This window comes from Achromobacter sp. SIMBA_011 (assembly GCF_046535435.1).
Classification (GTDB): domain Bacteria; phylum Pseudomonadota; class Gammaproteobacteria; order Burkholderiales; family Burkholderiaceae_B; genus Achromobacter; species Achromobacter dolens.
Window position 1 is genome coordinate 1 of record NZ_JAWRWN010000002.1, and the last position, 56,059, is coordinate 56,059.

50 protein-coding genes and 2 tRNA genes (1 of these 52 cut by a window edge) are annotated in these 56,059 nt (G+C 68.5%); 17 read left to right on the top strand and 35 right to left on the bottom strand.

The genetic code is table 11. The features are described 5' to 3' along the window. Positions 1-77 (top strand) — tRNA-Arg (locus SB816_RS07345). 382 nt (positions 78-459) lie between these two features. Here SB816_RS07345 and SB816_RS07350 read toward each other — a convergent pair. Then, positions 460-693, bottom strand: a complete 234-nt coding sequence (locus tag SB816_RS07350) for a DUF3079 domain-containing protein (protein WP_054503094.1) — start codon at positions 691-693, stop codon at positions 460-462. A gap of 147 nt (positions 694-840) precedes the next feature. Here SB816_RS07350 and SB816_RS07355 point away from each other — a divergent pair. Then, positions 841-917 (top strand) — tRNA-Arg (locus tag SB816_RS07355). Positions 918-1,109: 192 nt separating this feature from the next. Here SB816_RS07355 and SB816_RS07360 read toward each other — a convergent pair. After that, positions 1,110-1,316, bottom strand: coding sequence for a hypothetical protein (locus SB816_RS07360; RefSeq protein WP_410546715.1), 207 nt, complete (start codon positions 1,314-1,316; stop codon positions 1,110-1,112). 101 nt (positions 1,317-1,417) lie between these two features. After that, a complete protein-coding gene (locus SB816_RS07365; RefSeq protein WP_054503092.1) occupies positions 1,418-2,014 on the bottom strand; it encodes a short chain dehydrogenase in 597 nt (198 codons plus the stop codon). A gap of 127 nt (positions 2,015-2,141) precedes the next feature. Between SB816_RS07365 and SB816_RS07370 the strand changes: the two genes are divergently transcribed. Then, on the top strand, positions 2,142-3,044 hold the full coding sequence (locus SB816_RS07370) for a LysR family transcriptional regulator (protein ID WP_054503091.1): 903 nt from the start codon (positions 2,142-2,144) through the stop codon (positions 3,042-3,044). Positions 3,045-3,050: 6 nt separating this feature from the next. On the opposite strand, the gene SB816_RS07375 is transcribed toward SB816_RS07370, so the two are convergent. Together SB816_RS07375 and SB816_RS07380 are read right to left on the bottom strand one after the other, a co-directional pair. Next, the gene (locus SB816_RS07375; protein ID WP_175143250.1) at positions 3,051-3,299 is read right to left on the bottom strand and encodes a hypothetical protein; all 249 of its coding nucleotides are present in this window, start codon (positions 3,297-3,299) and stop codon (positions 3,051-3,053) included. Positions 3,300-3,385: 86 nt separating this feature from the next. Further along, the gene (locus tag SB816_RS07380) at positions 3,386-3,988 is read right to left on the bottom strand and encodes a helix-turn-helix domain-containing protein (RefSeq protein WP_054503089.1); all 603 of its coding nucleotides are present in this window, start codon (positions 3,986-3,988) and stop codon (positions 3,386-3,388) included. Positions 3,989-4,179: 191 nt separating this feature from the next. Between SB816_RS07380 and SB816_RS07385 the strand changes: the two genes are divergently transcribed. Beyond that, positions 4,180-4,818 (top strand): hypothetical protein, encoded by a 639-nt coding sequence (locus SB816_RS07385; RefSeq protein ID WP_410546716.1) that lies wholly within the window; start codon positions 4,180-4,182, stop codon positions 4,816-4,818. Between the two features lie 36 nt (positions 4,819-4,854). On the opposite strand, the gene SB816_RS07390 is transcribed toward SB816_RS07385, so the two are convergent. Continuing rightward, positions 4,855-5,640 carry an SIR2 family NAD-dependent protein deacylase gene (locus SB816_RS07390; protein WP_064524233.1) on the bottom strand — a complete coding sequence of 262 codons (786 nt, stop codon included), beginning with the start codon at positions 5,638-5,640 and terminating at the stop codon, positions 4,855-4,857. 183 nt (positions 5,641-5,823) lie between these two features. On the opposite strand from SB816_RS07390, the gene SB816_RS07395 reads away from it, so the two are divergent. From SB816_RS07395 to SB816_RS07420, 6 genes are all read left to right on the top strand, one after another. Then, positions 5,824-6,450: a cysteine dioxygenase gene (locus SB816_RS07395; RefSeq protein WP_395756821.1), complete on the top strand. Its 627-nt coding sequence runs from the start codon at positions 5,824-5,826 to the stop codon at positions 6,448-6,450. 63 nt (positions 6,451-6,513) lie between these two features. Continuing rightward, on the top strand, positions 6,514-7,278 hold the full coding sequence (locus tag SB816_RS07400; RefSeq protein ID WP_054503086.1) for an IclR family transcriptional regulator: 765 nt from the start codon (positions 6,514-6,516) through the stop codon (positions 7,276-7,278). Positions 7,279-7,511: 233 nt separating this feature from the next. Then, positions 7,512-8,675: a CaiB/BaiF CoA transferase family protein gene (locus SB816_RS07405; protein ID WP_410546717.1), complete on the top strand. Its 1,164-nt coding sequence runs from the start codon at positions 7,512-7,514 to the stop codon at positions 8,673-8,675. Further along, on the top strand, positions 8,672-9,394 hold the full coding sequence (locus tag SB816_RS07410) for an enoyl-CoA hydratase/isomerase family protein (protein ID WP_054503084.1): 723 nt from the start codon (positions 8,672-8,674) through the stop codon (positions 9,392-9,394). The genes SB816_RS07405 and SB816_RS07410 overlap by 4 nt, the downstream gene beginning before the upstream one ends. Positions 9,395-9,441: 47 nt before the next feature. Then, positions 9,442-10,272 (top strand): CoA transferase subunit A, encoded by an 831-nt coding sequence (locus SB816_RS07415; protein ID WP_054503083.1) that lies wholly within the window; start codon positions 9,442-9,444, stop codon positions 10,270-10,272. Continuing rightward, the gene (locus tag SB816_RS07420) at positions 10,265-10,999 is read left to right on the top strand and encodes a CoA-transferase subunit beta (protein ID WP_269873098.1); all 735 of its coding nucleotides are present in this window, start codon (positions 10,265-10,267) and stop codon (positions 10,997-10,999) included. Before SB816_RS07415 ends, SB816_RS07420 begins: the two co-directional genes overlap by 8 nt. Before the next feature lie 71 nt (positions 11,000-11,070). Here SB816_RS07420 and SB816_RS07425 read toward each other — a convergent pair whose 3' ends face one another. The 6 genes from SB816_RS07425 to SB816_RS07450 all read right to left on the bottom strand — a co-directional run bounded on the left by SB816_RS07425 (position 11,071) and on the right by SB816_RS07450 (position 17,875). Continuing rightward, entirely contained in the window at positions 11,071-11,979 is a 909-nt protein-coding gene (locus SB816_RS07425) for a GntR family transcriptional regulator (protein WP_049072947.1), read from the bottom strand. 4 nt (positions 11,980-11,983) lie between these two features. Further along, entirely contained in the window at positions 11,984-13,036 is a 1,053-nt protein-coding gene (gene pdxA, locus SB816_RS07430) for a 4-hydroxythreonine-4-phosphate dehydrogenase PdxA (RefSeq protein ID WP_054503081.1), read from the bottom strand. Then, a complete protein-coding gene (gene dtnK, locus SB816_RS07435) occupies positions 13,033-14,253 on the bottom strand; it encodes a D-threonate kinase (protein WP_410546718.1) in 1,221 nt (406 codons plus the stop codon). The genes pdxA and dtnK overlap by 4 nt, the downstream gene beginning before the upstream one ends. Beyond that, the gene (locus tag SB816_RS07440) at positions 14,250-15,278 is read right to left on the bottom strand and encodes a 2-keto-3-deoxygluconate permease (RefSeq protein WP_081273428.1); all 1,029 of its coding nucleotides are present in this window, start codon (positions 15,276-15,278) and stop codon (positions 14,250-14,252) included. The genes dtnK and SB816_RS07440 overlap by 4 nt, the downstream gene beginning before the upstream one ends. A gap of 150 nt (positions 15,279-15,428) precedes the next feature. After that, positions 15,429-17,282, bottom strand: a complete 1,854-nt coding sequence (locus SB816_RS07445) for an ABC transporter ATP-binding protein (RefSeq protein WP_054503078.1) — start codon at positions 17,280-17,282, stop codon at positions 15,429-15,431. A gap of 71 nt (positions 17,283-17,353) precedes the next feature. After that, positions 17,354-17,875: a MarR family winged helix-turn-helix transcriptional regulator gene (locus SB816_RS07450; protein ID WP_054503296.1), complete on the bottom strand. Its 522-nt coding sequence runs from the start codon at positions 17,873-17,875 to the stop codon at positions 17,354-17,356. Positions 17,876-18,077: 202 nt separating this feature from the next. On the opposite strand from SB816_RS07450, the gene SB816_RS07455 reads away from it, so the two are divergent. Together SB816_RS07455 and SB816_RS07460 are read left to right on the top strand one after the other, a co-directional pair. Continuing rightward, positions 18,078-19,052, top strand: coding sequence for a Bug family tripartite tricarboxylate transporter substrate binding protein (locus tag SB816_RS07455; protein ID WP_049072952.1), 975 nt, complete (start codon positions 18,078-18,080; stop codon positions 19,050-19,052). Between the two features lie 11 nt (positions 19,053-19,063). Next, entirely contained in the window at positions 19,064-20,632 is a 1,569-nt protein-coding gene (locus tag SB816_RS07460; RefSeq protein WP_054503076.1) for a sulfatase-like hydrolase/transferase, read from the top strand. A gap of 66 nt (positions 20,633-20,698) precedes the next feature. On the opposite strand, the gene SB816_RS07465 is transcribed toward SB816_RS07460, so the two are convergent. The 10 genes from SB816_RS07465 to SB816_RS07510 all read right to left on the bottom strand — a co-directional run bounded on the left by SB816_RS07465 (position 20,699) and on the right by SB816_RS07510 (position 35,061). After that, the gene (locus SB816_RS07465; protein ID WP_410546719.1) at positions 20,699-22,390 is read right to left on the bottom strand and encodes an AMP-binding protein; all 1,692 of its coding nucleotides are present in this window, start codon (positions 22,388-22,390) and stop codon (positions 20,699-20,701) included. Positions 22,391-22,392: 2 nt separating this feature from the next. Then, positions 22,393-22,989, bottom strand: coding sequence for a chalcone isomerase family protein (locus tag SB816_RS07470; RefSeq protein ID WP_410546720.1), 597 nt, complete (start codon positions 22,987-22,989; stop codon positions 22,393-22,395). Continuing rightward, a complete protein-coding gene (locus SB816_RS07475) occupies positions 22,950-23,498 on the bottom strand; it encodes a DUF4442 domain-containing protein (RefSeq protein WP_054417268.1) in 549 nt (182 codons plus the stop codon). Before SB816_RS07475 ends, SB816_RS07470 begins: the two co-directional genes overlap by 40 nt. Before the next feature lie 21 nt (positions 23,499-23,519). Further along, positions 23,520-24,719, bottom strand: coding sequence for an acetyl-CoA C-acyltransferase (locus SB816_RS07480; protein WP_054503073.1), 1,200 nt, complete (start codon positions 24,717-24,719; stop codon positions 23,520-23,522). Between the two features lie 133 nt (positions 24,720-24,852). Further along, positions 24,853-27,243 (bottom strand): 3-hydroxyacyl-CoA dehydrogenase/enoyl-CoA hydratase family protein, encoded by a 2,391-nt coding sequence (locus SB816_RS07485; RefSeq protein WP_410546721.1) that lies wholly within the window; start codon positions 27,241-27,243, stop codon positions 24,853-24,855. A 60-nt stretch (positions 27,244-27,303) separates the two neighbouring features. After that, positions 27,304-28,614 (bottom strand): OmpP1/FadL family transporter, encoded by a 1,311-nt coding sequence (locus tag SB816_RS07490; RefSeq protein WP_410546722.1) that lies wholly within the window; start codon positions 28,612-28,614, stop codon positions 27,304-27,306. A gap of 116 nt (positions 28,615-28,730) precedes the next feature. Beyond that, positions 28,731-30,665, bottom strand: a complete 1,935-nt coding sequence (locus SB816_RS07495) for a 3-hydroxyacyl-CoA dehydrogenase NAD-binding domain-containing protein (RefSeq protein WP_410546723.1) — start codon at positions 30,663-30,665, stop codon at positions 28,731-28,733. Next, a complete protein-coding gene (locus tag SB816_RS07500; RefSeq protein WP_410546724.1) occupies positions 30,662-31,954 on the bottom strand; it encodes an acetyl-CoA C-acetyltransferase in 1,293 nt (430 codons plus the stop codon). Before SB816_RS07500 ends, SB816_RS07495 begins: the two co-directional genes overlap by 4 nt. A 29-nt stretch (positions 31,955-31,983) precedes the next feature. Then, the gene (locus SB816_RS07505; RefSeq protein WP_144654717.1) at positions 31,984-34,332 is read right to left on the bottom strand and encodes an acyl-CoA dehydrogenase; all 2,349 of its coding nucleotides are present in this window, start codon (positions 34,330-34,332) and stop codon (positions 31,984-31,986) included. Between the two features lie 57 nt (positions 34,333-34,389). After that, on the bottom strand, positions 34,390-35,061 hold the full coding sequence (locus SB816_RS07510) for a TetR/AcrR family transcriptional regulator (RefSeq protein WP_054503067.1): 672 nt from the start codon (positions 35,059-35,061) through the stop codon (positions 34,390-34,392). A gap of 353 nt (positions 35,062-35,414) precedes the next feature. Here SB816_RS07510 and SB816_RS07515 point away from each other — a divergent pair, with 353 nt between their 5' ends. From SB816_RS07515 to SB816_RS07525, 3 genes are all read left to right on the top strand, one after another. Continuing rightward, positions 35,415-37,016 carry a hypothetical protein gene (locus tag SB816_RS07515; RefSeq protein ID WP_410546725.1) on the top strand — a complete coding sequence of 534 codons (1,602 nt, stop codon included), beginning with the start codon at positions 35,415-35,417 and terminating at the stop codon, positions 37,014-37,016. A gap of 564 nt (positions 37,017-37,580) precedes the next feature. Beyond that, positions 37,581-38,327, top strand: a complete 747-nt coding sequence (locus SB816_RS07520) for a response regulator transcription factor (protein ID WP_064524407.1) — start codon at positions 37,581-37,583, stop codon at positions 38,325-38,327. Between the two features lie 369 nt (positions 38,328-38,696). Next, positions 38,697-39,347, top strand: coding sequence for a response regulator transcription factor (locus SB816_RS07525; protein WP_054503064.1), 651 nt, complete (start codon positions 38,697-38,699; stop codon positions 39,345-39,347). A gap of 72 nt (positions 39,348-39,419) precedes the next feature. Here SB816_RS07525 and SB816_RS07530 read toward each other — a convergent pair whose 3' ends face one another. From SB816_RS07530 to SB816_RS07590, 13 genes are all read right to left on the bottom strand, one after another. Further along, a complete protein-coding gene (locus tag SB816_RS07530) occupies positions 39,420-40,724 on the bottom strand; it encodes a glycosyltransferase WbuB (protein ID WP_144654719.1) in 1,305 nt (434 codons plus the stop codon). Further along, a complete protein-coding gene (locus tag SB816_RS07535; RefSeq protein WP_054503062.1) occupies positions 40,721-41,281 on the bottom strand; it encodes a putative colanic acid biosynthesis acetyltransferase in 561 nt (186 codons plus the stop codon). The genes SB816_RS07530 and SB816_RS07535 overlap by 4 nt, the downstream gene beginning before the upstream one ends. Further along, positions 41,278-42,165, bottom strand: coding sequence for a glycosyltransferase family 2 protein (locus SB816_RS07540; RefSeq protein WP_081273429.1), 888 nt, complete (start codon positions 42,163-42,165; stop codon positions 41,278-41,280). Before SB816_RS07540 ends, SB816_RS07535 begins: the two co-directional genes overlap by 4 nt. Positions 42,166-42,177: 12 nt before the next feature. Then, positions 42,178-43,308 carry a glycosyltransferase gene (locus SB816_RS07545; RefSeq protein ID WP_410546726.1) on the bottom strand — a complete coding sequence of 377 codons (1,131 nt, stop codon included), beginning with the start codon at positions 43,306-43,308 and terminating at the stop codon, positions 42,178-42,180. Next, complete coding sequence (locus SB816_RS07550; RefSeq protein ID WP_144654720.1) at positions 43,301-44,593, bottom strand: O-antigen ligase family protein; 1,293 nt, start codon at positions 44,591-44,593, stop codon at positions 43,301-43,303. Before SB816_RS07550 ends, SB816_RS07545 begins: the two co-directional genes overlap by 8 nt. A 23-nt stretch (positions 44,594-44,616) precedes the next feature. After that, the gene (locus SB816_RS07555) at positions 44,617-45,519 is read right to left on the bottom strand and encodes a glycosyltransferase family 2 protein (protein WP_054503058.1); all 903 of its coding nucleotides are present in this window, start codon (positions 45,517-45,519) and stop codon (positions 44,617-44,619) included. Positions 45,520-45,539: 20 nt separating this feature from the next. Continuing rightward, the gene (locus SB816_RS07560) at positions 45,540-46,856 is read right to left on the bottom strand and encodes a lipopolysaccharide biosynthesis protein (RefSeq protein ID WP_410546727.1); all 1,317 of its coding nucleotides are present in this window, start codon (positions 46,854-46,856) and stop codon (positions 45,540-45,542) included. A 30-nt stretch (positions 46,857-46,886) separates the two neighbouring features. Then, a complete protein-coding gene (locus SB816_RS07565) occupies positions 46,887-47,840 on the bottom strand; it encodes a GDP-L-fucose synthase family protein (RefSeq protein ID WP_054503056.1) in 954 nt (317 codons plus the stop codon). A gap of 6 nt (positions 47,841-47,846) precedes the next feature. Then, a complete protein-coding gene (gene gmd / locus SB816_RS07570; protein WP_054503055.1) occupies positions 47,847-48,956 on the bottom strand; it encodes a GDP-mannose 4,6-dehydratase in 1,110 nt (369 codons plus the stop codon). A gap of 10 nt (positions 48,957-48,966) precedes the next feature. After that, complete coding sequence (locus tag SB816_RS07575; protein WP_231132911.1) at positions 48,967-49,374, bottom strand: VanZ family protein; 408 nt, start codon at positions 49,372-49,374, stop codon at positions 48,967-48,969. After that, positions 49,367-50,797, bottom strand: coding sequence for a mannose-1-phosphate guanylyltransferase/mannose-6-phosphate isomerase (locus SB816_RS07580; RefSeq protein ID WP_410546728.1), 1,431 nt, complete (start codon positions 50,795-50,797; stop codon positions 49,367-49,369). Before SB816_RS07580 ends, SB816_RS07575 begins: the two co-directional genes overlap by 8 nt. Beyond that, on the bottom strand, positions 50,794-51,255 hold the full coding sequence (locus SB816_RS07585; RefSeq protein WP_155755505.1) for a GDP-mannose mannosyl hydrolase: 462 nt from the start codon (positions 51,253-51,255) through the stop codon (positions 50,794-50,796). Before SB816_RS07585 ends, SB816_RS07580 begins: the two co-directional genes overlap by 4 nt. Before the next feature lie 73 nt (positions 51,256-51,328). Next, the gene (locus SB816_RS07590; RefSeq protein WP_054503052.1) at positions 51,329-52,738 is read right to left on the bottom strand and encodes an undecaprenyl-phosphate glucose phosphotransferase; all 1,410 of its coding nucleotides are present in this window, start codon (positions 52,736-52,738) and stop codon (positions 51,329-51,331) included. Positions 52,739-52,987: 249 nt separating this feature from the next. On the opposite strand from SB816_RS07590, the gene SB816_RS07595 reads away from it, so the two are divergent. Beyond that, complete coding sequence (locus tag SB816_RS07595) at positions 52,988-54,124, top strand: polysaccharide biosynthesis/export family protein (RefSeq protein WP_410546729.1); 1,137 nt, start codon at positions 52,988-52,990, stop codon at positions 54,122-54,124. 14 nt (positions 54,125-54,138) lie between these two features. After that, positions 54,139-56,059, top strand: the 5' portion of a protein-coding gene (locus SB816_RS07600; RefSeq protein ID WP_054503050.1) for a GNVR domain-containing protein. The gene runs 341 nt beyond the window's last position; only the first 1,921 of its 2,262 coding nucleotides appear in the window; it begins with the start codon at positions 54,139-54,141; its stop codon lies beyond the right edge, outside the window.

Consider the following 56,059-nt stretch of genomic DNA (forward strand, 5'->3'; position numbering starts at 1 on the left):
GCGCCCGTAGCTCAGCTGGATAGAGTACCTGGCTACGAACCAGGGGGTCGTAGGTTCGAATCCTGCCGGGCGCGCCACTCACTTGGATGCATATTCCAAGGTGAGTACGGAAAAGGGAAAGAAACGCAAAAAAGCCGCGCCGCCACATGAGAATGTGGCAATGAAAAATGTGGCAATGCATGGCGTGGCAATGCATGGCGTGGCAATGCATGGTGTGGCAAGGTGGCGCAGTCATATGCGCCGCGACAATGAGAAGGCCTTTGATCTCGGATCGAAGGCCTTTTTGTTTGTATGCAGCATGTTTGTCTGCGGCATGGTTGTGCACTGCATGCTTGCCGGCCGTTCTTGCCGAATGTTCCTGCTCGGCGCCTTTGTCGGCCATGCCATGGTCGGGCATCTTGGGGGCATGCCGTGGAACGTCGCGGGCACGGGCGCATGCCGGCACGGTTTCCGGCGGGATCAGGGCGCGGCAATGGCGCCCGTCGCGGCAGGGGCCGGCGTGGCGGCGGCGACGTCGTCATCCTCCAGCCCCCAATTGCCCACGGTGTACCAGTCGTCGCCCAACAGTTCGGCCGGGTGCATGGTGCGATCCGAGCCATTGCCACAGGCCAGTTCGTTGGTGGAACAGTAGCGGTCGCAGCCCCAGCAGACGCGCTCGGGGTGTTTGGGGTGCAGGGGAAATTTCTTGGCCATGCCGGTGTGTCTCCATGCTCGCTGGATCCAGCGTAACGCCGTGGGCGACCGCGGCGATTGATCTGGCGCAATCCGGGTGGGAGGCAGCCGGCGCCCCTCCGATTTGCGGACCGTCGCGAATCCATGTTATAAACACGCCTCTTTAGCGCGCCCGTAGCTCAGCTGGATAGAGTACCTGGCTACGAACCAGGGGGTCGTAGGTTCGAATCCTGCCGGGCGCGCCATCGCATTACGTGTCGATGAAATAGGCGCTGATAGGCGCCGAGTCGTCGGCGCGAAGCTAAAAAAAAAGCCTGGCCTTGCGCCGGGCTTTTTCGTTTTTGCGCGCGGGACACGCGGTCCGCGGTGATGCGCGCCTGGAGGGGTGGCTTACCGGCTTAGTGGCTTACCGGCTTACCGGCTCACCGGCTTTCGGCTCACTTCTGGATGTCCTGCCGCTGGCGCTGATAGCTGTCGTACGACCTGGACGCCGCGCCCATGCAGCGCTGGCGCTCCTGCATGTCGGTGATCCTGCCGCATTCATTGCGTTGCCAGGCCTGGCCGGTGTCGTAGGCCTGCCGCGACGAGCAGGCGGTGCCGAGCGTGGCGGCCGCCACGCACGCGAGCAACAGGGTGTAGCGCATGCGGTTCTCCGAGAATGCGCTGAGTGTACATTCGCTGATCTGCGCAGACACCATGAGCCGCCGCGAGATCAGACTCGCCTGCGCCGACGCCGCCGCGCGCCTTACCAGACGCGGTACACGCGGCCGGTCTGCACGCCCTCGACGCTGCGGCTGTAGGCCAGCGCCACGCGTTGGGCGGACGCGGCTTCGAAGCCCAGGAAGTAGGGGCCGTAGCCGTCCCACGATTCCTGCAGCACGGTCGGGCTGACCGAGTTGATGCGCGCGCCTTGCAGTTCCACCGCCGCGCCGCGCACGAAGCCATCGATCGCCGAGTTGACGGCCGACGCGTTGGCGCCGAAGCGGATCGGCTCGTCGCTGACGATGCCGCTGGTCAGCGTGATCGAGCCGCCGTGGTTCAGGTAGTGCTGGCCGATCAGCGCCAGGTCGACCTGACCCAGCAGCTTGTCATGCAGGCCGATCTTGAATTGTTCGGCGGTCATTTCGGCCAGCGGGCCGAAGTGCAGCGCGCCGGCGGTGGAGACGATGGCGTCGACCTTGCCGATGCGGTCGAACAGGCCGCGGATGCTGTCGCTGCGGGTGATGTCGACCTGGTATTGGCCCTGGGTCTTGCCGATGGCGATGACCTCGTGGCGCTGGCCCAGTTCGTGGGCGACGGCGCGGCCAATGGTGCCGCTGGCGCCGATAAGTGCGATTTTCATGGAAACTCCCGAGTTTGATGTGGGGCGCGCGGCATGGACGCCAGCGCATGAAGGCATTCTGCGATGTCCATTCCTGTGGAAAAATCCAGGAATGGTTGGAACACTTCATACCCAGGGTGCGTAATTCATGGATCGTCTGCTCAGCATGGAAGTCTTCGTGGCGGTGGTCGAGCTGGGCAGCCTGACGGCGGCGGCCGCGCGCCATGAGATGTCCGCCGCCATGGCGGCCAAGCACATCAAGGGCCTGGAGGCGCGGCTGGGACTGCGGCTGATGAACCGGACCACGCGGCGCCAGAGCCTGACCGAGGCGGGCCAGGCGTACTACGCGCGCTGCAAGGAGATCCTGGCCGACATCCGCGACGCGGAGCAGGGCGCCGAGGCGTTGCGGGTGGCGCCGCGGGGCAACCTGCGCATCACGTCGACGGTTTCGTTCGGTTCGTTCGCGCTGGCGCCGGTGATCGCCGATTACCTGGATCGTTATCCGGACGTCAGCGTCGAACTGGCCCTGAGCGACGCGGTCGAGGACCTGGTGGCGTCACGCTACGACCTCGCGGTGCGCATCGGCGAGCCGCGCGATTCCAGCCTGGTGGCGCGCCCCATCGGCCGCTACCAGATGATCATCTGCGCCGCGCCGGCCTACCTGGCGCGCCACGGCACGCCCCAGACGCCTGCCGACCTGACCCGGCACCAGTGTCTGGACTTCTCGTACTGGAGCCGCCGCACGGGCTGGCGGCTGGCCGATGGCGACGGCGCCCAGGCCGACTATCCGCCGACCAGCCGCTTCGTCTCGAATAACGGCCAGGCGCTCAGGCAGGCGGCGCTGGCCGGCTTCGGCATCGTGCTGCAGCCCGAGCTGTTGCTGGCCGAGGACGTGCGCGCGGGCAAGCTGATGCCGATCCTGCAACCATACTGGCCGGCCGCGCGGCCGGTCACGCTGCTGTATCCGAAGGACAGGCAGGCGTTGCCCAAGCTCACGACGTTCGTGGAGTTCGTCGTGGCGCGGTTCACGGAGAGGGGCGGGCGGCGCTGAGCGGCTTCAGCCGCGTCGTCGGTCCACCGCCGTCAGGCACAGGCCGGTCTTGAGGAGCTGGTAGACCTGGCCGCCGAGCCAGGTGACTTTCTCGCCCGAACTGGTGCGACAGACGCAATGCGCCTTGGGATCGAAGCGGGAAGTGCCGAGCGCGGAGTAGGCGTCGGGGTCCGACACGAAGCGTTCGATGCGATACAACGTGCCGTCGGGGGCCGTGGCCAGTACGTCAGTCAAGCGTCTTGCGGTTCCGAGCATTTCAGGTACCTCCCCATGCGCGGTCATTCTTACGCGGCGCCAAAGTTGCTCGAACAATTCCATTGGTCAGGCGAATGCGGCCTGCATCAGTGGAAATGTCCTCCTAACGATGAATCATCGAGCTGGTCGGGCGTGACACCCAGCGCGGCCGAGATGCGGTCCAGAATGATCTGGCGCGGTCGCGGACGCGGCCTTTCCAATTCGATGTAGATGGAGTGATCCACTCCGAGGCGGGCAGCCATGTCAGCGGTGCTGATGTTCAGGTGCTCGCGCCAGGCGCGTATCAGGCTCCAATCGTTGCCGGTTTTTAGTCTAGCTACAGCGGATGGTACGACGTTTTTTTGCGCCGCGTGTGATTCTTGCGCGACAGCGGGACGACAGGCGTCGCGCACGGTGTTGCGCGCCTTGGCGTTCTTGCGTGCCTCGGCCAGGGGGGGCGCGGCGCCGGGTTCGGCGGTGAAGATGATCCCACCATTGACCTGACGGTACAGATTACCGCCGATCCAGGCCAGGGCTTCGCCATTGTCGAGCATGCATTCGCAATCCAGGTGGTGGTTGCTGGGAATGCTCTCGAGTTTGGCAATGGTTTCCGTGGTCGTGGCATGTCTCACCACGCGGTGGAGGACACCGTCGGGCGAGCGCACGAACACGTCGGGAAGTCTCCAGGAAAACGGAATGATGATCTCCATGGCTGCAATGGTTCGCTACCACTGTATCCCTCTGCGCGCGCGATGGAATTTGGGGTTTCCCCTGCATCGCGGACGTTTGTCCATGGTAGTCCTGATTCGCTCAAAACATCTTCACAAATCTTCACCCGGGAGCCGGCTGTGCAGCGCCGGCGAGCCCGCAAAATAACGGATTGGACGCCAGGATTGCCGTGATGTTTTCTGTTGGAGCGGGCGCCTTGCGGACCGCGCCGGCCGCGCCGCGCGGCCGCGCGCTGGCAGGGTGGGCCGCGGGCCTTTCGTGCGCCTTTCATGTGCTGGTGGCCGGCCTGTTGTGGCGGGCCGCCAGCGAGCGCGAGACGCCGCCGGCGCCGGCGGCGATCCGCCAGAACGATTTCTACGTGACGCTGTTGCCGCCGCGGGCCGGGCCGCAGCCCTCCGCGTCATCGGCGACGTTCACCGTGGCGCCATCGGTCGCGCCGTCTTTGCCCCTATCCTCCGAGGCCGTCGAGCCGTCTTCGTCCGCATTGCCGCAGTCGTCCACGCCGTCCTCTTCCAGGCTGGCGAAGCCATCCGCGTCGCGTCAGGCCACGCCCGCCAGGACGCCTACGGCCAATACACCACACGACTTTCGCTGGCGCGGTGAGGATGCCGCGGCGCAAGGCCTGCCGCGCGCGCGTGGCGAGGCGAGGGTGGACCTGGCGCCCAGGACGCGCGCCGAACCCTCGGCGCTGGCCAAGGGTATCGCGCAAAGCGCACGGCCGCCTTGCCGCGACGCGCATGCGGGTCTTGGATTGCTGGCATTGCCGTTCCTGCTGGCCGACACGGTGCGTGACGGCGGCTGCAAGTGGTGACGCGGCGGCAGCGCATCGCGGTGTTGCCGGCCGGGTTCAGAAGCCGGCCGCGGCCAGCAATCGCGGCATGACGTCGGCGGCCGCGCCGCGCAGGTTGAAGTCGGCGTGCGCGTCGAGCGGCGTGGGCGCCGGGTTGACCTGCACCACGGTCGCGCCGGCCCGCGCGGCGCGCAACGGCAGCTCCGCCGCCGGATACACCAGCGCCGATGTGCCGATGCTGAAGAACAGGTCGCAATCGTCGCACGCCTGCTGCGCCGCGCGCCAGGCGCCGGCCGGCAGGCTTTCGCCGAACCAGACCACGCCCGGCCGTATCGGCGCGCCGCATTCGACGCAGGCGGGCGGGGTGATCGCGCGCTCTTCGGCGGACGTGTCGAGGCCGTCGTCCAGGGCGCGCGGGGCGATGCGGGCGGCGTGTCCGCACGCGCTGCAGCGCGGCGCGTGCAGGCTGCCGTGCAGATGGATCACGGCGTCGCTACCGGCGCGCTCATGCAGGTTGTCGACGTTCTGGGTCACCAGGGTCAGCGCGGGGATGCGTCGCGCCAGCGCCGCGATGGCGCGGTGCGCCGCGTTCGGCTCGGCGCGCGCGACCTGCGCGCGGCGCCATTCATACCAGCCCCAGACCAGGTCCGGCTGGGCCGCGAAGGCCTCCGGCGTGGCCAGGGCGCGGGCGTCGAAGCGCGCCCACAAGCCGGTGAGCGGGTCGCGGAAGGTGGCGATGCCGCTTTCGGCGGACACGCCGGCGCCGGTGAAGACGGTCACGCGCCGGGCGCGCGCCAGCCGGTCGGCGAGCGCGGGCGCAATGGTGGGAATCTCGGTTGCCATGCGGGGAATGCGGTGAAGGGGCGGGTTCGATACGCTGCACGCGTGGCCCCCGGGCTGTCAAGCGCGGGATGGCGCGCGGGCGGGACATTGCGGCGCGCGTCCCAGATGATGGATACTGGATAGCCAAATTGGGATGTTCAATGGCATGGCCCGAGCGGGCCGCGCCCGATCCGGAGAGATGCTATGCCCGAAGCCACCGCCGGCCTGGACCGGCTGCGCCATTTCATTGCCACCGCGACCCGCCTGGCCACGCCCGACGGGCTGGCGCAGTCGCCCGAACTGCAGGCCGCGTTCGCCGCGCTGATCGCGCATGACGACTGGCTGCCCGAGGCCTGTACCGCGCCGCATCCCCAGTACTACCAGCAGTACCTGCTGCACTGCGATCCGCTCGAACGCTTCTCGATCGTCAGCTTCGTGTGGGGGCCGGGCCAGCAGACGCCGGTGCACGATCATGAGGTCTGGGGCTACGTCGGCATGCTGCGCGGGGCGGAGGTGAACCAGCGCTATACGCGCGGCGCCGACGGCCGGCTGGCGGCGCGTGGCGAGCCGGAGACCCTGCATCCGGGCGACGTCGAACGCCTGTCGCCACAGGAGGGCGACATCCACCGCGTTTCGAACGCCTTCGATGACAAGGTCTCGATCAGCGTGCACCTGTACGGCGGCAATATCGGCGCGGTGTCGCGCCATGTCTACGACCCGGCCACGGGCCAGGCCAAGCCGTTCGTGTCGGGCTATTCGGCGCCCAGCGTGCCCAATCTGTGGGACCGTTCGGCGGCGGTGCGCGCGGCCTTGCCCGCCGCGGGCCGCTGAGGCCTGTTCGCCGGGCATGGCCCGTGCTATGGTCGCGTCCTAAATATTGGGAAAACCAAAAAAATGGACAAGACACTGCTCAAGGGGTTGATGGTGCTGGAGGCGGTCACGGACGTGGATAATCCGCCCCGCACCATCGATGCGCTGGCCGCCCGGGTCGGGCTGACGCGCAGCAATACCCACCGTACCCTGCAAACATTGATCCACGCCGGCTACGTCGTGCGCGACGAGGACGGCGGCGGCTATCGCGGCGCGGTGCGCCTGTTCGAGCTGGCGGCGCGCCAGCTCGGGCAGCTCGACCTGCGTCGGCTGGCCGCGCCGTTCATGCGCACGCTGGCCGACCAGACCGGCGAGACCGTGCACCTGTCGGTGCTGGACGGCTTCGACGTGGTCTACGTCGACAAGATCGACAGCCCGCAACCGATCCGCGCCTATTCCATGGTGGGCGGCCGCGCGCCGGCTTACGCGGTGGCCACCGGCAAGGCGCTGCTGGCCTATCAGGCCGAAGGCTACGTCGAGCGCTACGCCGACCGGCTGGCGCGCCATACGCCGGCCACGCTGGTGTCGATGCCGTTGCTCAAGGAAGAACTGCGCAAGGTGGCGCGCACCGGTTATGCGGTCAATCGCGGCGAATGGCGCGAGGGCGTGGGCGGCCTGGCCGTGGCGCTGTTCAACAGCCTGGATCAGCCGGTGGCGGCGATCGGCATCTCCGGTCCCCTCGACCGCCTGAGCGCGGCCCGCATGAAGCAGTTGGCCCCGGACGTGGCGGCGTGCGCCCAGGCGCTGTCCCAGGGCATGGGGTATCGGCGCGGGTTTCTTGGGCAATGACGGGGGCCTCCCGCGCATGCCGTGCGTCCTCATGAATCCTAAATAGTAGGATTCAATTTTCAATTAATGGTTTACCGCGGATTCGTCGCGGTGCTATGCTGGCCCGCGGCCTGGCGCCGCGTTTTCGCATCCGGAAAGAACGCAGGCAGGCGACACGATGCCACGGTATCGCGCGCGGCCTTGGATTCTTTTCTTCATTCCAAATACTGAATTGGCATAACGAGAGGTCGACCATGACATCCGGTTCGGCATTGGCCGGCATCACCGTGCTCGAGATCTGCAACGTCGCCGCGGGGCCGTTCTGCGGCATGCTGCTGGCGGACATGGGCGCGGACGTGATCAAGCTGGAAAATCCGGAGGGCGGCGATACGCTGCGCAGTTGGCCGCCGCTGAGCCAGGGCTACAGCGAGAACTTCGCCTCGCTCAATCGCAACAAGCGCTCGGTCACGCTGAACCTGAAGGATCCGGCCGACCTGGCCCTGGCGCGCGAACTGGCTGCCAGCGTCGACGTGCTGATCGAGAACAATCGGCCCGGCGTGATGGACCGGCTGGGCCTTGGCTACGCGGCGTTGCGCGAGGTCAATCCGCGCCTGGTGTACTGCTCGATCTCGGCCTATGGCCAAACCGGCCCGCGCGCCCAGGAAGGCGGCTTCGATCTCACCATCCAGGCCATGAGCGGCCTGATGAGCGTCACCGGCGAGGCCGGCGGCGGGCCGGTCAAGTGCGGCGTGCCGGTGGCGGATTTCTCTGCCGGTCTCTACGGCGCCTTCGCCATCGCCTCGGCGCTGCGCGCCGCCCAGGCCAGCGGCCAGGGCACGCATATCGACGTGCCGATGCTCGGCGCCACGCTTGGCATCGCGGCGCTGCAGACCTCGGAGTTCTTCGGCAGCGGGCGCGATCCGATCAAGCTGGGCTCGGCCCACCCGCGCAACGCGCCGTATCAGGCGTTTCGCTGCAAGGGCGGCTATTTCGGCATGGCGGCCGGCAACAACGCGCTGTGGAAGGGCGTGTGCGTGACGGTGGGCCGCGAGGACCTGCTGGCCGATCCGCGCTTTACCGACACCAGCGCGCGCGCCCGCAACCAGGACGCGCTGCGCGAGATCCTGGAAGCGATCTTCGCGGCCGACGACGCGCCCACCTGGCTGGCGCGGTTCCGCGCGGCCGGCGTGCCGTGCGCGCCCATCAACACCTATTCCGAAGTGCTGGCGGACCCGCAGGTCGAGCACATGGGCTGGGTGCAGGCCCTTGAACTGCCGAATGGCGTGGCGACGCGAACCTTTGGCCTGCCGGTGCGCTTCGACGGCCAGACCACCGCGCTGCGGCGCCCGCCGCCCGCGCTGGGCCAGCACAACGACGAGGTGCTGGGACCGCTGCGCGACAAGGGGCGGCGCGCATGAGCGCGGCGCTGCAGGTCGAGCGGCGCGGCGCCGCGCAGGTGCTGACGCTGGCGCGCCCGGACAAGATGAACGCGCTGTCGGCCGAGCTGGTCGAGGCGCTGATCGCGGCGGTGGACGCGGCGCCGGCGCAGGGCGCACAGGTCATCGTGCTGCGGGGCGCGGGCCGCAACTTCAGCGCCGGCTTCGATTTCGGCGAGCTGGAGGCGCAGAGCGAGGGCGACCTGCTGCTGCGCTTCGTGCGCATCGAGACTCTGCTGCAACGCTTGGCGGCCTCGCCCTGCCTGACGGTGGGGCTGGCGCATGGCCGCAACTTCGGCGCCGGCGTCGATCTGTTCGGCGCCTGCAAGTGGCGCGTCAGCGCGCCGGACGCGAGCTTTCGCATGCCGGGCCTGAAGTTCGGGCTGGTGCTGGGCACGCGCCGCTTCGCCGCGCTGGTCGGCGCCGAGCGCGCCCGCGCCATTCTGGAACAGGCCAGCACGTTCGGCGCGGCCGAGGCCTACCGCGACGGCTTCGTCAGCCACGTGACGGCGCAGGAATCGTGGCCCGAGATCGAGCGCCAGGCCGGAGAGGCCGCCGGCGCATTGACCGGCGCGGCCCGGGCGCAGTTGTATGCGGCCCTGTCCGCGGAGCAGCCCGATACCGACCTGGCGCGGCTGGTGCGCTCGGCCGCCGAGCCGGGCCTGAAGGCGCGGGTGGCGGCGTACCTGCAGGCGCGCTGACGCCGCCGGCCCGGCCGGCGCGACGATAAGAAAGCGAAGGAGGCAGCATGGGTTCGGGATTCAATCAAACGCACAAACAGTGTTCGCTGGCCGAGCTGGCGGCGCTGGTGCCGGACGGCGCGTCGATCGCCTTGGGCGGCAGCTTCCTGCACCGGGGGCCGTTCGCCTTCGTGCGCGAACTGATCCGCCAGGGGCGGCGCGACCTGGAGCTGGTCAAGCAGTCGCCGGGCTACGACGTGGACATTCTGTGCCGCGCGGGCGCGCTGCGGCGCGTGCGCGCCGGCATCGTGGCGATGGAAGGCAATTTCGGCCTGGCGCCGTGGTATCGCAAGGCCATCGAGCGCGGCGAGGTCGAGCTGGAGGAACATGCCTGCAACAGCCTGACGGCGGGCCTGCGAGCCGCCGCCTACGGCGTGCCGTTCCAGCCCTGCGGCGGCCTGCACGGCAGCGCCCTGCCGACCCTGAACGGCTGGAAGTGCCTGGAGGATCCCTACGGCAGCGGCGAGCGCACCTGGGTGATCCCGGCGGTGCGGCCCGACTTCGCGGTGATCCAGGCCTCGGAAGTGGACGCGCGCGGCAATGTGCGGGTGCATGGCACGGCGCACTGGGACCGCATCATGTCGCGCGCCGCCGGCAGCGTGCTGGTGGTGGCCGAGAAACGGGTGGACAGCGCCGTGTTCGAGGCGCAGCCCGAGGCCACGCTGGTGCCGTATTTCATGGTGCAGGCCTATACGGTGCTGCCGCGTTCGGCCTGGCCGGGTTCGTGCTGGCCGGACTATGCCATCGACTATCCGGCGGTCGAGGCCTACATGGACAGGAACGGCGACCTGGCGGCCCACCTGGCCGCCGCGCCGGAAGCGGGAGCGGCGAATGGCTGAGCAATGGTCGGGGTTCTCGTACATCGTCACCAATCTGGCGCGCTTCATCCGGCCCGACGAGATTACCTTCAGCGGCGTCAATTCGACCCCGCCCATGCTGGCCTGCCTGCTGGCCAAGCGCGCCTACGACTGGGACTACATTTATATCAACGTGGCGGGCGGGGTCGATCCGCGTCCGTCGCACATCCCGCTGTCCAGCTCCGATCCGGTGCTGGCCGAGCACAGCGCCTCGATCTTCGCCAACGAGGACTTCTACGACCTGTGCACGCGCGGCCGCATGGACCTGGCGTTCCTGGGCGCGGCGCAGATCGACGGCGCCGGCCGCGCCAACAATTCCTGCATCGGTGACTGGCATGCGCCCAAGGTGCGGCTGCCGGGCGGCGGCGGCGGGGCGGTGATGATGCCCACGGCGCGGCGCACCTGCACCTGGCGCACCGAGCATTCGCGCCGGGTGTTCGTGCGGGAGCTGGATTTCGTGACGGCGGGCGGCGGCTTTGCCGGCGTGGCGACGCCGATCGCCGTGTTCGTCAAGCGCGACGGCCGGCTGGCGCTGCAATCCTGGCATCCCGAGTCCAGCCTGGCGGAAGTGCGCGAGCGCACCGGTTTCGATTTCGATGCCGAGGGCGCCGGGCCGACGCCGCCGCCGACCGAGGCCGAGCGGCGCGCCTTGCGCGAGCTGGATCCCGATGGGGAGTTCGAGCGTGACGCGGCGGTGACGCTGCGCTAGGGCCCGTGCGGCTCCCGCCCGTGGGAAAGGGCGTTCAGGGCCGGCGCCGGCCGGATGCTCGCCGCGTGGGCTCAGTCGTGGTTGCCGGCGCGCAGGCGCGCCAGTTCGGCGGAAAGTTCGGCCACCAGCGCCTGGGCGCGCGCCAAAGGATCGTGGCCGGCGACAGCCGGTTCGACGGCGGCCGCGGCGGTGCCCGACGCGCCGCGCAGGCGCGGCTGCACGCTTTCGTGGCCGACGCTGACGTCGACGTCGAACACCAGTTGTTCGGCGCGATGCCAGGTGCTGAACCACTCCAGCGGCCGGCCATGCTGGTCCATGCCCTGGCCTTCCAGCATCAGCAGCGGCGTGCCCGCCGGCACTTGCAGCAGGCCGGCCAGGGCGGCATCCGCCGCCACTGCGCGGATCTGGTTGCGTCCCGCGCCGGGATGCAGGCCGAAGCGCCGCGTCAGCACGCCGTGCAGCGAAGCGTCGGTGAGTTCCTCGGCGCGCAGCCCGGGCACGGCGGCGGCGGGCAGCCAGGTGCGCACGTAGGCCAGCGGCGCATCGGCGACGTGGCGCAGCCGCTCCAGCAACAGCAGGTCCTGGGTGCCGAAGAACTCGGCCACGGCCTTGGGCGGCTCGCTGGGCGCGAGATCGAGCACGCGGGTCTTGAGCGTCACGCCGGATTGCGCGAACTGCTCGTACAGGCCGGTGGAGCGTTGCACCAGGCGGCGGTGTTCGCGCGGCGCGGCCACCACCGCCGGGCGTCCGGCCTCGCGCTGGATCAGGCCTTCGGCGGCCAGGGCCGAGAGGGCCTGCCGCACCACGCTGCGGGCCACGCCGAAGTGCTCGCACAGCGCCGCCTCGCTCGGCAGCAGGGCGCCGGCGCCGAGCTTGCGGGTGCGGATGTAGCCGCGTAGCAATGCCGCCACCTGGGCGTGCAGCGGCACGTCGCCGGAACGGTCCAGCGCGGGCAAGTCTTCAGCGTTGGCGGGCGCCATGGAATCAACCTCCTGTTTGAGCCCGCGCAGTTTCCCATACATGCGTCCAGCCCGGGGCCAGATGCGCGGCGCGCTCGGCGGCCAGGATCAGACTGTCTTCGCGGGCGATGCCCTGGCCCGCGATGTCGAACGCGGTGCCGTGATCGACCGACACGCGCACCACCGGCAGGCCGACGGTGATGTTAACGCCGTCATCGCCATAGACGGCCTTGAAGGGGGCGTGGCCCTGGTCGTGGTAACAGGCGATCACGAACTGCCACTTGCCGCGCACGGCTTGCGGGAACAGCGCGTCGGCCGGGATCGGGCCGGCCGCCAGGATGCCGGCGGCGTTGGCCTCGGCCACGGCGGGCGCCAGGATGTCGGCGTCTTCGGTGCCGAAGATGCCGTTCTCGCCGGCGTGCGGGTTCAGGCCCGACACCGCCACCGGACGGTCGCCGCGGCCCAGGGCCTTGGCGAACGAGCCGGCCAGGCGCAGCACCGCGCGCATGCGCGCCGGCGTCAGGTCCTCGATGGCCTGGCGCAGCGACACGTGGGTGGTGGCGTGGAAGATGTAGAGATCGCCGGCGGACAGCACCAGCGAGAAGGTCTTGACGCCGAATTCGTGCGCCAGCAGTTCGGTGTGGCCGGGCCACTTGTGGCCGGCGGCGTGCATGGCGGCCTTGTTCAACGGCGCGGTGACGATGCCGTCGACCTCGCCGGCGCGCGCCAGGGCGCAGGCGGTGGTGACGAAGCGCACCGAGCCGTCGCCGGCGTCGGCGCTGATCTCGCCCAGCTTGACGTGGCCCAGCGAGGGGCCGGCCTGCAACACTTCGATGATGCCGGGGGCGTTGGTGGCGTCGGCCGGACGCTCGACGCGGCGCACGATGGCGGGATCGCCGCCCAGGCCGCGCACGGCGTTGGCCATCACGTCGACGTCGCCAACCACGACCAGGCGCGCCTTCTGGCGCAGTTCGTCATGGCCCATCAGCATCTTGGCCGTGATTTCCGGCCCGATGCCGGCCACGTCGCCGAGGGTGACGGCCAAGAGCGGCAGCTTGGGGGCGGGGGTTTGTGTCATCGCTTGAATCTCCTGTCGCGGATCGCGCGCACGGCGCGAACCAGTACGTCTTCGGCGCCAAAGCCGCCGGCCTTGGTCACCACGGGCAGGCCGTCGGCCGTGCCGCCGGTCAGCGTGCCCAGGGGCACGCCGCCGATCACTTCATCCACCAGGGCGATGCCGCCGGCGCCCAGCGCCAGCAGCACCTGGCGCGCGCCGTCGCCGCCGGTGGCGACCACGCCGGCGGCGCGCGAGGCGCCGATGGCCTGCGCGGCCAGCGCGCCCAGGCGCTGCGCCACGGTGTCGGAATCGAGTCCTTCGCGCTGGCCGGCCGGGGCCAGCAACAGCAGCGTGCCGGCGGCGTCGGCGCCGGCCTGCGCGTGGGCGCGCAGCAGCGGCTCGCACCACTTGCGCCAGGCCGCGTCATCGGCCAGGTCCGCCAGCGAAGGCGCCCAGGTGCGCGCGCCGGCGGCTTGCAGCGCGGCGGCCTGCGCGCGGGCGGCGCTGTGTTGCGAGGTCACCACCACGACCACCGGGGCGGTCTGGTCGGCGCCGGCCCAGACGCGGGCCAGCGGCACCGCCAGGCCGCCGGCGCCCACCGGCAGGGCGCGCGGCCCCAGGATGCCGATGGCGCGGGCCAGCCGTTCCAGGTCGGCGTCGTTGCGGGCATCCACCACCACGGTGGCGCCGGCCTGCGCGATGCGCGCGGCCAGCGATTCGGGCGATTCACCCGCCTTGGCCGCGACGTGGGCGCAGCCCAGCAGGGTCGGGATATGGCTTTCGGTCACGGGCGTGACCGGATCGGTGGCGGCCGAGGTGGCGGTGACGGGCTGGCCGTTCACCATGAGCATGCCGTCTTCCACGGTGCGGCCGGTGGCCGGGAAGGCCGGGCACACCACCGCGATGGCATCCGCGCCCCAGGCCTCGCGCGCCGCGTCGATCTCGGCCTTGAAGGCGCCGCGCAGCGTCGAGTCCACTTTCTTGTACAGGCGCGCGACGCCGGCGGCGCGCAGCCGCTCGACGTTGCGCCGGATCACCGCGTACGCCTGCGCGGCGGGCAGGGCGCGGCTGTGGGTGGTGACCGCCAGCACGTCGACGTCGTCGTCGGCCGGCGCGGCCAGCGCCTCGTGCGCGCCGTCGATCGACAGGCGGGTGGTCCAGCCGGCCCGAACGAACTGCACGGCGGTGTCGCCGGAGCCGGTCAGATCGTCGGCGACGATGGCGATGGCGGGGTTCAAAGGGCCTCCCCGCGCGCCTCGCGGTAGCCGCCCGCCGCCGCGTCGTCGGCGGCGTCCTCGGACTTGAGTTCACCGGCGCGCTTGAGGAAGTACGAAGCCAGCACCGGGGCCAGGATCGAACTGATCAACACACACGCGGCGACCTGCGCGGTGGCGGTCGAGACGTACTGCTGGAAGTTGGGATCGGCGGCCGCGACCACGGCGGGCGTGGCGATGGCGTTGCCGGCGGTGGTGCCGGCCGCGAAGCCCAGGCCGCTCTTGCCGCCGCGGCGCAGGATCAGGCGATAGCCCAGGTAGACCAGGCCGCCGGTGATCGGGCTGATGATCAGGCCCAGGATCAGGCCGCTGACGCCGCCGCTGACGACCGCGCCCAGGTTGATGCCGGTGCCCAGCGCAAAGGCGAAGAAGGGGATGACGATGTTGGGCACGGGCTTGAGCACGTCGCGCCACTTGGGATCGAGGTTGCCGACCACCACGCCCAGCAGGAACGGCACCAGCGCCGCCACCAGGGCGATCATGGGGATGTCGGCCAGGCCCGAGGCGCCCAGGAACAGCAGGCTGAAGAAGGGGCCGTCGTTGACCGCGCTGGCGACGTAGGCGCCGCGGTCGCGGGCGTCGCCGTACTGGCCGGTGTAGGCCAGCCAGAGGCCGCCGTTGCTGTTGTCGAAGGCGGCCAGCATGGCCAGGATCGACACGCCCAGCACGCCGTCCAGGCCGACGTAGCTGCCCAGGATGATGATGAGGGTGGCGGGGACCAGCGTCTTCATCAGCAGGATGGTGCCGGCGGTGGCCAGGATCGGGCCGCCGGTGCGGGTGTTGACCTGGGTGCCGGTGGCGAAGATCAGCAGCGCGATCAGCGGCAGGGCGCTGTTCTTGAACAGGGCGGTGGTGAAGCCGCCGATGGCCAGCGCGTCGGGCGCGAAGGTGCCAATCAGCGACCCCAGGATCAGCGGGATCAGCATCAGGCCGCCGGGGATTTTCTGCATCGTGCCAAAGAAGGGCGAACGGGGGGTTGCGGTCGTCACAATCGGAGTCTCCAGGGGGATTTTCTCGCGGCGCAGACGTTCATGCGTGCGTCTGTCAGGGGGTTGAAAGCCGCCAGTGTACACCTGTACGTACAGCATGTACGTACATGCTCTTCCCGTGTGGCGCGAGCGCGACGACTGCGGACCCGCTCAATCCAGCCCGACAAAGCCGCCCGTCTGGTGGCTCCACAATCGCGCGTACAGCCCGCCCTGGGCGATCAGGCTGGCGTGGGTGCCGGATTCGACGATGCGGCCGCCGTCCAGCACCACCAGCCGGTCCATGCGGGCAATGGTGGACAGGCGGTGCGCGATGGCGATGACGGTCTTGCCCCGCATCAGCGCCTCCAGGCTTTCCTGGATCGCGGCCTCGACCTCGGAATCGAGCGCCGAGGTGGCTTCGTCCAGGATCAGGATGGGCGCGTCCTTGAGCAGCACGCGGGCGATGGCGATGCGCTGGCGCTGGCCGCCCGACAGCTTGACGCCGCGCTCGCCGACGTGGGCGTCCAGGCCGCGGCGGCCGTCGCCGTCGACCAGGGCGTCGATGAATTCGGCGGCGCGGGCGCGGTCGATGGCGTCGCGCAGTTGCGCCTCGCTGGCGTCGGGCCGGCCGTACAGCAGGTTGTCGCGGATCGAGCGGTGCAGCAGCGAGGTGTCCTGGGTGACCACGCCGATCTGCGAGCGCAGGCTTTCCTGGGTGACGCCGGCGATGTCCTGGCCGTCGATCAGGATGCGGCCGCCTTCCACGTCATACAGCCGCAGCAGCACGTTGACCAGGGTCGACTTGCCGGCGCCCGACGGGCCGATCAGGCCGATCTTTTCGCCCGCATGCACGGTCAGGTCCAGGTGCGGGATGATCTGGCGGCCGCTGCCGTAGTGGAACGACATGTCCTCGAAGCGCACCTCGCCTTGCGTGATGCGCAAGGGCACCGCGTCGGGGCGATCCACGACCTGGCGCGGTTGCGAGATCGTGGCCAGGCCGTCCTGCACGATGCCGACGTTTTCCGAGATGCCGTTCACTTCCCACATGATCCAGGCGGACATGTTGTTGATGCGGATCACCAGCCCCAGCGCCAGCGTGATCGCGCCCAGGCTGATGCTGCCGATGCTCCACAGCCACAGCGCCAGGCCGGCGGTGCTGGCGATCAGGATGCCGTTGAGCGTGTTGATGGACACGTCCATGGCCGTGATGACGCGAGTCGACAGGCGCTGCTTTTCGGTCTGTTCGGTCATGGCCTGGCGCGCGTAATCTTCCTCGCGGCGGGCGTGGGCGAACAGCTTGAGCGTGGAGATGTTGGTGTAGCCGTCGACAATGCGGCCCATCAGCCGGGAGCGCGCTTCCGAGGCGATGACGGCGCGCGATTGCATGCGCGGCACGAAGTACGCCAGCATGCCGCAGTAGATGGCGATCCACAGCACCAGCGGAATCACCAGGCGCCAGTCGGCCTCGGCGAACAGGTACAGCGCGCTGGCGGCGTACAGGATCACGTGCCACAGCGCGTCCACCGACTGCACCGCCGAATCGCGCAGCGAATTGCCGGTCTGCAGCACGCGGTTGGCGACGCGGCCGGCGAAGTCGTTGTGGAAGAACGCCAGCCCCTGGTTCAGCACGTAGCGGTGGTTCTGCCAGCGCACCAGCGTGGTCAGGCTGGGCGAGATGGTCTGGTGCGACAGCAGGTCGTGCAGCGCGATCGACAGCGGCCGCAGCACCATCACCACGAACGCCATCCACACCAGCGTGTAGGCGTGCTCGCGGAAGAAGTCCGCCGGCGGGGTGTGCTGCGCCATGTCGACCAGGTCGGCCAGGAAACTGAACAGCGCCACCTCCACCAATGCGCCGCCCAGGCCGACCAGCAGCAGGATGGCGAAGATCGGCCAGACCTGCCACAGGTAATAGGCGTAGAAGCGCAGCACGCGTCCCGGCGGGGTGATGTCGGGGGCGTCGCGGAACGGGTCGATCAGGTTTTCGAAGTAGCGGAAGACGGGATTCGATTTTGCGCCGGGCATGGCAGGTCCGTAGAAGGAGGCCGCCCAAGCGTATCAGGGTAACCCCTTAAAAATAAAGGGGCTGCGCGCCGTCATCCGTATTGCGCGCGCCGCGTTCCGCCCTCGCGCCGGCTGGCCTTGTCGGTGATGAGGTTGTCCTGCGCCATGCGCTGGCCGCGCCCGGCGATGCGGGTCAGCAGGTCGCGCAGCAGGGCGACCTCGGCGGCATCCAGGTCCTGCACCAGCAGGTCGTTCAGGCGCACGACCTCCGGCAGCAGGGCGCGGTAGCGGTCCAGGCCTTCGGCGGTGGCCTCGACGCGCACCACGCGCCGGTCGGCGCTGTCGGGCAGGCGCCGCAGCCAGCCTTTCTCGCACAGGGAACCAAGGGTGCGCGAGGTGCGCGCCAGGTCGAGCCTGGCGGCCGCGGCCAGTTCGGCCGAGGTCATGATGCCGCCCTCGACCGCGCAGGCCAGCAGGCGCCATTCGCGCCGGGTGATGCCGAAGCGGCCTTCGCACAGCCGCACGAAGACGGGGTTGGACTGCGCCCAGGCCTGGTATAGCTGGTACATCAGCATTCCGGCCAGGGGGTGTTCGACGGGATCTTGCGGGGGCATTGTCGTCTCCTGCCAACGGCGCGCCGCGTCCATGGCGTGGCGCATATCGTTATGGCGAGTATTGGCAGTTCATATCGTTATGACAAGTACTGGATTAGATCAAGCAATCTTCACGGCGCTACAGTCGTCTCGCCTATCCAGGCCCAGGCCCGGCATGCGCAAACATAACCGACAGCGGGCCGTTGTCACCAGGGAGACTACCGTGCGTAATTGGATATCCTGCGCCGCGTTCGCGGCGCTCGCGGCGGCTTCGGCCGCGCCCGCCTGTGCCCAGCAGGCGCCGCTGGACGGCGCCCTGACCATCGTGGTGGGCTATCCGCCGGGTGGCAGTTCCGACCGCATCGCGCGGCTGGTGGCCGACCGCCTGAAGGACCGGCTGGGCGTGACCGTGGTGGTCGAAAATAAGACCGGCGCAGGCGGCCGCATCGCGGCCCAGGGCCTGCATGCGCTGGCCGCGCGGCAGAACGTGCTGATGCTGGCCAATCCCGCCGTCATGGTGGTGGCGCCGCTGGTCTACGCCGAACCCGGCTACGACGCCCGCCGCGATTTCCAGCCAGTGTCGCTGGTCAGCCGCTACAAGTTCGCCTTGGCGGTGGCGGCCAATTCGCCCATCCGCGACGTGGCGGGGCTGCGCCAATGGCTGCGCGACAACCCGCGCCAGTTCTCCGTGGGCGTGCCGGCCACCGGCAGCCTGCCGCATTTCTTCGCGCTGATGCTGGGCCGCCAGATCGGCCAGGAACCCGAGGTGGTGGGGTATCGCGGCTCGGCGCCGCTGATCTCCGAACTGATCGGCGGCGTGCTGCCGCAGGCGGTCGATACGCTGGACACGCTGCTGCCGCAGCACCGCGCCGGCAAGATCCGCATCCTGGCGACCTCGGGCGAGGCGCGCGACCCGCTGCTGGCGGACGTGCCGACCTTCCGCGAGGCCGGCGTGGACCTGGCGGCCGACGGCTGGAACGCGTTCTTCGCCTCGTCGGCGATGGCGCCGGCCAAGGCCGCCCGGCTGGGCGAGGACATCGCCGCGGTGATGCGCGAGCCGGCCATGCAGCAGGCGGTGCGCGAGTCGTATCTGGAGCCGGTGACGGCGGATGCCGCCGCCACCGGGCGCGAGCTGGACGCCTACCGGGCCCAATGGGAACCGGCGGTGAAGGCTTCCGGCTTCACGGCCACGCAATAGGGCGGGCGACGATGAGCACGGTGCAGAATGTGTTGTTCATCATGGCCGACCAGTTGCGGGCGGATCACCTGAGCTGCTATGGCCATCCCTATTTGCAGACGCCCAGCCTGGACGCGCTGGCCGCGCGCGGCGCGCGCTTCGAGCGGGCTTTCGTCAATTCCGGCGTGTGCGGCCCATCGCGCATGAGCTATTACACGGGGCGCTATCCGTCGCGCCACGGCGCCACCTGGAACCGGGTGCCGCTGTCGGTCAACGAGATCACGCTGGGCGAATACCTGGCGGGACAGGGGCGCGACCTGGCGCTGGCGGGCAAGACCCACGTCATTCCCGACCGCGCCGGCATGGAGCGCCTGTCGATCGACGGCGGCTCCGAGCTGGGCGCGCTGCTGTCGCGCGGCGGCTTCATCGAGGTCGATCGCTACGACGGCCACCACGAACCGGGCAAGGAAAGCGGCTACCCCGCGTTCCTGCGCAGCCAGGGCTACGACAGCGCCGACCCCTGGACCGACTACGTCATTGCCGGCGTCGACGCCCACGGCCAGGTGGTCAGCGGCTGGAACATGCGCAACGTGCACCTGCCGTCGCGGGTGGCCGAGCCGCATTCCGAGACCGCCTACATGACCGACCAGGCGCTGCGTTTCATGCAGCAGCGCGGCAGCCAGCCCTGGGTGCTGCACCTGAGCTACGTCAAGCCGCACTGGCCTTATATGGCGCCGGCGCCCTACCATCAGCGCTACACGGCCGACCAGTGCCTGCCGGTGCGGCGCAGCCGCGAGGAGCTGGCCGGCGCGCATCCGGTGGTGGCGGCCTACCGCCAGCATGAGGAAAGCGTCAGCTTCTCGACCGATGAATGCGTGCGCGTGGTGCGTCCGGCCTACCAGGGCCTGATCCGCCAGCTCGACGACCACCTGGGGCGGCTGTTCGACTACATGGAAGGCGCGGGCCTGATGCGCAACACGCTGATCGTGTTCACGGCGGATCACGGCGACTTCCTGGGCGACCACTGGCTGGGCGAGAAGGAACTGTTCTACGACACCGTGCAGCGCGTGCCGTTCATCGTGATGGACCCGTCGGCTGAGGCCGATGCGACGCGCGGCCAGGCGCTGGCGGACATGGTGGAAAGCGTGGATCTGGTGCCGACGGTGCTGCGCGCGCTGCAGGCGCCGCGCCCGTGGCACCGGCTCGAAGGGCGCGAATTGCAGACCGTGCTGCACGGCCGTGGCGCCGAGGATCCCTGGCGCGACTGCGTGTTCTCGGAACTGGACTACAGCTTCCGCCAGGCGCGCCTGCTGCGTGGCAAGACGCCGCAGAACGCGCGCGCCTGGTCGGTGCGCACCGACCGCTGGCGCTACGTGTACTGGCTGGACGAACCCGAGCAACTGTACGACCTGCAGGCCGATCCCGACGAGTTCCAGGACCTGGGCGCCAGCGCCGCGCACGCCGTGGTGCGGGCGCAACTGCGAGAGCGCCTGCTTGACTGGATGCTGCGCGGCAAGCGCCGCACCACCCTGAGCGATGCGGCGGTGGAGCAGGGCACCAACGCGCACAAGCGCGCCGGGGTGTTCTTCGGGCAGTGGTGAGCGCCCGGCGCGCGGCGCCAGACGGCGGCGCGCGGGCTGCCGTCCGCGGCCGCGCCCAGGTTTGCGTCAGGCGCCCGCGGTGTCCTTCTGCGGCGCCGCGGCGGCCGGCTTGAGTTCGCGCCGCAGGATCTTGCCGACGTTGGTGCGCGGCAGGTCATCGCGGAACTCGATGTAGCGCGGGACCTTGTAGCCGGTGAGCTGGGTGCGGCAGTGCGCGATCAGCGTCTCGCCGTCCAGGTTGGGGTCCTTGCGGATCACGTACAGCTTGACTGCTTCGCCGGAGCGTTCGTCGGGCACGCCGATGGCGGCCACTTCGCGCACGCCGGGATGCAGCGCGGCGGCGTCCTCGACCTCGTTCGGATAGACGTTGAAGCCGGACACCAGGATCATGTCCTTCTTGCGGTCCACCAGGAAGACATAGCCGGTGTCGTCGACGTAGCCGACGTCGCCGGTGCGCAGATAGCCGTCGGGCGTCATCACCAGCGCGGTCTCGTCGGGCCGGTTCCAGTAGCCGCGCGTCACCTGCGGGCCGCGCACGCAGATCTCGCCGCGTTCGCCCACGCCCAGCTCGCGTCCGTCGTCGTCGCGGATCGACAGGTCGGTGGACGGCACGGGCAGGCCGATCGAGCCGGTGAAGACCTTCACGTCGAGCGGATTGATGGTCACGGCGGGCGAGGTCTCGGTCAGGCCATAGGCCTGCGCCAGCGCCCGGCCGGTGACGGTCAGCCAGCGCTCGGCCACGGCGCGCTGCACCGCCATGCCGCCGCCCATCGTCAGTCGCAGGCGCGAAAAATCCAGCCTGGCGAAATCGGGGTGGTTGAGCAGGGCGTTGAATAGCGTGTTGACGCCGGTGAAGGCGCTGAACGGCACCTTGCCCATCTCCTTGATCAACCCGGGGATGTCGCGCGGGTTGATGATGAGCAGGTTGCTGGCGCCGATCTTCATGAAGGCCAGGCAGTTCGCCGTGAGCGCGAAGATATGGTAGAGCGGCAGGGCGGTGACGATGCATTCCTCGCCGTCCTTGACCAGCGGCTTGATCCAGGCGTGGGCCTGGGTGACGTTGGCGGCCAGGTTGCCGTGCGTCAACATGGCGCCCTTGGCCACGCCGGTGGTGCCGCCGGTGTATTGCAGGCAGGCCAGGTCGTCCTGCGTCAGCGCGACTTCGTCGAACGGCGCGTCGCGCCCGGCGCGCAGGGCGTCGCGCAGCCGTATCGCGCCGGGGATGGACCAGGCCGGCACCATGCGCTTGACGCGCTTGACCACGAAATCGACCAGCCGGCCCTTGAGCGGGCTGAGCAGTTCGCCGATGGAGGTCACCAGCACCCGCTCGATGGCCGTGGCCGGCAGGGCCTTCTGCACGGTGGCGGCGAAATTGTCGGCCACCACGATGGCGCGCGCGCCGGAATCGATCAACTGGTGCTCGAGTTCGTGGGCGGTGTAGAGCGGATTGCAGTTGACGACGACGCAGCCGGCGCGCAGCACGCCGAACAGGCACACCGGATACTGCAGCAGATTGGGCATCATCAGCGCCACGCGGTCGCCCTTGCGCAGGCCGTTGGCGCGCAGCCAGGCGGCGAAGTCGCGCGTCAGGGCGTCGAGCTCGCCGTAGGTCAGCGTCTTGCCCATGCTGATGTACGCGGCCTTGTCCGCGAAGCGCCGGCAACTGTCGCGCGCGATCGAGGCCAGCGTGGTGGCCTCGTCCAGCTCGATCTCCGCTGGCACGCCCGGGGGGTAGCTCTTTTGCCAGATTCGTTCCATCTTCACGGGGTTCCCAGTAGGGCTTTTTTCAGGGAGGACTGCGCCGGGTTGTCGCCCAGCCACACCCGCAGCAGGGCGCGGGCGAAGGCGGGATCGTCGATTCTGCCGCGCTGTTTGCCGTTGTCGGTGATGGTGACGCCGCGGGCGTCGAAGTCCAGGTCGATCACATCGCCTTCGCGCGCCGAGCCGATCTCGGCCATCAGCGACGACATGCGCGCGGCGGACGGTTGCAGCGCGGCGAGTTCCTGTTTGGGCGTATTGTCGCGCAATCCTTCCTGCAGCGCCGCGTCCAGGCTCTTGCTATCGACATCCCGCAAGAGTTGCAGCCGCATGCGGCGCGGTTCGTTGCTGTCGATCAAGGCCTTGGCGTCCTGGCTCCTGGCGCTGGCATACAGCGCCGCCACGTACACCTTGACCACGAACTTGGTGCGCAGGCCGGCGCCGTTCAGCACCAGTGCGCGGCCGTCTTCGGACAACTGCGCGGGGAGGCGCACGCCGGCCACGTCCATGTCGGCGGCCAGCGCGGGGGCGGCCGTCAGGCAGGCGGCCAGGACCAGGCTCAGGGCGGCGGCGCGCCCTCCGGGGATGATGTCACGCATGGGTCTCCTCCAGTCGTTTTCTGCTTGTAGTACTTCTTGTCGGCGATGTAGATCGTGCGTTCCACGACGGCATAGACGACGCCGTCCTTGTCCTTCAATTCCACGGTGTAGGTCCGGGTGGTCTCGTGGTCACGCGCAAGAATCCTGCGTATGTCCGCGATTTCTCCCGGCGGCAGCCGGAAGTCCACATACAGCGTGGTGTAGGCGGGCTTGCGGTAGCGGATGGAAGCCGCCTTGTCCCACACGATGTGGTCCGCGCCCAGCGCCGCCATCAGCATGGTGGGGTGGGCGCCGTCGGTCACCGCGAACAGCGAACCGCCATACATGGATCCGACGATGTTGCGCGTGCGCCGCAGCAAGGGCAGCTTGATGCGGATGTGCTGGAAATCGTGCGACACGTGCAACACCCGGCCGCCGGTGGCGCGGAACGCCGGGTGCAGGTTGAATCCCACCCGCATCAGGCGCGCGCGCCAGGCCGGCGACAGGCGTTTGAACCAATAGGGCTTCACGGCTTTTCCATCCGGCTTGCGTCACATGGCCTCGAACAGGCCCGCCGCGCCCATGCCGGTGCCGATGCACATCGTCACCAGACCGTACTTGCCGCCGGTGCGGCGCAGCCCGTGCATCAGTGTGGCGGTGCGGATCGCGCCGGTCGCGCCCAGCGGGTGGCCCAGCGCGATGGCGCCGCCCAGCGGGTTGACCTTGGCCGGGTCGAGCTGGAGCTCGCGCATCACCGCCAGCGATTGCGCGGCGAAGGCTTCGTTCAGTTCGATCCAGTCCAGGTCGTCCTGGGCGATGCCGGCGCGCGCCAGCACCTTGGGAATGGCGGCCATGGGGCCGATGCCCATGATCTCGGGCGGCACGCCGGCCACGGCGAAGCTGACGAAGCGCGCCAGCGGGCTGAGGTTGAATTCGCGCAGCACCCGCTCGGACACCAGCACCACCGCGGCGGCGCCGTCGGACATCTGCGAGCTGTTGCCGGCGGTGACGCTGCCGCGGGCGGCGAACACGGGCTTGAGCCGCGCCAGTCCCTCGGCGCTGCTGTCGGGGCGCGGGCCTTCATCGACTTCGACCAGGCGGCGGCTCTCGCGCACGTCGCCCTTGGACCCGCCGGGCAGCCGCGTCACCACCTCGAACGGCGTGGTCTCGGCGCGGAAATGGCCGGCCGCGATGGCGGCGTTGGCCTTCTGCTGCGAGGCCAGCGCGAACGCGTCCTGGTCTTCGCGCGACACCTTCCATTGCTCGGCGACCTTTTCGCCCGTCAGGCCCATGCCGAAGGCCATGCCGATGTTCTCGGGGTGCGAGAAGATGGCCGGGTTGAGCGACACCTTGTTGCCCATGATCTGCGGCATGGCGCTCATGGATTCGGTGCCCGAGCCGATCATGATGTCGGCTTCCCCGGTGCGGATGCGGGCGGCGGCGTCGGCCACCGCCTGCAGCCCGGAGGCGCAGAAGCGATTGACGGTGACGCCGGCCACGCTTTGCGGCAGGCCGGCCAGCAACAGGCCGATGCGCGCCACGTTCATGCCCTGTTCGGCTTCCGGCATGGCGCAGCCGGTGATGACATCGTCGATGCGCGCCGGATCCAGCCACGGCGTCTGCTTCAGCACGCCCCGCAGCGCCGCCGCCAGCATGTCGTCGGGCCGCGTGGTGGCATACACCCCATTGCGCTTGCCCACCGGCAACCGCGTCGCCGCAACGATGTAAGCCTCTTGAATCTGCTTGCTCATATCATTTCCTCGTATCCATAACGATCACCCTCTATGCACACCACGGTCCCCCACAAGCGGGGCCGCGCGGATCCGGCTCCGCCGGTCCGCCTGCGGCGCCCCTGGGGGAGGCGCCGCAGGCGCTAGGGGGGGCTTAATTCCGCAATGGCTTGCCCGTGTCCAGGGTGTGGCGGATGCGGGCCTGGGTCTCGGGCGTGCGCAGCAGCGCCACGAACTCCTTGCGCTCGACCGCCAGCAGCCATTCCTCGTCGACCTTGGCACCCGTCTCGACTTCGCCGCCGCACAGCGCCACGGCGGCGCTGCGGGCCACGCGGTAGTCGTGGGCGCTGATCATGCCGCCTTCGCGCATGTTGACCAGCACCATCTCGAAGTTGGCGATGCCGTTGCGGCCGGCCACGGGCACGTCCTGCAGCCGCGGGGGCGGCGCGTAGCCGGCGGTGGCGGCGGCGCGCGCCTGGCCGATGGCCACGAACAGCAGCTCGCCGGGATGGAACAGCACGATGTCCTGCTCGCGCGCAAAGCCCAGGTCCACCGCCTCGATGGCGCTCTTGGCGACCCGCGCCATGGCGATGGTCTGGAACACCGGCTGCAGGAAGGGGAACACCTCGCCGGGCGTGGCGGTCTTTGCCGCCAGCGCCACGGCGCGGCCGGCGAATTCCTTGCTGCCGCCGCCGGCCGGGATCAGGCCCACGCCCGCCTCGACCAGGCCGATGTAGCTTTCCAGCGCCAGCACGCGGTGCGAGGCGTGCATCAGGAATTCGCAGCCGCCGCCCAGCGCCATGCCCTGCACGGCCGCCACGGTGGGGATCTGCGCGTACTTGAAGGACTGCGAGGTGCGCTGGAATTTTTCGACGGTGGCTTCCAGCATGTCCCACTGGCCAGCGGCGCAGGCTTCCGACACCTGTTGCAGGTTGGCGCCCACGGCGAACGGCGCGTCATGCCAGATCACCAGCCCGTCGAAGTCCCGCTCGGCGCGGGCCACGGCCTGCAGGATGCCTTCGAGCACCTCGGCGCCCAGCGTGTGGTTCTTGGACGTGACCGACAGGATGGCGATGCCGGCGTCGACCTCGGGCAGGTTCCACAGGCGCACGCCTTCGTTTTCCCAGACCGTGGTGCCGCGGTCGTCGGGGCCTTCGCCGAACACGCGCTCGGGGAACAACTGGCGCCGGTACACCGGCAGCGCCGAACGCGGATGCAGCTTGCCGCTACGCGCGGAATACGAGCCGGCCGGCGTGTGCACGCCCTGGCGGTCGGGCTCCAGGGCCCAGGCCGGCAGCGGCGCGTCGCTCATGGCGCGGCCGGCGGCGATGTCTTCGGCGACGGCGCGGGCGATGGCCTGCCAGCCGGCGGCCTGCCAGGTCTCGAACGGGCCCTGGGCCCAGCCGAAGCCCCAGCGCATGGCCAGGTCCAGGTCGCGGGCGTTGTCGGCCACCTGGCCGAGCTGCACCGCGCTGTAGTGGAAGATGTCGCGGAACAGGCTCCACAGGAACTGGGCCTGCGGATGCTCGCTGGCGCGCAGCGCGGCGAAGCGCCTGGCCGGATCGCGTTCTTTCAGCAGCGCGGCGACCTCGTCGGCGAGCTTGCCGGCGCTGGGGCGGTAGTCCTGCGCCTGCAGGTCCAGCACCTGGATCTCGCGGCCGGCCTTGCGGTAGACGCCGGCGCCGCTTTTCTGGCCCAGCGCGCCCTTGGAGATCAGGGCCGACAGCCAGGCGGGCAGCGTGAAATAGCGGTGCCAGGGATCGTCCGGCAGGTTCTTGTCCATGGTGCCGACCACGTGGGCCAGCGTGTCCAGGCCGACCACGTCGGCCGTGCGGTAGGTGGCGCTCTTGGGACGGCCGATCTTGGGGCCGGTGAGGGCGTCGACCTCGTCGAAGCCCAGGCCCAGGCGCTGAGTGTGGTGCATGGCGGCCAGGATCGAGAACACGCCGATGCGGTTGGCCACGAAGTTGGGCGTGTCGAGCGCGCGGATCACGCCCTTGCCCAGGGCGGAGGTCAGCCAGGTCTCGAGCTGGTCCAGCACCGGCGCCTGGGTGTGCGCGGTGGCGATGATTTCCACCAGGCGCATGTAGCGCGGCGGATTGAAGAAATGGATGCCGCAGAAGCGGTCGCGCAGCGCGGCCGGCAGGGCGTTGGCCAGCGCGTCGATCGACAGGCCGGAGGTATTGGAGGCGATGATGGCGCCGGGCGCGACGTGCGGCGCGATGCGCTCGTACAGCGCGGTCTTCCAGTCCATGCGCTCGGCGATCGCTTCGATGATCAGGTCACAGCCGCGCAGTTGTTCGATATGGTCGTCGTAGTTGGCCGGGGTGATCAGGGCCACGCGCGCGGGGCTGGCCAGCGGCGCGGGCTCCAGCTTCTTCAGGCCGGCCAGGGCTTTCTTGACGATGCCGTTGCGGTCGCCTTCGGGCGCGGCGAGGTCGAACAGCGTGACGGGCACGCCGGCGTTGGCCAGGTGGGCGGCAATCTGCGCGCCCATGACGCCGGCACCCAGCACGGCGACGTGTTTGACGACGAACTTGCTCAAGGAAGTCTCCTGAAAAGGCGGGCGGAAGACGGGGCCGGCCCGTCATCCGCCCCGGCGGGGCTAGAAGCGGGACGACAGTTGCAGGCCGAAGATGTGGCCGCTGCTGTCATAGGTGCCCGCGACGCGGCCCTTCGTCAATGCGCTGCCGGACGTGGTGTCGATATCCGTCTTGCGCAGGTACAGATAGGTATAGCCCAGATCCAGCGTGGTGCTCTTGGTGGCCTGCCACTGCACGCCCGTCGAGAACCAGTAGCGGTCGTTGTCGGGCAGCGAGGTGGGCCGGTCCTCGGCCTTGTGGACCGGCGACTGGTCGTAGGCCAGGCCAAACTTCCACTTCCAGTCCGGCGCGAACTTGTAGGTCGTGCCCACGGCGATGCGCCAGGTGTCGCGGAAGTTCAGCGGCAGGTCGTCATCGCGCGCGCCGGCGCCGGAGTTGCGGATCTTCAGGTCGGGGATGCTGCTCCAGCCGGTCCACGAGATGTCGCCCAGCAGTTCCCACTTCTCGTTGAGCTGATGGGTGGCGCTCAGGATCAGGGTGTCGGGCAGGTCGACCGAGGCCTTGGCGTCGAACGAGACCGACTGGCGGGTCGGGCCGATGTTGTCGATGTCGGTGTCGCCCTTGGCCGTGTGCTTGATCTTGGAGCGGTACGACAGGCCGATGCGGGTGTCTTCGGTAGGTTGCAGCATGAAGCCCACGTTCCAGCCCCAGGCGTCGCCCTTCAGGTTGAGGTCGGCGTCGCCGTTGGTGATGAACGTGCCGCCGCCTGGCAGGGCCACGGGCACCACGGTCTTCTTCTTGTAGTTGGCGTCGATGTGCTGCCAGTTCACGCCGAAGCCCATCGAGAACTTGTCATTGACCTTGTAGGCGATCGACGGGTTGATGTTGATCGTCTTGATCTCGAATTTGTTCGAGTGGTATTGGCCTTCCCAGCCCTTGTCGTATTCGGTCATCAGGCCGAACGGCGCGCCGATGCCCAGGCCGATGAACCACTGGTCGCTCAATTGCCACGAGCCGTACAGGTTGGGCACGACGCCCAGGTTGCCGGCGTCGCCGCCGTCACCGCCGGTGGGGCGGGTGCCGCCCAGCGCCGTCGGATTGCGGGTGTTGCCGTTGTCCGAGAACTTGAACGAGGGTTTGATCAGGTTGACGCCGCCCGAGACATTGATGCCCGGCAGGTAGGTCATGCCCGCCGGGTTGTAGTAGATGATGCTGGCGTTTTCCGGATTTGCCGCCGAGCCCGCGTAAGCGTTGCCCAGGCCGCTGGCGTTCTGCTCCAGGAGCTGAAAGCCGGCGCCGTGGGCGGCGCTGGTGGCGCCCAGGCCGACCACAATGGCCGACAGGGTGCTCAGGGACAATGAACGTCTGCTCATGGTACTGCCTCCTCATGTTGGATAGGTATGTCTCTATGGCACTGCCGGTCTCGTCGTCCCGGTCTATCCGGCTCAAGGGGGTCCAGGCCGGTTTGGTTTGTTGACGCGTTGCTGCGTTAGGCACTGCGACTGCTCTGGTAATGCAGGGGGCCGCCCGTGAACGGCGCGAAGCCGGTTCCGAAGATCACGCCGGCGTCGGCCAGGTCGGCGTCGGCCACCACGCCGGCCTCGACCCGCTCGCGGGTGGCATCGATCAAAGGCTGGATCAGGCGCTCTGCCAGGCCGGCCGGCGCCTGTGCACCGCCGTGGCCGTCCTTGACCGGCTTGCCGTCGCGCCAGGCGTAGAAGCCGCGCCCGCTTTTCTTGCCCAGGTCGCCGCGCGCCAGCTTCTCGGCCAGGCAGCGCGGCGGCTCGGCGCCGCCAGCCAGCTCCTGCCCGGCCGCGCGGGCGATGTCCAGGCCGACCGTGTCCGCCAGTTCGAGCGGGCCCATCGGCATGCCGAACGCCACCATGGCCGCGTCCACGGTGGCTGGCGATAGACCTTCATCGATATTTCGCATGGCCTGAAGCATATACGGTGCCAGCACCGCATTGACCAGGAAACCGGGGGCACTACGCACCGGCAAGGCCAATTTTCCGATCTGTCCTACAAAGGCGTTGGCGCGCGCCAGCGTTTGCGCGGCAGTGCCGTCCGCATGCACGACTTCCACCAGCGGCATCTTGGCCACGGGGTTGAAGAAGTGGATGCCGATCAGCCGTTCGGGGCGGGCTAGCCCGGCGCTCAGCGTTTCCAGCGACAGGCTGGAGGTGTTGGTGGCCAGCAGCGCGTCGGCCTTCATGCGCGGCTCCAGCGATTGGTACAGCCCGCGCTTGGCCTCGGGGTTCTCGCTGATGGCCTCGATCACCACGTCGGCCAGCGGTACGCCGCCGCCGGTGGGGTCGGGCATCAGCCGGTCGAAGGCGGCGCGCGCCGCGCGCCGGTCCTTCAGGCGGCGCGCGAACAGCGTCGCGGCGCGCTTGATGGCGGGCGCGATGCGGGCCATGTCCTGGTCCTGCAGCGTCACGGTCAGGCCCTTGAGCGCGCACCAGGCGGCGATGTCGCCGCCCATCACACCCGCGCCGACCACGTGCACGTGGCGCACCGGCGCGATGCCGGGCTGGCGGCCGTTGGCCTTCAGGCGTTCCTGCAGCCGGAACACGCGCAGCAGGTTGCGGGCGGTATCCGAGGCGATGATGGTGTCGATCAGCGCCGGCGCCTGCAAGGCGTTGCCGCCGTGCTTTTCCCAGAGTTCGATGATGGCGGGCGCGGCCGGGTAGTGGCCCAGCGGATCCTTGGCGGTGACCTGTTTGCGGGCGCGCTTGGCGGCGACTGCCTTGAGCGGCCAGCGGTTGAGCCAGGCGCCCAGGCCGCGCGCGCGGCGCGGCGGCTTGCCCGACAGCACCATGCCGCGCGCCGCCGCCTGCAGCAGGCGGGTCGGCACGCGCGCGTCCACCAGGCCCAGCGCGGCCGCGCGGCGCGCGTCGGCGCCGCGGCCGGTCAGCATCATGTCGAGCGCGGCCGGCGCGCCGACCACGGCCGGCAGGCGCAGCATGCCGCCCCAGCCGGGAAAGATGCCCAGCATCACTTCCGGCAGCGCCAGCGAGGCGCCGGGCGCGTCCTCCACCAGCCGGTAGCGGCAGGCCAGCGCCAGTTCCAGGCCGCCGCCCAGGCAGTGACCCTGGATCAGCGCCAGCGTCGGGTAGCGCACCGCCGCCAGGCGGTTGAACAGGTTCCAGCCGCGCGCCACCAGGGCGCGGCCCTGTTCCGGCGTGTTCAGTTCGGCGAATTCATTGACGTCGGCGCCGACGATGAAGCCGGTCGGCTTGCCCGAGCGGATCACCAGGCCCTTGGGCGGCTGCGCGTCGAGCGCGTCCAGCACCGTCGCCAGTTCCGCCATGGTGTCGGCGGACAGCGCGTTGACGGCGCTGCCGGCGCGGTCGAACGTCAGCCACGCCAGGCCGTCGGCGTCGCGCTCCAGGCGCCAGTGCGAGAGCGTCTCCAGCGTGTTCATGGGCGGTCCTCCAGGGTTTCGACCAGCATGGCGCCACCCAGGCCGCCGCCGATGCAGATGGCGGCCATGCCGCGGCGCGCGCCGCGACGCTTGAGCGCCTCCAGCAGGTGCAGCACGATGCGGGCGCCGGAGGCGCCGACGGGATGGCCGATGGCGATGGCGCCGCCGTCCACGTTCAGGCGCGCCGGATCGAGTTCGCCCCACGCGGGCGTGCCGAAGTGTTCCTGGCAATAGGCCTCGTCCCGCCAGGCCGCCAGGCAGCCTAGCACCTGCGCGGCGAAGGCCTCGTTGATCTCCCACAAGTCCAGGTCATTGAGGCCCAGTCCGTGGCGTTGCAGGATCGGGGTGGCGGCGTGCACCGGCCCCAGGCCCATCATGGCCGGATCGAGGCCGGCCCACTGGCTGTCGATGATGCGGCCCAGCGGCCGCAGGTTCCAGCGCCGCACCGCTTCCTCGGAGGCCAGCACCAGCATCGCCGCGCCGTCGGTGACCTGCGAGCTGTTGCCGGCGGTGATGTTGCCCCAGGGCTTGTCGAACACCGGCTGGAGCTTGGCCAGCTTTTCAGGCGTGGAGTCCTCGCGCACGCCGTCGTCGTCCGGGTACAGCTTGCCCTGCGTGTCGATCAGCGGCGTGATCTCGGCGAAGGCGCCGTTGGCGCGCCCGGCCAGCGCGCGCGCGTGGCTCTGCGCCGAATAGGCGTCCATGGCCTGGCGGCTGATTCCGAAGCGGGTGGCGACGTTCTCGGCGGTCTGGCCCATCGACAGGCCCACCACCGGGTCCGTCAGGCCCTTGAGCAGGCCGATGACCGGCGCCAGGTGGCGCAGGCGCAGGCGGCCGAGCGTGGCGAGCTTGGCGCCGACGCCTCGGGCCGCGTACCAGCCGGCCAGCCAGCGCACCATGTCGTCGGAAAACAGCACCGGCGCGCGCGACAGGGCGTCGACGCCGCCGGCCAGCACCAATTGCGAGCGTCCGGTCTGAATGTTGGCGATGGTCGAGTCCAGCGCCTGCATGCCCGAGGCGCAATTGCGCATCACGGTCCAGCCGGGCACTTTGTTGCCGCAGCCCAGGCGCAGGGCGATCACCCGGCCGATGTTGACTTCGTCGGGCGACGGCGCGGCGCAGCCCACGATGACCTCGTCCAGGTCCGTGGGCGCGTAGGGCTGTCGCAGCAGCAGGCCGCGGCCGGCCTGCACCGCCAAATCCCCGGCGGCGAACGGGCCGGGGCCCGTGCGCGCCTTCAGGAATGGCGTGCGGGCGCCGTCGACCACGTATACCGGTTTGAATGCCATCCGATCTCCTCTGCGTGTTGACTGGGTCCTCAGGCGGCCTTGCGTTCGGCCGCTGGCTTGACCGCGCCTGTGACGCCGAGGTCAAAGGGGAAATCATCCACTCTCACCACGCTATCGCGCAAGGCATTGCGACGCTTGACCACCGCATATTCTTCGGCGGTGATGCCGCCGGCGGCAAAGACGGCGTCGGCCAGGTCGCGCACGTTGGCCTGCGGATTGCCTTCGAGCGTGCCGCGCTTCTCGAACTCGCGGATCTTCGATTCGATCGGCTCGGCCTCCAGCGTGGCGGCCAGCGCCTGTTCGATCGCGCCGACCGGTTCGTCGGCGGTCGCGGGCAGATGGCAGCCGGCGGTCAGGCGGTCGCGGGTCGCGCCGGGGTTGATGAGCAGCCGCGCCACGTCCTGGCCCAGTTGGTCCGACGGCAGCGACTGCGGCCGGCCCCAGGGGAAGACGATGCGGCGCAGGCTCCACGCCACCACCCTGTTGGGATAGTTTTCCAGCACGCCGTCGATGGCGTCCTGCAAGCGGAACAGCGCGTCCTGCACCGACCAGTGCGCCAGCGGCGCGTCGGCATTCTGGCGGCCTTCGTCCTCGAAGCGCTTGAGCGCGGCGCTGGCCAGGTACATCTGCGACAGGATGTCGCCCAGGCGCGCCGACAGGCGTTCGCGGCGCTTGAGGCTGCCGCCCAGCACCAGCATCGAGGTGTCGGCCAGCAGCGCGAAAGCGGCCGAATAGCGGCTCAGCAACTGGTAGTAGCGCTTCATCTCAGGCGCGACGTCGGCGTCGATGCCAATGAAGCGTCCGCCGGTCAGGGCGGTGCCCAGCGCGCGCAGCGTATTGCGCGCGACAAAGCCGACGTGGCCCCAGAAGGCCTGGTCGAAATCGATCAGGCCCTGCCTGCGGTCGGACGACTGCGCCGCGCGCATCTCGGCCAGCACGTAGGGATGGCAGCGGATCGCGCCCTGGCCGAAGATGATCAGGCTGCGGGTCAGGATGTTGGCGCCTTCCACGGTGATGCCGATGGGGATCTGTTGATAGGCGCGGCCCAGGAAGTTGGAGGGCCCCAGGCAGATGCCCTTGCCGCCGATCACGTCCATGCCGTCATTGACGACCTGGCGCGCGCGCTCGGTGACGTGGTATTTGACGATGGCCGACACCACCGACGGTTTCTCGCCCAGGTCGACGGCGCCGGCGGTCATGCTGCGCGCGGCGTCCATCATGTAGGTGTGGCCGCCGATGCGGGCCAGCGCCTCCTCGACGCCCTCGAACTTGCCGACCGGGGTGCGGAACTGGCTGCGCACGCGGGCGTAGCCGCCGACGGCGCGGGCGGTCAGCTTGGACATGCCGGTGTTGGACGATGGCAGCGAGATCGAGCGGCCGGCCGCCAGGCATTCCATCAGCATGCGCCAGCCCTGGCCGGCCATGGCCGGGCCGCCGATGATGAAGTCCAGCGGCATGAACACATCCTGGCCGCGGGTCGGGCCGTTCATGAACATGGCGTTCAGCGGGAAGTGGCGGCGGCCGGTGTCCACGCCGGGATGGTCGTGCGGCACCAGCGCGCAGGTGATGCCGATGTCCTTCCTGCCGCCCAGCAGGCCGTCCGGGTCGTACAGGCGGAAGGCCAGGCCCAGCAGCGTGCAGACCGGCGCCAGCGTGATGTAGCGCTTGTCCCAGCTAACGCGCATGCCGATCACTTCGCGGCCCTGCCATTCGCCCTTGCAGACGATGCCGCTGTCGGGAATGGCGGCGGCGTCGGAACCGGCCCAGGGGCTGGTCAGCGCGAAGGCCGGCACTTCCTCGCCGCGCGCCAGGCGCGGCAGGTAGTGGTTCTTCTGTTCGTCGGTGCCGTAGTGCAGCAGCAGCTCGGCGGGGCCGAGCGAGTTGGGCACCATCACCGACACCGCCAGCGCCGACGAGCGCGTCGACAGCTTGGTCACGATCTCGGAGTGGGCATAGGCCGAGAAGGCCAGGCCGCCGTATTCCTTGGGGATGATCATGCCGAGGAAGCCGCTGCGCTTGAGATAGTCCCAGACCTCGGGGGGCAGGTCGAAGCGCTCCTGCGTGATGTTCCAGTCGTTGACCATGCGGCAGGCCTCTTCGGCCTGGTGGTCGAGGAAATGTTGTTCCTCGTCGGTCAGGCGCGGGCGCGGGTAGGCCAGCATGCGCTTCCAGTCGGGGCGGCCGCGGAACAGCTCGCCTTCCCACCACACCGTGCCGGCCTCGAGCGCGTCGCGCTCGGTGTCAGACATCTGCGGCAGCACCTTGCGGTAGAGATTGAAGATCGGCGCCGACAGCAAGGCCCGCCTGAGCGGGCGCACGCCCAGCAGGATGACGGCCAGCAGCGCGATGACGATCAGCGCGACGATGACTGCGTTCATTTCCTAGTCTCCTTTTTTGAATTCTCTGGAACCGCCGCGCCGCGCCGACCCGGGGCGCTAGGTGGCGGGGTGCTGCGGCAGCGGAGCGCGCAGGCCGCCGAGCAGGAAGCTCATCAGGCGGGGCAGCAGCAGCTCGGGGTTGTCGGGTTGCTCGGACTCGTCCAGCGTCCAGCCGGTCACCGAGCGCAGCAGGTCGGTGCCGATGATGGCGTAGGAGGTGGCGCCGAGCATGAACTGGAAACGCCACACGATTTCGGCGCGCGGCACGTCGGGCAGGGCGGCGAACAAGGCATTGCGATAGCGCTCGAGCACGTCGGCGTATTCCTCGGCGAACAGGGCGCGGATGAAGCCGGCGGGGTCGGTCATGGTGCGTTCGAGCAGCGGCAGGAAAGTACTGCCGGCCTGCTCCGGATCGGCCGCCAGCCGCAGCAGCGTGCCGAAGAAGGCGTCGACGATCTGCGACGGCTTGAGCGGCTTGCCCTGGGCCTGGGCCTCGAGCTCGTCGAGCAGTCGCAGCCGTTCGCGGTTCAGGACTTCCAGGCGGCGCTTGAGCACGGCCTGCACCAGCGATTCCTTGGAGCCGAAGTGATAGTTGACCGAGGCCAGGTTGACGCCCGCCGCGCCGGTGATCTGGCGCATGGACGTGCCGTCGTGCCCCTGCTGGGCAAACAGGGCTTCGGCGGTGTCCAGGATCGATTCGCGCGTGCTGGAGGATCTGAGTTCTTGCATTAAGTTGAATTCAAACGTTTGTTTGAAAGCAGTATGCGTAAAAGATCGCAAGCTTGCGACCCCTGCAATCCCGAATAGGGTTTACCCCTAAAAACGGAGTGCGTGCGGCGCTCGTTCCTTTGCATGAGAACCCCTGCCGTTGGCTGAGGCGGAGCGCGGCGTGTCGTCCAAACGGCGTTGCGCCGTTTGGCCTCGGACTTGCGCCCTAGGATGAAAGCCGTCTGGAAGGTCGGGGCGAAACGCCGCAGTATCACAGCGAGGACTTGAGAGCGTGGCACCGTGGATGCGCCTGGCGAGCCCGATCGCCGTTCCGGTGCCGCAGGCCATATCGACCTGACACAGGAGCAGGAGACATGAAGACCTACAGAGTGGGGCTGTTGATCGATGGCACCGACCAGCCCGGCTGGATCCACGACATGGCTGAGTGGCTCGCGCGCAGCCAGGATTTCGATCTTTCCGCACTGCTGGTCATGGAGAAAGACGCCGCCGGCCTGGCGCCGCGGTTTGGCGCCAAGGCGCTGTTCGGCACGCTGTCGCGGCTGGAGTCGCGCCTGCTGCCGGCGCGGCAGCGCCAGATGCTGGCCTGCCGCGACTTGCGCGACGGCCTGCCCGCATCGACCACGGTGCTGACCCTGCCGGCGGGCCCGCGTGACAGCGGACGCGATGACGGCGTGGCGGCGTTGGGGCTGGACCTGGTGATCATGCTGGGCGCGCTGCCGCCGCCGCGCTCGCGGATGGCGAGCTGGGCGCGGCACGGCATCTGGCGGCTCAGTTATTCCGACATCGCCGTTTCCACCAGCCGCTATGCGGGGTTCTGGGAGGTCTATCAGCGCGAGGACCATACCACCGTGAAGCTGTGGCGGGTGGGCGCCAGCGCGGACGAGGATGCGCTGCTGGACCAGCGCAGTTTCAATACCGAGGTGTTCTGGCTGAAGAACCAGACCCGCGCGTTCAGCCTCGGCAATTTCATGGTCTATGACGCGCTGCTGGCGCTGGCGCGGGCGCGGCCTGGCGCCACGCCTCCCGGCATGCAGATCATGAGCGGCCAGCGCCGCGACGATCCGGCCGAGTGGGATAGCGCCGCCTATATCGCCCGTCAGGCCTGGTTAATGACCGATTTGATTGTGCGCCGCGTCATGAGGCGCAATGTGCGCTGGCGAATCGGTATGTTCCCATCGACCCGGCAACAGGCGGTGGTATCCGAGGCCATGGTATTGCAGCCTCCCAAGGGGCGTTTTTTCGCGGATCCATTTGTTTATATGCGGGGCGATCATCCATATATTTTTTTTGAGGATTACGATTTTCACTCGCGCAAGGGAACGATCTCGGTCGCCACCTATGAAAACGGGGCTTTCCAGTTGCTCGGGACCGCCCTGAATCTGCCTTACCATTTATCCTTTCCATATATTTTTGAATATGAAGGAACGACGTACATGGTGCCGGAAACGTGCGGAAATCGGAGTATTGAATTATGGAAATGCACGGAATTTCCGCTGAAATGGGAGTTGGATCTGACGCTCATGACCGATGTTTCCGCGGTCGATACTATTATTTTCAAACGCGGTGAATACTGGTGGCTATTAACCAATATCGATCGCACCGACGGCCAGAATCACTGCGATGAATTGTTCGCCTTCTTCGCCGACTCGCCGCGCTCGAGCCACTGGACGCCGCACGCCTGCAACCCGATCGTGCGCAACCCGATGCGGGCCCGCAACGCCGGAATCGTTGTCTCGCCTGGCGGAGAGGTGATCCGCTGCGCGCAGTACCAGGGCTTCTGCCACTACGGCAAGGGCGTTTCGCTGAACCGGATCGAAGAACTGTCGCCGTCGACCTACGTCGAGACCGACGGCGAGATCCACTACGCCAGCTTCCTGAAAAAACGCCATGCTTCAATGCACCATTGGCATCATCAGGGTGGCCATACGGTATTTGACTTCGCGTATATGGAGTAAATGACGCAAGCTACCGGAAAATAAAAGTGTTACCTATATTTCTTTTGCGGCGGATAGCCACGGGCATAATGTGTCGGTGGAAACATATCGACAAGTCTGCCGCCCGATCCGGCCGCGTCGCGACTGCCTTTCCGTCGGCGCCGGTCGCGCCCCGTTCCCCCCGCGCATGCCTTGAACATGGCCTTGCCCAAGCCGGCCTGCCGGCCTGGAAGCCGCTTGGCGCGCGGCTTTGTGCGCGGATGGGCTTGGTGGAAACCCTAGCGGATGAAAGGATGAGAGGGGTGTCTCATCCTGTTTTATGAGTACGTTTACGGCTAACGAATGATTTCTGTTTTTGTCGGATTATATCGCTTGCCAGCGTCTTGATTTTGCCAATTTCGAACCATAAGATGGGTTCATGCCATCCGTTATGTTGGCTACGAAAGTCTCCCAGCCCAAATGGCCCGGTGCAGCGTCATTAGATATTCCGGGAAATCGCGGACCACCCCCGCGGGGTTGGAAAAAAAATAGTCTTCAGCACAGCGAAGATCCCTTCTAGGCCTGTTGAACAACCGGGAGGCCACCATGGCCAAGATGGTCCTGATTGAAGCCCATCCGCTTCTGCGGCTGGGGTTATGGCAGATTCTGAGCAAGTTGGACGATGTGTGGGAAATCGAAGGAATGGGGTTGGCCGATGTCTCGAAGGCCAACGGGGCGCATGCCGGCGCAGATCTTCTGATCTACGGCCTGCCCGTGGACAGCGAGGAAGCCTGGAGCACGCTGCATGAGATCCAGCGCGAACTCAGCCCCAAGCGCATCCTGCTGCTGACCGATGTCATGCCGCTGCCGATGCCGGTGCAGGGCTTGCCCGGCGCCAGCGTGTACGGTTGCCTGATGAAGACGGCGTCGGTGGAGATCCTGGAAGCGGCCATCCGCCTGGTCATGGCGGGCGGGCAGTGCTTTCCGAGCGAGCAGGCGTTGCAGGCGCCGGCTCAGGCCAGTTGCGTGCTGCCGGCGCGCGAGACCGATGACGCTGGCAAGGGCACCATGCCGATCAGCGCGGGCGCGCAGTTGCTGCAGATCACGCCGCGCCAGTACGAGGTATTGGTGCTGCTGGCCAGGGGCTATCCCATCAAGACGGTCAGCCGCATGCTCAACATCTCGGTGGCCACCGCGAAAACGCATGCCTGCACGCTGTACCAACGCCTGCACGTCAAGAACAAGGGCGAGGCCGTGTACGCGGCGCTGCAACGCGGCGCCACGCTGGAATGGCATGAGCCCAACGCTCGCGACGTGGACGCCGGACAGATGTATGGGCGCAAGCTGGGCTGAAGCGCCGGGGCTCGGCGCCCCGGCTCGCGCCGTCCGCCAGACCGCGCGCGGCCCCCGCCCATCGGCCCGGCCGGGCGCTCCCCGCCATCCCGCCTAGGGCATACACTGCAGCATCGGCGGTCGCCGTGCCGCAGCATTCCTCCTCCAATCATCCTCCTGTACGAGATTCAGCGAACGTAGCCGCTGATAGCATGGGTTGTGTCCGCAAGCATGGGTTGAGACGGCGAATCGCTATGCCGCCAGAGCCCGCCCCGCGCGGCGGACGAGATTCCCGTGAGCCGGGTGACGCGCCGGAACCGTCGTCGCTGCCGTGCGCCGCCTTGCCATGGGAACCGTGTCTGGACCCTGTGTCACAAGGTTCCCCCCGGGATGACAACCGTTCTGATCGAAGACTACGCGCTGCTTCGCGTCGCTATCCAGCATGTGTTGGAGCGCGTGCGCAATGCCGAGGACATCCTGGCGATCTCGCCAGCCCATCTCTTGAACATGCCGGGCTCGATCAATCGGCCAGTGGAATTGCTGGTGGTCGGCTGCAGCGGGGTAACCGAGCCCGACATCGGCCTGCTGTCGCAGGCGATGGCGCTGTTCATGCCGCGCCTGGTACTGGCGCTGTACGCGGTGCTGGACCAGAACGTCATGGCCGCCTGCGCGCGGGCCGGCGTGGCGGGTTATCTGCCCAAGGCCTCCAGCCCGGATGCGTTGGCCGCCGCGGTCAGCCTGGTGCTGGCGGGCGGGGAATGCTATCCGCAGCCAGCGGCGCGGCCATTGGGCGCCTCGCAGACGGCGGCGCCGGAATTGCGCGAGCTGACGCAGCGGCAGGAGGAGATCCTGCAATTGCTGGTGCAGGGCAAGACCATGCGCGAGATCGGCCAGCACGTGGGCATTTCGGTGGCCACGGTCAAGAGCCATGCGCGCACCCTGTACTGGAAGCTGAACGCGCGCAACCAGGCCGAGGCCGCCTACATCGCGGTGCAGATGGGCCTGGTGCGCGGCAGTGGCAAGCCCGGCGAACCCACCTGAAGAAGTCCCAGGAAAAAGGCGGCGCGCCCTCAAGCGCGCCGCCCTGGATGGCGCCAGGCCGTGATGGCGGCGTCAGCGGCCCGTGTCGCGGCGCGCGGCGCTGGCGGCGCTGGCGGCGCTGGCGGCGCTGGCAGGGCTGGGCGCGGCCGGCACGGTGACGGGATCGACCACCGCCGCGAACTCCCGTTCGGCGGCCGCCAGTACCGCGTCGATGTGCAGGTAGCGCAGCGCGTGGCGGCGCGCGGCGGTGCCAAGGGTTTCGCGGACCTGCGCGTTGTTGGCCAGCTTGCGCACGGCCTCGGCCATGGCCGCGGCATCCTCGGGCGGGGTGACCAGGCCGCAGTGCGCCACCACGCCGGCCAGCTCGGTGCCGCGCGCGGCGCCGCACACCACGGGACGGCCGCTGGCCAGCATGCCGGTCAGTTTGGACGGCATGACCAGATCGGCGGCGCCGGCGCGTTGCGGCAGCAGGTGGATGTCGGCCGTGTTCAGCAGCGCGCCCAGGCGTTCGCAGGGCTGCAGGTCGAGAAAGCGCACCCGCGCCAGGCCCTCGCACTGCGCCTGCAGCGGCGCGCGTTCGGGACCCTGGCCGCAGAACACGAACCACAGGCGCGGTTCGTGCTCCAGCAACCGCGCCACCTGCGCCAGCGTGAGCAGGCCCTGCTTGCCGCCCATGTTGCCGGAGTACAGCGCCACCACCGCGTCGGCGGGAATGCCGAGCTCGGCGCGCAGATTGCCCGCGCGGTCGGGCGCGATGGCGTTGACGTCGATCCAGTTGGGCAGCAGCACCGCGCGCTGCGGGTCGATGCCCTTGTACAGCGCCAGGTCCTGCATGCGCCGGGAAATCGTCGAGACGCGGTCGAAGCGCCGCATCAGCCAACGCTCGGCGCGCTGCACCAGGCCGCGCAGTCGCGCGCCCTTGAGCAGGCCCAGGTCGAAGGCGGCGTCCACTTCATAGTCCTGGATGTGCAGCCAGGCGCGCGCGCCGCTCAGCCGCGCCGCCAGCCATGCGGCTGGGGCGCAGAAGAGGGCGGGCTCGACCACGAGGATCAGGTCCGGCCGGCCTGCCGCCGCCCGCAGCAGCGACGGCAGGCTGGACAGCGCGAAGCTGGCCAGGTGCACCAGGCGCTTGGCGCCGCCGGGCTTGCGCGGCACCCACAAGGGCGCGCGCCGAACGTCGACGCCGGCGCGCGTCTCGCGGCGGTAGCGGCCGGCGTGATAGCCGTCGTGGACCTGCCATTGGGGATAGTAGGGCGGCGCGGTGACCACGCTGACCTGGTGGCCGCGGGCGGCCAGCCATTCGGCCATTTCCGCGTTGTACTTGCCGATGCCGGTCAGTTCCGGCGCGTAGTTGATGCTGTACAGAAGGATCTTCATGTTGGCGGCTCCACGCGGGGTTTGACGGGACGGCAGGGATTGCCCAGGCACACCATGGCGGGCGGCAGGTTGCGGAACACCGAACTGCGCGCGCCGACCACGGCCTCGCGGCCGATGGTGACCCCTGGGCCGACGAACACGTCGGTGGCGACCCAGGCGCCTTCCTCGATGCGCACAGCGCGTTCGCGCAGCGGGAAGTCGGGCTTGCCGGCGTCGTGGTCGGCCGCGCACAGGTAGCTGCGCTGGGAGATCACGGCATGGGCGCCGACGTGGATCGGCCCCAGGCTGTAGAGCACCGCGTCGTCGCCGATCCAGGCGTAGTCGCCGATTTCCACCTTCCAGGGATAGGTCACGGTGGCGCTCGGCCGGATCAGGACTTTGCGCCCGACGCGGGCGCCGAAGCAGCGCAGCAGCCAGCGCCGGAAGCCGTAGGCCACCTGCGGCGACCAGCGGAACAGCGACCCCTGCACCAGCCACCACAACTGCACCGTCAACGCCGAGCGGCCGCGCTGTCCAGGCGCCACGGCGAACTGGTCGAGCCGCTGCAGCGCGCTCATTTGGCGGCTCCGGCCACCGCGTCACGCTGTCCGCGCTCGGGCTCGGCCAGTCGCGCCTGCCGGATCTCCTCGGTCTTGATGCGGATCTGCCAGTAGTACATGGCGCGCGCGATGGCGTAGTCGAAGCCGGCGCGTCCGTCGAGGAACCCCAGCCGCAGCACGTACGAATGCAGGAACGAGATCGGCGCCTTGAACGGCATCGCCTGGAATACGCGCTTGAGCAGCGCCCGCGCGCCAACGTTGGCCTCGCGCGGGTCGTTCATCAGGCCCTTGATGCGCAGGTTGGCTTCCCAGTCGGAGTAGCGGTTGTGCTTGTCGAAGTAGTGGTACAGCGAGTCGTGGTCGTTGTGCACCATGCGCGCCCGCAGCGCGAAGGTTGCGCCCTGCACCTGGGGCTGGTAGTGGCCCTCGACCTCCCACATGTGGGCCACGTCCAGGTCGTCGTAGTCGAGAAAGCGCGAGCGCTCGCGCGCCAGCAGCGCCAGCTTGTAGACGCGATGGCCATGGCGCAGCTTGCGGCCGCAGAACACGTAGTCGAACGGCACGAAGGCGCCGCCGGCGCCGGCGGCAAAGCGCGGCAGCGCGGCGCGGATCTCGGCGGCCAGCTCGGGCGTCATTTCCTCGTCGGCGTCGACGTACAGCACCACGGGGTGGGTGAAGGGCAACTGCTCCAGGCACCACTGCTTCTTTTTCGGGTACTTGCCATTCCACTGGAAGTTGCTGACCTTGGCGCCGAGCGCGGCGGCCATGGCGCAGGTGGCGTCGGTGCTGTTGGAATCGACCACGAAGACTTCGTCGAAGTCGGCCAGCGCCTTCAGGCATTTGGCGATGTTGCGTTCCTCGTTCTTGGTCATGACGACCACGGACACCGGTATCTTGGACATGATGCTTTCCTTTCAGGAGGCGGCGCGCCGCATCAGCGGCTGGAACAGCTCGATGACGTCGCGGCAGTGCCGCTCCAGTGAAAAGGCGTCGGCGCGCCCGGGGCCGTCGGCCGCCAGTCTCGCGCGCATGTCGCCGTCGTAGGCCAGGCGGCGCACCGCCGCGGCCAGGGCCGCCGCGTCGCCCACCGGCACCAGCAGCCCGTAGCGGCCGGCGTCGAGGATCTCGGCCGGCCCGTGCGGACAATCGGTGGAAATGACAGGAACCCCCAGGCACAGCGCCTCGACCAGCACGTTGCCGAAGCTCTCGCGCACCGAGGTCAGGGCGAAGGCGCCGGCGCCGGCGATGACCGGGAACGGGTTGTCGATGTGGCCGGCCAGCGTCACCGGGCTGCGCGAGGCGCGCGCGTCGATACGCCTTTGCAGGGCGGCGTGTTCCGAGCCTTCGCCCAAAATGGTGAAGCGGATGCCCGGGTCGTCCAGCAGCGCGGCGGCGTCGATCAGGGTGGCATAGTCCTTGACGGCCTCCAGGCGGCCGACCGCGACCACGTGGTACGGCGCGGCGGCAGGCTCGGCGTCCGTGGACGTCGCGCTCTGCTCGCGCACCTCGTCCAGCGGCACGCCGTTGTAGATGGTGCGCACCTTGCCGCGCAGCGGCGGAAACATGCTGACCAGGTCTTCCTTGACGCCGCGCGACACGCCGACGACGGCGTCGTGGCGGCGGTAGGTCTGGCTCACCAGCCAGCACTTGAGCCGCCGCATGCGCGACGCGCCGTAATGGATGGCGGGGCTGCTGTGCTCGAAGGCGACGGTGGCGAATTTGCCGCGCAGCAGCTTCCTGGCCAGCACCACCAGCATATTGCACAGCAGGCCGTGCGAGCAGACGATGGCGGGCCGGTCACGGCGGATCTGCTTCAGCAGCCGCCAGAACGCCACCGGCAGCATCAGCCGCAGCGAGGTGGGCGATTCGATGACCGGCAGCGCCCGTGTCACGCGTGGATTGGCGACCGGGTACTCGCGGTTGCGCGAGCGCAGCAGGAACAGCGCGGCGTCCAGGCCCTTTTCGGGCAGGGCATCGGCGATGAAGGCAACGCATCTTCCGACGCCGCCGTGCAGGTCGGGCGCGACGAACAGGACATCAGGCATGGGGCAGTACTCGCGGTGACGCCCGGCGCATGGTGTCCGGACGGGGGCTGGGAGCCGCGGGTGCGGGCGTGGGCACGGGCATGGCCCGCGCATTGCGTATCAGCGACAGGCAGTAGCACAGCAGGAAGCCGGTGAAGGCGGTCTTGGGGGCGTACGCCAGGCCGCCCGAGAGCGAGTCGATGAAGATGTAGATCGGCGCCGTGGCGAGCAGATAGCGTCGATGCAGTTCGAGTCCGGGGTGGGCGTAGCGCCGGAACAGCGACAGCAGCAGGATCAGCAGCGGCGGCAGCATGATCATCGCCGTGCCGACGATGCCGAACTTCATCAGGTAGAAGGCCCAGGAATTGTGCGCGAACGTGCTCAGTTCGAAGCCGTTCTCGCCCATCACCCAACTGCGAAAGCCGGCGCCCTTGCCGAACACCGGGCTCTCGGCGAACGAGTCCATCTGGCCCTGCATCTCCTGGATGCGGGCGCCGTAGCTGGAGTCCTCGTCCAGGCGTTCGACGCTGAAGACGCGGTTGGTCAGCACCTCCAGGTAGCCGATGCTGGCGAACACCAGGATGCCGGCCACCGCCGCCGGCGCGAAGATCATCACCACCCGGCGGCGCACGTCGGAACCGGCCGCCAGCATCACCGCCAGCAGCACCGACACCATCAGTTGCAGGTACTGGCTGCGGTTCAGCGAGAACACCAGCGCCAGCAGCATGTACACCGTCAATGCGTAGGCCTTGGGGCCGGACACGTTGAGCGTCTTGCGAAAGTACAGCAGCGACACCACGCCGAACGGAATCGCCCAGACGCCGAGCCGCACGTTGCGCAGCGGGTTGGCGACGCTGAAGCCCTGCAACTGCTCCAGCAGCATCAGCGTGGCCACGGCCAGGCACGCCGCCACGATGTACTTTTGCAGCAGGGCGTAGGCCGCCGGGCTGTCGATGTCCTTGTAGCAAAGGAACGGCACGCTCAGGAAGTAGAAGACGATGCGCAGGTCGCGGGCGACGTCGCCGGTCTCGATGCCCGGATGATGCAGCGACACCAGCAGCAGGTAGATCACCGTCAGCACCTGCAGGCCCAGCAGCATGCCGAGCGCGCCGCGCGGCAGGGCATAGGCGGCCGGGTCCGCCAGCCGCAGCGCCTTGACCACCAGGATGGCGACGAACAGCACGTCGAACGGCGACAGCTTGAAGCTGCCCACCCCGAGGATGAAGTGGTCGTCGTTCAGCGCCAGCGCGGTGAAGGCGAACAGGCCCAGCAGGTGCAACGTGGAAAGACGGCGGTGCGGATGCATGGCGGCTCCATGGCTGGGTGGGGTCAGTGCGCGGCCCAGTCGTCGCGTCCGAACAGCTTGATGGCGAGCTTTTCGACGAGGTAGGACAGATCGCCCTGGCGCGCGTGCGCCGCCACCTGCGACGCCCGGCACGACAGGCCGAACAGCTTGCCCATGCCCGGTTCGGTGCGGCGGATACGCTCGACGATCTGCTGGCGTTCCTCCAGCAGCACGTCCTGCATCAGCGCGGTCTTGGTCTCGTCATGGGCGGTGTACACGCCCATCGCGTCCGGCACGATCTGGTTGCGGCCTTCGCGCAGCAGCCGGCTCCACAGTTCCAGGTCCATGCAGTAGCGCATGCTTTCCTGCAACAGGCCGTGCTTGAGCAGCAGGTCGCGGCGGAAGATGGCCGACTGGTTCGGGATCGAGGCCTTGACCACGGTCAGCGTGCCGCGGTTGACGGGGGTGTAGTGGATCTTGCGGAAGATGTGGTTGTCGGCGTCGGCCACGAACAGGTTGCCGCTGACGATCGGCGCCCGGCCCCGCGCCGCCGCCGCGCCCAGCTTGCGCAGGGCGCCCGGGTAGTACAGGTCGTCGGAGTTCTGCCAGCCGACATAGTCGCCGGTGGCGCGCTCGAAGCCCTTGTTGATGGCGTGCGACTGGCCGCGGTCGGGCGCGCTTTCCCAGTGGGTCAGGTAGCGCTCGTACTTGCGGATGATGTCGACGCTGCCGTCGGTCGAGCCGCCATCGATGATGATGTACTCCAGCCGCGGATAGCCCTGGTTGAGCACCGACACGATGGTGCGTTCCAGGAAGCGGGCCTGGTTGAACGAGGGGGTCACGATGGTCAGCTTGGGCAACAGGCCGCCGGCGATCGGCGCGGGCGGGCGCAGCTCGCTCACGAAATCGATCAGTTCACGCGAGTACTCGTTGTGACGCTTGCGCATATAAGACCTCAGCATGTTCACTACCGGGTGGCCGCAGGCATTGCGCCCGGGTAGTCGGGCCGGGATTGACGGATGGCGAGCGCCACGCCGGCCAGCGTGATCGCCGCGTAGGCCATGCGGCCCCAGGCGGCGGCGTGTTCGCCCGCCGCGTGCACCAGGACGGCCATGACGCACAGCATGGCCAGGCCGCCCAGGCCGTTCAGAATGGCGACTGCGCGCGAGTTGCCCAGCCCGAGCAGGGAAAAATGCGCGGCCGCGTTCAGCGACAGCAGCCCGGAGGCGGCGATCAGCAGGCGGAAGGTGCCCAGGTGGCCCTCGGCCACCGCCTGGCCCAGCAGCAGGTCCAGCAGCGGCGAGCTGACCGCCAGCACCGCCACGGTGGCGCCGGCCGACAGCAGCAGGTTCCACCGCATCAGGCGGCGGATTTCCTCTTCGGCGGCGCCGGGATGGGGCGGCGCCGCGGCCAGCCGGCTGACGCGCGGCATGGCCTTCTGGAAGATCGCCACCGAAGCGGTGTGGATCATCTGGCCGACCTGCACGCCGACCGTGTAGATGGCCAGCGCGGCCGGGCCCATCAGGCTGCCCACCAGCACCCGGTCGACCGAGCCGAACGCCAGGGCGCTGAGGCTGTTGAGCCAGGACCAGCGCGAGAACTTGAACGCCGCCAGCATCGCGCCGCGGTCGCGCACCGGGCGCACCAGCGCATGGCCGTAGCGGCGCGCGAACACGCGCATCTTGACCGAGCCGGCCAGCAGCAGGCCGACCGCCTGGGCCAGGCCGGTCCAGGTGGGCGAAGCGGTCAGCCAGGCGGTGGCGCAGGCCAGCGCCATGGTGCCGCTGCGGCTGAAGACTTCGCACAGGGCGGTGGCGCGGAAATCCTCGCGGCCCTTGAGGCAGCCGGACATCAACTGGTCGTATTGCTGCGTCAGGTAGACCGCCAGCGCCGGCATGGCCAGCAGCGTCACCGCGACCCCGCCGAAGGTGGCGGCGGGCCAGCCCAGCCAGACCACGCCCCACAGCAACGCCGCGGCCGCCGTCACCACGCCGAGCGCGCAGCCGATCAGCGACATGGCGACGCCCGCCGCGCGGTAGGCGCCGCCCGGCTCGTGCAGGCGTTCGGACACCAGCTTGGTGGCGGTCACGGCGGCGCCCAGGTTGGCGGCGTTGCCGAAGCCGGCCAGCGCGATGATCATCGAGTACTGGCCAAATCCCACCGTGCCCAACTGGCGGAACAGGATGGGCAGCGCCACCAGCGCCGCGACCGGGCCGATGCCGTATTCCACCAGCCCCCAGAACGAGGCATTGCCGGCGACGTGCTGCCTGATGAGTCGGATCATCGGTGGGCCTGTGCTCGGTTGGCGTGGCGCTCAGGCCACGGGCAGCGGCGGACGCGCCTGCTCGCGCAGGAAATGGCCATAGGCCAGCGTCACGCCATGGGTAAGCGATATCTCCGGTTTCCAGCCCAGGGCGCGCACCCTGGACGAGTCCATCAGCTTGCGCGGGGTGCCGTCGGGCTTGCTGGCGTCGTAGACGATGTTGCCCTGGTAGCCGACCACCTGCGCCACCACCCGCGCCAGCTCGGCGATGGACAGGTCCTGGCCGGCGCCGATGTTGTACATACCTTCGGCCGACGGCGTTTCCATCAGCATCACGCAGGCCCGCGCCAGGTCGTCCACGTACAGGAATTCGCGCAGCGGCCTGCCGCTGCCCCACAGCGTCACGCTGTCGTCGCCGGCCTCGCGGCCCTCGTGGAACTTGCGGATCAGCGCCGGCAGCACGTGGCTGCTGTGCAGGTCGTAGTTGTCGTGCGGGCCATACAGGTTGGTCGGCATGGCGCAGACGAAGTGCGCGCCATGCTCGCGCTGGTAGGCCTCGCACAGCTTCAGCCCGGCGATCTTGGCGATGGCGTAGGGCTCGTTGGTGGCTTCCAGCGGACCGGTCAGCAGCGCGTCCTCGCGCAGCGGCTGCGGCGCGTCGCGCGGATAGATGCAGGACGAACCCAGGAACAGCAGCTTGCGCACGCCGGCCGCGTAGGCGGCGCGGATCACGTTGCACTGGATCATCAGGTTGCGGTAGAGGAAGTCCACCGGATGGTTCTGGTTGGCCAGGATGCCGCCGACCTTGGCGGCCGCCAGGTACACCACGTCGACCGGCGTGGTCGAAAAGAAGCGGTGCACCTGGTTCTGGTTCTCCAGGTCCAGTTCGCTGTGGCTGCGCGTGATGACCTGGCGGTAGCCGCGGCCCTGGAGCTCGCGCACCAGCGCCGCGCCCACCATGCCGCGATGGCCGGCCACGAACACGCGTTGATCCTGATGGCTCATGGCGGGCTACTCCTTGTAGGCGTAGATTTCGTAGCCGTTCTGCTCCACCAGGGCATCGCGGCGCGCGTCCTTCAGGTCGCTCTCGACCATCTCCTTGACCAGTTGGGCGAAGGTGGTACGGGGCGACCAGCCCAGCTTCTCGCGCGCCTTGGTCGGATCGCCCAGCAGGGTCTCGACCTCGGTCGGGCGGAAGTAGCGCGGGTCGACCCGCACGATGACCTGGCCGGCCTTGATGTCGTGCACCGGGCTGAACAGCACCGTGGCGGTTTCGTTCAGGCCCTCGCCTTCCCACGCCAGCAGGATGCCCAGCTCGCGCGCGGCGGTATTGATGAACTCGCGCACGCTGTACTGCATGCCGGTGGCGATGACGTAGTCCTCCGGCGTGTCCTGCTGCAGCATGAGCCACTGCATTTCGACGTAGTCGCGCGCGTGGCCCCAGTCGCGCAGCGCCGACAGGTTGCCCAGGTACAGGCATTCCTGCAGGCCCAGCACGATGCGGGCCAGGCCGCGCGTGATCTTGCGCGTCACGAAGGTCTCGCCGCGCTTGGGCGATTCGTGGTTGAACAGGATCCCGTTGCAGGCATACATGCCGTAGGCCTCGCGGTAGTTCACGCTGATCCAGTAGGCGTACAGCTTGGCGGCGGCGTAGGGACTGCGCGGATAGAACGGCGTGGTTTCCTTCTGCGGGGTCTCCTGCACCAGGCCGTACAGCTCCGAGGTCGAGGCCTGGTAGAAGCGGGCCTTGTCCTCCAGTTTGAGGATGCGGATGGCCTCCAGCAGGCGCAGGGTGCCCAGGCCGTCGGCGTTGGCGGTGTACTCCGGTTCTTCGAACGACACGCCGACGTGGCTCTGCGCCGCCAGGTTGTAGATCTCGTCGGGCTGCACCGATTGCACGATGCGGATCAGGCTGCAGGAGTCGGTCATGTCGCCGTGGTGCAGCACGAAGTTGCGCGGCTGGTCATGCGGATCCTGGTACAGGTGATCGATGCGCGCGGTATTGAAGAGCGACGCGCGCCGCTTGATGCCGTGGACTTCATAGCCCTTGGCCAGCAGGAACTCGGCCAGGTATGCGCCGTCCTGTCCGGTGACGCCGGTAATCAGTGCCCGTTTTGGCATGGTTTTATCCTTAAGACTTAGTCACTGCACGAAAGGAGCCGAAGGCTGCGGAACCGATGTTCAACGAGATTACTGTCGCACCCGCCGCGGAGATATCGGCCAGAAGGTCTAAGAGATCAGCCTGTCGATAGGCAAAAAAGGACTGGATGATTTCGTCCAGCGCGCCCAGCGCCGTCACGATCGCCAGCGCCGTCAGCGCGGGGCGCCGACGCACCGAGGCGTAGATCAGCGCCGTCAGAAAGGCGTAGGCCGCAAGGTGCAGGCGCTTGTCGCCGAAGGTGGCCGACATTTCCGCCGCCAGGCCTGGCAGGTTGCCCACCGTGACCAGCGCCAGGAAGAACAGCGCCGCCGCGGGCAGGCAGATCCGCGCCACCCCCGGGCGCAAGAAGGACGAGGCCGCGCGCCGCGGATCAGACACGGCCGTACATGTCCTGGAAACGGACGATGTCGTCCTCGCCCAGATACGCCCCGGACTGCACCTCGATGATTTCCAGCGGGATCTTGCCGGGGTTCTCCAGGCTGTGGACCTCGCCCAGCGGGATGTAGGTCGATTGGTTTTCGGTCAGCAGGTATTGCTTGTCGCCGTTGTAGATGCGCGCCGTGCCTGACACCACCACCCAGTGTTCGGCGCGGTGATGGTGCATCTGCGACGAAAGTCGCGCGCCCGGCTTCACGGTGATGCGCTTGACCTGGTAGCGCGGCCCCTGGCCCACCGAGTCATACGAGCCCCAGGGCCGCTGCACCTCGCGGTGGTGGTTCATTTCACTGCGGTGCTGGCCCTTGAAAGCCTCCACCAGCCGCTTGACGTCCTGCGAGCGGTTCTTGTGCGCCACCAGCACCGCGTCGGCGGTCTCGATCACCACGATGTCGTCCAGTCCCACCGAGGCCACCAGCCGGCTGGTCGAATGGATGAGGCAGTTGCGCGAGTCCTCGACCATCACGTCGCCGCTGGTGGAGTTGCCCTCGGCCGTCTTGCGGGCGATGCCCCAGACCGCGTCCCAGGCGCCGACGTCGCTCCAGGGCGCTGCCAGCGGGATGACCACGGCGCTGTCGGTGCGTTCCATGATGGCGTAGTCCATCGAGTCGCTGGGGCAGGCCTCGAAGGCGGGGCCGTCCAACTGGAACAGGCTGTCTTCGCCATGGCCGGCGGCCACGGCCGCGCGCACCTGCTGCAGGATGCGCGGCGCCAGGCGTTCCATCTCGGCCAGGAACACCGAGGCCTGGAAGGCGAACATGCCGCTGTTCCAGTAGTAGCTGCCGGTCTCGATGAAGCGCTGCGCCACTTCGGGCGAGGGCTTCTCGACGAAGCGGCGCACGCGTCGCGCCGGCGCCAGGTCGTCCGGCTCTGCCGCCTGGATGTAGCCGTAGCCGCTCAGCGGCGCCGTGGGCGTGATGCCGAACGTCACCAGCGCGCCCTGGCGCGCGGCCTGGTAGGCCTCGGCGAAGGCGGCGGCCAGCACCGGTCCGTCCTCCAGCACGTGGTCGGACGGCATGATCAGCATGACCGGATCCTCGCCATCGCGCATCGCCCGCAGCGTGGCGGCGGCGATGGCGGGCGCGGTGTTGCGGGCGTGCGGTTCGAGCACGATCTCGGCGTCCTGTATGCCCAGTTCCTGCGCCTGTTCGGCCGCGATGTAGCGGTGGGCGGCGTTGCAGACCAGCATCGGTTTGGGCTGGGCGCAGGCCGAGCCGAGCCGCAGCAGGGTGTTCTGCAGCAGGCTGCGGTCATCGGTCAAACGGATGAACTGCTTCGGCAGCAGCTCGCGCGACAGGGGCCACAGGCGCGAACCCGAACCGCCGCAAAGGATGACGGCCCGGTAGGGGGGATGGGGGTGGGTCATGGCGCTGACTCCTTGAAGTAGGCCTGGGTGTTCGGATGCGCGCCGGGATCGGCGGCGATGGCCGCCGGGGATTGCCAGCGGTAGCGGCGGTGCTGGCCCAGCGGCAGGTTGCCGGCATCCAGCGTCAGATCGGCCTCGTAGGCGAGGACGACGTAATGGGTGGAACGGCCGGGCTCGCCGGCGAAATTGGTGTCGTAGAAGTGTTCGTACACGCCGCGCGGCCGCCAGGCGGGGGGCGGCAGCGTCACGCCCAGTTCCTCGCGGGCGATGCGCTGCAGCGCCCGCGCCAGCGTCTCGTTCTTGCGGATGCGGCCGCCCGGCACGAACCAGGCGCCCTGGGCCGGCGGGTTGCTGCGCAGCCCGGTCAGGTAGCGGCCCTCGGCGTCGCGCAGCAGCAGGTCGATGGACACCAGCGGCAGCATCTCCACCGCGCGGCGGAAGTCGTCCTCGGCCAGCAGGCCGGGGGCCGGCGCGGCCGGGCCGGGCGAGAAACGCACGCGCGCCGGGACGATCAGGGGCCAGCCGAGCGGTTCAGTAGACATTTCGGCCCGTCCATCCGGAGACCGCCGTGCGGGCGATGATCATCAGGTCCATCCGGAACGTCCAGTGCTGGATGTAATAGATGTCGTGCTCGATGCGGTCGCTCATCTTGCGCAGCGTGTCGGTCTGGCCGCGCAGGCCGTTGACCTGGGCCCAGCCGGTGATGCCCGGCTTGACGCGGTGGCGCATCATGTAGCGCTGTACCAGGTCCTTGTAGAGTTCGTTGTGCTCCAGCGCGTGCGGACGCGGGCCGACCACGGACATGTCGCCGCGCAGCACGTTCAGGAACTGCGGCAGTTCATCCAGGCTGGTGCGGCGCAGGAAACCGCCGATGCGGGTGATGCGGGCGTCGTTGCGGGTGGCCTGGGTGACCACGCCGTGCTCCTGGTGCACGGTCATGGTGCGGAACTTGTAGACGTGGAACACCTTGCCGTCCACGCCCAGGCGCGGCTGGGTGAACAGCACCGGCCCGCGCGAGGTCAGTTTCACCAGGCACGCCACCGTCAGCATCACCGGCGACAACCCCACCAGTGCGCACAGCGCGAAGGCGCGGTCGAAGGCTTCCTTGGCCAGGCCGCGCACGCCGGCGGCCGGCAGGCTGTTGAGCTGGATGGCGGGCAGGCCGAGGAACTCGCCGATGCGGTGTCCCAGCAACTGGATCGACATCACGTCGGGAATCCAGCGGATGTCCACCAGGTCGTTGCGCAGGTGGTAAAGCACCTCGCGCAATTCCTGGCCGGCCTCCATCGGCAGCACGATCCAGACTTCCCGCACATTGTGCTCGCGCACGAAGCCATGCAGCGCGTCCAGCTCGTGCAGGCGGCGCACCTGCGGCGGCAGGTTTTCGTGGGCTTCGGCATAGATGCCGGCGATCTCGTAGCCGGCCTCGCGGTAGCGTTCGACACGGCGCCACAGGTCGTGGCCGAGCGCGCCGAAGCCGACCAGCAGCACGCGCTTGCGGTCCAGGCCGCGGTCGCGCGCCGCGCCCAGGATGGTGTAGGCCGCCAGGCGCACGCCGGCCAGCGCCAGGGCGACGGAGCCGAACCAGGTCGCCGCCCACAAGCGCGATACCGCCGCGCTCTGATGCATGAGAAAACTGACCAGAATGCCCAGGGCGAACACCGTGGCCCAGGCCGCCAGGCTGCGCACCACCAGGTCGGTCAGGCGGCGGCCGCGCCAGGAGACATAGAGGCGGAAGGCCGGGAACAGCGCGATGACGCCCAGGCCGCACAGGTAGATCAGGAACAGGTGGATCTGCGGAGGATCCGCCATCGCCTCGTCCGAGAACTTCAGCTCGGTGACGGCGAGGCCGCAGATGATGACGATCGCGGCATCCAACAGCCGGTAGAGATAGCTGGATCGGTTCGACCTCGCCGACGTGTCCGTAAGGGACGGGTCCATCGCGTACTCCTTTGTTCGGGGAGTCGCCCTGCGGCCGCGCGGAAAAAAAAACGGTGCGCCGCCGCAAAGCATGTGGCTACCGTGGAAATCTTATTGAGTGCCCGGCGCACCCGAAACCTCCAAACGATGTAGGAGAAGGCTTAGGGCATCCGTCGAATGTGCGGGGCCTGGAAAAGGGAGTGGAATGTCGCAACCCGTTACGCATCGGGCTCCTTTCCAAGCAACGAAGTCATTCACAGTGGATTCGCCATGACGACATTTTTCGGAACGTTGAGCCGAGCCATCGCAGCCATTGCGCTCGTGTCCTCGCTGGGCGCCTGCGCCCTTTCTCCCGGCATGACCTTCAATGCCAAGCACCTGGTCGATCCGCTGGATCCGAACTCGGTGGCGCAGATCAAGGAGATCACGCCCTCGCTGGTGCTGGACGACAATCGCGCGCGGCAGGCGCTGCTGGACAACGACGGCATTTCGCGGCTGGTCGACAAGGCCGAGCCCTATCGCATCGGTCCCGGGGACATCCTCTCGATCGTGGTCTGGGATCACCCCGAGCTCGTCCTTCCGACGCAAACCTACGCCATCGGCACTGGGGTGACCGAACTAGCCTTCGGGGACACCGCATCGGGCATTCCGGGGTATACGGTCTCGTCCTCTGGATACATCCAATTTCCCTATACGGGATTGCTGAAAGTGGCGGGGTTGACTGAACTGCAGGCGCGCAATCTCATAGTCAACAGTTCCGGCAAATACATTCAGGACCCGCAAATCACGGTGCGCGTGCTGGGCTACCGCAGCAAGCGGGTCTACGTCGAAGGCGAGGTGAAGACGCCAGGCGCGGTGGCGATCAACGACATTCCCATGACCTTGCTGGAGGCGATCAACCGCGCGGGCGGCGTATTGCCCACGGGCGACCGCAGCAGCGTGTACGTCATCCGCGAAGGCAAGAAGACCCGCGTGAATCTGCCCGCGCTGATCGACCGTGGCCAGGACCTGAACCAGGTCATGCTGAAGTCGGGCGACATCGTCCGGGTGACTCCGAGGGATGAGAGCAAGGTGTTCGTGACGGGCGAAGTGACTACGCCGGCCACGATCGTGATGCGCGACGGCAGATTGACGTTGAACGAGGCGCTGGGCGTGGCGGGAGGGCCCAACCAGTTGACCGCGGATTCGTCGCAGGTGTTCGTGGTGCGCAGCACCGAGCAGGCAACGCCGCTGGTGTTCCACCTGAATGCCGCCTCGCCGCAGGCCTATGCGGTGGCGGAGAAGTTCGAGTTGCAACCCAAGGACGTCGTCTTCGTCGATACGGCGGCGCTGGTGCGGTGGAACCGCTTCATCAGCAATCTGTTCCCGAGTGCACAGACGGTACAGACCGTGCATTCCATCAAGTAACCCTGGAGAGCTGCATGCCGTTGCCCATCGAATCGTTCGAGCCCTCCGTCCCGGCTCGCCAGCAGGAAACCCCGCTGTCCTCGCACGTGGACGCCATCTTCTCCAACCGTTGGCTGATCATCGCCATCACCCTGATCGCACTGCTGGGGGCCGTTGCCTACGTCATGGTGACCCCCTCGGTCTATTCGGCCGACATCATCGTCCAGGTGGAGGAGGAGCTGCCGCAAGGCCAGAGTCGCAGCCTCCTGGGCGACGTCTCGGCCATCTTCGACACCAAGGCCGAAACCTCCGGCGAAATGGAAGTGCTGCGTTCGCGCATGGTGGTGGGGCCGGCCGTCGACAAGTTCATGCTCTACATCCACGCCAAGCCGCGCTACTTCCCCGTGGTGGGCGAATGGCTGGCGCAGCGCCACGAAAGCCTGCCGTATCCATCCGGGCTACCCCGCGGCGGCTACGCCTGGGGCGGCGAGTCGATCTCGATCTCGCAATTGGACGTGCCGAACGAATGGCTGGGCAAGCCTTTTCGCATCACCAACCTGGGCGAGGGCGCCTACACCCTGAACGACAAGCTCACCGGCGCCACCTTCAACGGCACGGTCGGCAAGCCCGAGCACTTCCTGCTGCCTGGCGGCGGCGCGCTGGACGTGCACGTCGACGCGCTCAACGGCCGTCCCGGGACGGAGTACACGGTGTCGCGCACCTCGCGCCTGGCGGCGATCGAGGACGTGCAGTCGCGCCTGGGCATCTTCGAGCGCGGCCGCACCTCGGGCGTGATCGGGGTGACGCTGGAAGGCAACGATCCGGTGCTGACCACGGCGGTGCTGAACCAGATCGGCCAGGAATACGTGCAGCAGAACGTCAACCGCAAGTCGGCGCAGGCCGAGAAGTCGCTGGCCTTCCTCGACCAGCAGTTGCCGCAGCTCAAGCGCGAACTGGACGCGGCCGAGACCAAGTACAACTCGCTGCGCAACAAGCGCGGCACCATCGACCTGAGCGAAGAGGCCAAGCTGATCCTGGCGCAGTCGGTGGACGCCCAGACCAAGGTGATGGAACTGCGCGCCAAGCGCCAGGAGCTGATCACCCGGTTCGCGCCGACCCATCCGAGCATCGTCGCCATCGACCGCCAGATCGCCTCGCTGACGGGCGACGTCAACCGCATCGGCGACAACATCAAGCAGTTGCCGGACCTGGAGCAGGACGTGGTGCGGCTGGTGCGCGATGTGCGCGTCAACACCGAGCTGTACACGGGTCTGCTCAACAACGCCCAGCAATTGCGCCTGATCCGCGCCGGCAAGGTCGGCAACGTGCGCATCCTGGACGCCGCCGTGCAGCCGGACAAGCCGGTGCGGCCCAAGGCCGCCATCATCATCGCCGTCGTCACGGCCATCGGCCTGATCATCGGCGTGCTGTGCGCCTTCGTGCGCAACGCGCTGTTCGGCGGCCTGTCCGAGCCGGACGATGTCGAGCGCTACACCGGCCTGCCGGTGCTGGCGGCGATTCCGCACAGCGACCTGCAGGACAAGCTGTGGCGCCGCAGCCGCCGCAAGAACGCCACGGTGCCCGCGCTGCTGGCGCAGAGCCAGGGCAACGCGCCGCCGATCGAGAGCCTGCGATCCTTCCGCAACGTGTTGCAGGCCTCGCTGCGCCAGTCGGCCAACAATATGGTCATGTTCACCGGCCCGGTGGCGGGCGTCGGCAAATCGTTCCTGTCGGCCAATTTCGCCTTCATCCAGGGCGGGGTCGGCAAGCGCGTGCTGCTGATCGACGCCGATTTCCGCAAGGGCCAGCTCAATCGCTATTTCGGCGTGCCCAAGGAAGACGGCCTGTTCGAGGTGCTGTCGGGCACGCTGCCGCTCGAACGCGTGCGCAAGCACAGCGTCTCGGAGGGGGTGGATTTCATTTCCACCGGCGCGGTCAGCTTCGATCCCTCGGAAC

Excerpts from the sequence above, each read along its gene's own strand:
- SB816_RS07350 (WP_054503094.1), bottom strand. The coding sequence starts at position 693 with ATGGCCAAGAAATTTCCCCTGCACCCCAAACACCCCGAGCGCGTCTGC.
- SB816_RS07360 (WP_410546715.1), bottom strand. The coding sequence starts at position 1,316 with ATGCGCTACACCCTGTTGCTCGCGTGCGTGGCGGCCGCCACGCTCGGC.
- SB816_RS07365 (WP_054503092.1), bottom strand. The coding sequence starts at position 2,014 with ATGAAAATCGCACTTATCGGCGCCAGCGGCACCATTGGCCGCGCCGTC.
- SB816_RS07370 (WP_054503091.1), top strand. The coding sequence starts at position 2,142 with ATGGATCGTCTGCTCAGCATGGAAGTCTTCGTGGCGGTGGTCGAGCTG.
- SB816_RS07375 (WP_175143250.1), bottom strand. The coding sequence starts at position 3,299 with ATGCTCGGAACCGCAAGACGCTTGACTGACGTACTGGCCACGGCCCCC.
- SB816_RS07380 (WP_054503089.1), bottom strand. The coding sequence starts at position 3,988 with ATGGAGATCATCATTCCGTTTTCCTGGAGACTTCCCGACGTGTTCGTG.
- SB816_RS07385 (WP_410546716.1), top strand. The coding sequence starts at position 4,180 with ATGTTTTCTGTTGGAGCGGGCGCCTTGCGGACCGCGCCGGCCGCGCCG.
- SB816_RS07390 (WP_064524233.1), bottom strand. The coding sequence starts at position 5,640 with ATGGCAACCGAGATTCCCACCATTGCGCCCGCGCTCGCCGACCGGCTG.
- SB816_RS07395 (WP_395756821.1), top strand. The coding sequence starts at position 5,824 with ATGCCCGAAGCCACCGCCGGCCTGGACCGGCTGCGCCATTTCATTGCC.
- SB816_RS07400 (WP_054503086.1), top strand. The coding sequence starts at position 6,514 with ATGGACAAGACACTGCTCAAGGGGTTGATGGTGCTGGAGGCGGTCACG.
- SB816_RS07405 (WP_410546717.1), top strand. The coding sequence starts at position 7,512 with ATGACATCCGGTTCGGCATTGGCCGGCATCACCGTGCTCGAGATCTGC.
- SB816_RS07410 (WP_054503084.1), top strand. The coding sequence starts at position 8,672 with ATGAGCGCGGCGCTGCAGGTCGAGCGGCGCGGCGCCGCGCAGGTGCTG.
- SB816_RS07415 (WP_054503083.1), top strand. The coding sequence starts at position 9,442 with ATGGGTTCGGGATTCAATCAAACGCACAAACAGTGTTCGCTGGCCGAG.
- SB816_RS07420 (WP_269873098.1), top strand. The coding sequence starts at position 10,265 with ATGGCTGAGCAATGGTCGGGGTTCTCGTACATCGTCACCAATCTGGCG.
- SB816_RS07425 (WP_049072947.1), bottom strand. The coding sequence starts at position 11,979 with ATGGCGCCCGCCAACGCTGAAGACTTGCCCGCGCTGGACCGTTCCGGC.
- pdxA (WP_054503081.1), bottom strand. The coding sequence starts at position 13,036 with ATGACACAAACCCCCGCCCCCAAGCTGCCGCTCTTGGCCGTCACCCTC.
- SB816_RS07445 (WP_054503078.1), bottom strand. The coding sequence starts at position 17,282 with ATGCCCGGCGCAAAATCGAATCCCGTCTTCCGCTACTTCGAAAACCTG.
- SB816_RS07450 (WP_054503296.1), bottom strand. The coding sequence starts at position 17,875 with ATGCCCCCGCAAGATCCCGTCGAACACCCCCTGGCCGGAATGCTGATG.
- SB816_RS07460 (WP_054503076.1), top strand. The coding sequence starts at position 19,064 with ATGAGCACGGTGCAGAATGTGTTGTTCATCATGGCCGACCAGTTGCGG.
- SB816_RS07465 (WP_410546719.1), bottom strand. The coding sequence starts at position 22,390 with ATGGAACGAATCTGGCAAAAGAGCTACCCCCCGGGCGTGCCAGCGGAG.
- SB816_RS07470 (WP_410546720.1), bottom strand. The coding sequence starts at position 22,989 with ATGCGTGACATCATCCCCGGAGGGCGCGCCGCCGCCCTGAGCCTGGTC.
- SB816_RS07480 (WP_054503073.1), bottom strand. The coding sequence starts at position 24,719 with ATGAGCAAGCAGATTCAAGAGGCTTACATCGTTGCGGCGACGCGGTTG.
- SB816_RS07490 (WP_410546722.1), bottom strand. The coding sequence starts at position 28,614 with ATGAGCAGACGTTCATTGTCCCTGAGCACCCTGTCGGCCATTGTGGTC.
- SB816_RS07495 (WP_410546723.1), bottom strand. The coding sequence starts at position 30,665 with ATGAACACGCTGGAGACGCTCTCGCACTGGCGCCTGGAGCGCGACGCC.
- SB816_RS07500 (WP_410546724.1), bottom strand. The coding sequence starts at position 31,954 with ATGGCATTCAAACCGGTATACGTGGTCGACGGCGCCCGCACGCCATTC.
- SB816_RS07505 (WP_144654717.1), bottom strand. The coding sequence starts at position 34,332 with ATGAACGCAGTCATCGTCGCGCTGATCGTCATCGCGCTGCTGGCCGTC.
- SB816_RS07510 (WP_054503067.1), bottom strand. The coding sequence starts at position 35,061 with ATGCAAGAACTCAGATCCTCCAGCACGCGCGAATCGATCCTGGACACC.
- SB816_RS07515 (WP_410546725.1), top strand. The coding sequence starts at position 35,415 with ATGAAGACCTACAGAGTGGGGCTGTTGATCGATGGCACCGACCAGCCC.
- SB816_RS07520 (WP_064524407.1), top strand. The coding sequence starts at position 37,581 with ATGGCCAAGATGGTCCTGATTGAAGCCCATCCGCTTCTGCGGCTGGGG.
- SB816_RS07525 (WP_054503064.1), top strand. The coding sequence starts at position 38,697 with ATGACAACCGTTCTGATCGAAGACTACGCGCTGCTTCGCGTCGCTATC.
- SB816_RS07530 (WP_144654719.1), bottom strand. The coding sequence starts at position 40,724 with ATGAAGATCCTTCTGTACAGCATCAACTACGCGCCGGAACTGACCGGC.
- SB816_RS07535 (WP_054503062.1), bottom strand. The coding sequence starts at position 41,281 with ATGAGCGCGCTGCAGCGGCTCGACCAGTTCGCCGTGGCGCCTGGACAG.
- SB816_RS07540 (WP_081273429.1), bottom strand. The coding sequence starts at position 42,165 with ATGTCCAAGATACCGGTGTCCGTGGTCGTCATGACCAAGAACGAGGAA.
- SB816_RS07545 (WP_410546726.1), bottom strand. The coding sequence starts at position 43,308 with ATGCCTGATGTCCTGTTCGTCGCGCCCGACCTGCACGGCGGCGTCGGA.
- SB816_RS07550 (WP_144654720.1), bottom strand. The coding sequence starts at position 44,593 with ATGCATCCGCACCGCCGTCTTTCCACGTTGCACCTGCTGGGCCTGTTC.
- SB816_RS07555 (WP_054503058.1), bottom strand. The coding sequence starts at position 45,519 with ATGCGCAAGCGTCACAACGAGTACTCGCGTGAACTGATCGATTTCGTG.
- SB816_RS07560 (WP_410546727.1), bottom strand. The coding sequence starts at position 46,856 with ATGATCCGACTCATCAGGCAGCACGTCGCCGGCAATGCCTCGTTCTGG.
- SB816_RS07565 (WP_054503056.1), bottom strand. The coding sequence starts at position 47,840 with ATGAGCCATCAGGATCAACGCGTGTTCGTGGCCGGCCATCGCGGCATG.
- gmd (WP_054503055.1), bottom strand. The coding sequence starts at position 48,956 with ATGCCAAAACGGGCACTGATTACCGGCGTCACCGGACAGGACGGCGCA.
- SB816_RS07580 (WP_410546728.1), bottom strand. The coding sequence starts at position 50,797 with ATGACCCACCCCCATCCCCCCTACCGGGCCGTCATCCTTTGCGGCGGT.
- SB816_RS07590 (WP_054503052.1), bottom strand. The coding sequence starts at position 52,738 with ATGGACCCGTCCCTTACGGACACGTCGGCGAGGTCGAACCGATCCAGC.
- SB816_RS07595 (WP_410546729.1), top strand. The coding sequence starts at position 52,988 with ATGACGACATTTTTCGGAACGTTGAGCCGAGCCATCGCAGCCATTGCG.